This is a genomic window from Terrabacter sp. Soil810, from assembly GCF_001429645.1.
In the GTDB taxonomy this organism is placed as follows: Bacteria; Actinomycetota; Actinomycetes; order Actinomycetales; family Dermatophilaceae; genus Terrabacter.
Genome location: NZ_LMSW01000012.1, coordinates 280,466 through 337,633 on the forward strand (window position 1 = coordinate 280,466; position 57,168 = coordinate 337,633).

At 70.8% G+C, this 57,168-nt stretch carries 47 protein-coding genes and 4 pseudogenes (2 of these 51 only partly in view); 30 read left to right on the forward strand and 21 right to left on the reverse strand.

Features of this window, described 5'->3' with window-relative positions; genetic code table 11:
• Both ASG96_RS16155 and ASG96_RS16160 read right to left on the reverse strand, forming a co-directional pair.
• A protein-coding gene (locus ASG96_RS16155) for a LysR family transcriptional regulator (RefSeq protein ID WP_057588578.1) crosses the window boundary here: on the reverse strand, positions 1-15 show its 5' portion. It extends 933 nt beyond the left edge of the window; only the first 15 of its 948 coding nucleotides appear in the window; the start codon lies at positions 13-15; the stop codon falls past the left edge of the window.
• An 85-nt stretch (positions 16-100) separates the two neighbouring features.
• A complete protein-coding gene (locus tag ASG96_RS16160) occupies positions 101-1,291 on the reverse strand; it encodes an acetyl-CoA acetyltransferase (protein ID WP_057588579.1) in 1,191 nt (396 codons plus the stop codon).
• A 117-nt stretch (positions 1,292-1,408) separates the two neighbouring features.
• On the opposite strand from ASG96_RS16160, the gene ASG96_RS16165 reads away from it, so the two are divergent.
• The 3 genes from ASG96_RS16165 to ASG96_RS16175 are packed head-to-tail and all read left to right on the forward strand — an operon-like array spanning position 1,409 to position 4,962.
• A complete protein-coding gene (locus ASG96_RS16165) occupies positions 1,409-2,962 on the forward strand; it encodes an AMP-binding protein (protein WP_057588580.1) in 1,554 nt (517 codons plus the stop codon).
• 4 nt (positions 2,963-2,966) lie between these two features.
• Positions 2,967-3,935, forward strand: coding sequence for a Sir2 family NAD-dependent protein deacetylase (locus ASG96_RS16170; RefSeq protein ID WP_200962709.1), 969 nt, complete (start codon positions 2,967-2,969; stop codon positions 3,933-3,935).
• Entirely contained in the window at positions 3,919-4,962 is a 1,044-nt protein-coding gene (locus ASG96_RS16175; protein ID WP_057588581.1) for a phosphotransferase, read from the forward strand. The genes ASG96_RS16170 and ASG96_RS16175 overlap by 17 nt, the downstream gene beginning before the upstream one ends.
• 3 nt (positions 4,963-4,965) lie before the next feature.
• Here ASG96_RS16175 and ASG96_RS16180 read toward each other — a convergent pair whose 3' ends face one another.
• Together ASG96_RS16180 and lexA are read right to left on the reverse strand one after the other, a co-directional pair.
• Positions 4,966-5,877, reverse strand: coding sequence for a hypothetical protein (locus ASG96_RS16180; protein WP_057588582.1), 912 nt, complete (start codon positions 5,875-5,877; stop codon positions 4,966-4,968).
• Positions 5,878-6,007: 130 nt separating this feature from the next.
• Positions 6,008-6,733 (reverse strand): transcriptional repressor LexA, encoded by a 726-nt coding sequence (gene lexA / locus ASG96_RS16185; RefSeq protein ID WP_056759249.1) that lies wholly within the window; start codon positions 6,731-6,733, stop codon positions 6,008-6,010.
• A 228-nt stretch (positions 6,734-6,961) separates the two neighbouring features.
• Here lexA and ASG96_RS16190 point away from each other — a divergent pair, with 228 nt between their 5' ends.
• The 3 genes from ASG96_RS16190 (at position 6,962) to ASG96_RS16200 (ending at position 9,776) form a co-directional block, all read left to right on the forward strand.
• Positions 6,962-7,384, forward strand: coding sequence for a LysM peptidoglycan-binding domain-containing protein (locus tag ASG96_RS16190; protein WP_057588583.1), 423 nt, complete (start codon positions 6,962-6,964; stop codon positions 7,382-7,384).
• Positions 7,385-7,686: 302 nt separating this feature from the next.
• Complete coding sequence (locus ASG96_RS16195; protein WP_057588584.1) at positions 7,687-7,989, forward strand: hypothetical protein; 303 nt, start codon at positions 7,687-7,689, stop codon at positions 7,987-7,989.
• Complete coding sequence (locus tag ASG96_RS16200) at positions 7,986-9,776, forward strand: alpha/beta hydrolase (RefSeq protein WP_057588585.1); 1,791 nt, start codon at positions 7,986-7,988, stop codon at positions 9,774-9,776. The genes ASG96_RS16195 and ASG96_RS16200 overlap by 4 nt, the downstream gene beginning before the upstream one ends.
• Positions 9,777-10,474: 698 nt before the next feature.
• Here ASG96_RS16200 and ASG96_RS24690 read toward each other — a convergent pair.
• Positions 10,475-10,597 (reverse strand): annotated as a pseudogene (locus ASG96_RS24690) (histidine kinase); the annotation flags it as partial.
• A gap of 323 nt (positions 10,598-10,920) precedes the next feature.
• A pseudogene (locus tag ASG96_RS24695) lies at positions 10,921-11,637 on the reverse strand (GAF domain-containing protein); the annotation flags it as partial.
• A 130-nt stretch (positions 11,638-11,767) separates the two neighbouring features.
• Here ASG96_RS24695 and ASG96_RS16215 point away from each other — a divergent pair.
• The 6 genes from ASG96_RS16215 (at position 11,768) to ASG96_RS16240 (ending at position 19,733) form a co-directional block, all read left to right on the forward strand.
• The gene (locus ASG96_RS16215; RefSeq protein ID WP_157610925.1) at positions 11,768-12,415 is read left to right on the forward strand and encodes a helix-turn-helix transcriptional regulator; all 648 of its coding nucleotides are present in this window, start codon (positions 11,768-11,770) and stop codon (positions 12,413-12,415) included.
• Positions 12,412-13,692, forward strand: a complete 1,281-nt coding sequence (locus tag ASG96_RS16220; protein ID WP_057588589.1) for an MFS transporter — start codon at positions 12,412-12,414, stop codon at positions 13,690-13,692. The genes ASG96_RS16215 and ASG96_RS16220 overlap by 4 nt, the downstream gene beginning before the upstream one ends.
• A 113-nt stretch (positions 13,693-13,805) precedes the next feature.
• On the forward strand, positions 13,806-14,234 hold the full coding sequence (locus ASG96_RS16225; RefSeq protein ID WP_057588590.1) for a Crp/Fnr family transcriptional regulator: 429 nt from the start codon (positions 13,806-13,808) through the stop codon (positions 14,232-14,234).
• 489 nt (positions 14,235-14,723) lie between these two features.
• Complete coding sequence (gene nrdR, locus ASG96_RS16230; RefSeq protein ID WP_056759230.1) at positions 14,724-15,221, forward strand: transcriptional regulator NrdR; 498 nt, start codon at positions 14,724-14,726, stop codon at positions 15,219-15,221.
• Positions 15,222-15,314: 93 nt separating this feature from the next.
• On the forward strand, positions 15,315-18,242 hold the full coding sequence (locus tag ASG96_RS16235) for a vitamin B12-dependent ribonucleotide reductase (protein WP_056759228.1): 2,928 nt from the start codon (positions 15,315-15,317) through the stop codon (positions 18,240-18,242).
• A 909-nt stretch (positions 18,243-19,151) separates the two neighbouring features.
• Complete coding sequence (locus ASG96_RS16240) at positions 19,152-19,733, forward strand: hypothetical protein (protein WP_057588591.1); 582 nt, start codon at positions 19,152-19,154, stop codon at positions 19,731-19,733.
• A 290-nt stretch (positions 19,734-20,023) separates the two neighbouring features.
• On the opposite strand, the gene ASG96_RS16245 is transcribed toward ASG96_RS16240, so the two are convergent.
• The 3 genes from ASG96_RS16245 to ASG96_RS16255 form a co-directional block, all read right to left on the reverse strand.
• Positions 20,024-20,227, reverse strand: a complete 204-nt coding sequence (locus ASG96_RS16245) for a three-helix bundle dimerization domain-containing protein (protein ID WP_057588592.1) — start codon at positions 20,225-20,227, stop codon at positions 20,024-20,026.
• Positions 20,228-20,348: 121 nt separating this feature from the next.
• A complete protein-coding gene (locus ASG96_RS16250; protein ID WP_235509194.1) occupies positions 20,349-22,331 on the reverse strand; it encodes a potassium transporter Kup in 1,983 nt (660 codons plus the stop codon).
• Positions 22,332-23,102: 771 nt separating this feature from the next.
• Positions 23,103-25,517 (reverse strand): heavy metal translocating P-type ATPase, encoded by a 2,415-nt coding sequence (locus tag ASG96_RS16255; protein ID WP_082591828.1) that lies wholly within the window; start codon positions 25,515-25,517, stop codon positions 23,103-23,105.
• 268 nt (positions 25,518-25,785) lie between these two features.
• On the opposite strand from ASG96_RS16255, the gene ASG96_RS16260 reads away from it, so the two are divergent.
• Entirely contained in the window at positions 25,786-27,213 is a 1,428-nt protein-coding gene (locus tag ASG96_RS16260; protein ID WP_057588595.1) for an NAD-dependent malic enzyme, read from the forward strand.
• Positions 27,214-27,334: 121 nt separating this feature from the next.
• On the opposite strand, the gene ASG96_RS16265 is transcribed toward ASG96_RS16260, so the two are convergent.
• Positions 27,335-27,742: a DapH/DapD/GlmU-related protein gene (locus ASG96_RS16265; RefSeq protein WP_057588596.1), complete on the reverse strand. Its 408-nt coding sequence runs from the start codon at positions 27,740-27,742 to the stop codon at positions 27,335-27,337.
• Positions 27,743-27,967: 225 nt separating this feature from the next.
• On the opposite strand from ASG96_RS16265, the gene ASG96_RS16270 reads away from it, so the two are divergent.
• The 3 genes from ASG96_RS16270 (at position 27,968) to ASG96_RS16280 (ending at position 31,259) form a co-directional block, all read left to right on the forward strand.
• Positions 27,968-28,978 (forward strand): aldo/keto reductase family protein, encoded by a 1,011-nt coding sequence (locus ASG96_RS16270; protein ID WP_057588597.1) that lies wholly within the window; start codon positions 27,968-27,970, stop codon positions 28,976-28,978.
• 115 nt (positions 28,979-29,093) lie between these two features.
• Entirely contained in the window at positions 29,094-30,758 is a 1,665-nt protein-coding gene (locus ASG96_RS16275) for a nuclease-related domain-containing DEAD/DEAH box helicase (protein ID WP_057588598.1), read from the forward strand.
• 72 nt (positions 30,759-30,830) lie between these two features.
• Positions 30,831-31,259, forward strand: a complete 429-nt coding sequence (locus ASG96_RS16280; RefSeq protein ID WP_157610927.1) for a hypothetical protein — start codon at positions 30,831-30,833, stop codon at positions 31,257-31,259.
• 48 nt (positions 31,260-31,307) lie between these two features.
• On the opposite strand, the gene ASG96_RS16285 is transcribed toward ASG96_RS16280, so the two are convergent.
• Positions 31,308-32,828 (reverse strand): HNH endonuclease signature motif containing protein, encoded by a 1,521-nt coding sequence (locus tag ASG96_RS16285; protein ID WP_057588599.1) that lies wholly within the window; start codon positions 32,826-32,828, stop codon positions 31,308-31,310.
• A gap of 303 nt (positions 32,829-33,131) precedes the next feature.
• On the opposite strand from ASG96_RS16285, the gene ASG96_RS16290 reads away from it, so the two are divergent.
• From ASG96_RS16290 to ASG96_RS24700, 3 genes and pseudogenes are all read left to right on the forward strand, one after another.
• Positions 33,132-34,514: an aminotransferase class V-fold PLP-dependent enzyme gene (locus ASG96_RS16290; RefSeq protein ID WP_057588600.1), complete on the forward strand. Its 1,383-nt coding sequence runs from the start codon at positions 33,132-33,134 to the stop codon at positions 34,512-34,514.
• A 144-nt stretch (positions 34,515-34,658) separates the two neighbouring features.
• Entirely contained in the window at positions 34,659-35,600 is a 942-nt protein-coding gene (locus ASG96_RS16295; RefSeq protein WP_057588601.1) for a universal stress protein, read from the forward strand.
• Between the two features lie 118 nt (positions 35,601-35,718).
• Positions 35,719-35,997, forward strand: a pseudogene (locus ASG96_RS24700) (hypothetical protein); the annotation flags it as partial.
• 38 nt (positions 35,998-36,035) lie between these two features.
• Here the strand turns inward: ASG96_RS24700 and ASG96_RS23635 are convergent.
• Positions 36,036-36,185 (reverse strand): hypothetical protein, encoded by a 150-nt coding sequence (locus ASG96_RS23635; RefSeq protein ID WP_162262046.1) that lies wholly within the window; start codon positions 36,183-36,185, stop codon positions 36,036-36,038.
• 21 nt (positions 36,186-36,206) lie between these two features.
• Between ASG96_RS23635 and ASG96_RS16300 the strand changes: the two genes are divergently transcribed.
• Positions 36,207-36,527 carry a universal stress protein gene (locus ASG96_RS16300; protein WP_057588602.1) on the forward strand — a complete coding sequence of 107 codons (321 nt, stop codon included), beginning with the start codon at positions 36,207-36,209 and terminating at the stop codon, positions 36,525-36,527.
• A 26-nt stretch (positions 36,528-36,553) separates the two neighbouring features.
• Here ASG96_RS16300 and ASG96_RS16305 read toward each other — a convergent pair whose 3' ends face one another.
• The 3 genes from ASG96_RS16305 to ASG96_RS16315 form a co-directional block, all read right to left on the reverse strand.
• A complete protein-coding gene (locus ASG96_RS16305) occupies positions 36,554-37,879 on the reverse strand; it encodes a nuclease-related domain-containing protein (protein WP_082591831.1) in 1,326 nt (441 codons plus the stop codon).
• A 152-nt stretch (positions 37,880-38,031) separates the two neighbouring features.
• Complete coding sequence (locus ASG96_RS16310) at positions 38,032-38,586, reverse strand: universal stress protein (protein ID WP_057588604.1); 555 nt, start codon at positions 38,584-38,586, stop codon at positions 38,032-38,034.
• Positions 38,583-40,046: an MFS transporter gene (locus tag ASG96_RS16315; protein ID WP_057588605.1), complete on the reverse strand. Its 1,464-nt coding sequence runs from the start codon at positions 40,044-40,046 to the stop codon at positions 38,583-38,585. Before ASG96_RS16315 ends, ASG96_RS16310 begins: the two co-directional genes overlap by 4 nt.
• A gap of 232 nt (positions 40,047-40,278) precedes the next feature.
• Between ASG96_RS16315 and ASG96_RS16320 the strand changes: the two genes are divergently transcribed.
• The 3 genes from ASG96_RS16320 (at position 40,279) to ASG96_RS16330 (ending at position 43,569) form a co-directional block, all read left to right on the forward strand.
• Positions 40,279-40,716: a ChaB family protein gene (locus ASG96_RS16320; RefSeq protein ID WP_057588606.1), complete on the forward strand. Its 438-nt coding sequence runs from the start codon at positions 40,279-40,281 to the stop codon at positions 40,714-40,716.
• Between the two features lie 207 nt (positions 40,717-40,923).
• Positions 40,924-42,471 carry a S8 family serine peptidase gene (locus ASG96_RS16325; protein WP_157610929.1) on the forward strand — a complete coding sequence of 516 codons (1,548 nt, stop codon included), beginning with the start codon at positions 40,924-40,926 and terminating at the stop codon, positions 42,469-42,471.
• Between the two features lie 174 nt (positions 42,472-42,645).
• Positions 42,646-43,569 (forward strand): universal stress protein, encoded by a 924-nt coding sequence (locus ASG96_RS16330; RefSeq protein WP_056759190.1) that lies wholly within the window; start codon positions 42,646-42,648, stop codon positions 43,567-43,569.
• 42 nt (positions 43,570-43,611) lie between these two features.
• On the opposite strand, the gene ASG96_RS16335 is transcribed toward ASG96_RS16330, so the two are convergent.
• Positions 43,612-44,046 (reverse strand): SRPBCC domain-containing protein, encoded by a 435-nt coding sequence (locus ASG96_RS16335; RefSeq protein WP_235506728.1) that lies wholly within the window; start codon positions 44,044-44,046, stop codon positions 43,612-43,614.
• 131 nt (positions 44,047-44,177) lie between these two features.
• Here ASG96_RS16335 and ASG96_RS16340 point away from each other — a divergent pair, with 131 nt between their 5' ends.
• Positions 44,178-44,558, forward strand: coding sequence for a VOC family protein (locus tag ASG96_RS16340; RefSeq protein WP_056759188.1), 381 nt, complete (start codon positions 44,178-44,180; stop codon positions 44,556-44,558).
• A gap of 49 nt (positions 44,559-44,607) precedes the next feature.
• Here ASG96_RS16340 and ASG96_RS16345 read toward each other — a convergent pair.
• Together ASG96_RS16345 and ASG96_RS16350 are read right to left on the reverse strand one after the other, a co-directional pair.
• A pseudogene (locus ASG96_RS16345) lies at positions 44,608-46,978 on the reverse strand (Tex family protein).
• A 100-nt stretch (positions 46,979-47,078) separates the two neighbouring features.
• Complete coding sequence (locus ASG96_RS16350) at positions 47,079-48,476, reverse strand: amidase (RefSeq protein ID WP_255359596.1); 1,398 nt, start codon at positions 48,474-48,476, stop codon at positions 47,079-47,081.
• Between the two features lie 97 nt (positions 48,477-48,573).
• Between ASG96_RS16350 and ASG96_RS16355 the strand changes: the two genes are divergently transcribed.
• The 3 genes from ASG96_RS16355 to ASG96_RS23330 all read left to right on the forward strand — a co-directional run bounded on the left by ASG96_RS16355 (position 48,574) and on the right by ASG96_RS23330 (position 50,059).
• Positions 48,574-49,008: a hypothetical protein gene (locus tag ASG96_RS16355; RefSeq protein ID WP_057588608.1), complete on the forward strand. Its 435-nt coding sequence runs from the start codon at positions 48,574-48,576 to the stop codon at positions 49,006-49,008.
• Positions 49,009-49,094: 86 nt separating this feature from the next.
• Positions 49,095-49,415: a hypothetical protein gene (locus ASG96_RS16360; RefSeq protein ID WP_157610931.1), complete on the forward strand. Its 321-nt coding sequence runs from the start codon at positions 49,095-49,097 to the stop codon at positions 49,413-49,415.
• Positions 49,412-50,059 (forward strand): hypothetical protein, encoded by a 648-nt coding sequence (locus tag ASG96_RS23330; RefSeq protein ID WP_057588610.1) that lies wholly within the window; start codon positions 49,412-49,414, stop codon positions 50,057-50,059. Before ASG96_RS16360 ends, ASG96_RS23330 begins: the two co-directional genes overlap by 4 nt.
• A gap of 98 nt (positions 50,060-50,157) precedes the next feature.
• Here the strand turns inward: ASG96_RS23330 and ASG96_RS16370 are convergent, their stop codons facing one another.
• Complete coding sequence (locus ASG96_RS16370) at positions 50,158-50,613, reverse strand: hypothetical protein (RefSeq protein WP_235509195.1); 456 nt, start codon at positions 50,611-50,613, stop codon at positions 50,158-50,160.
• Positions 50,614-51,086: 473 nt separating this feature from the next.
• On the reverse strand, positions 51,087-51,719 hold the full coding sequence (locus ASG96_RS23335) for a DUF6318 family protein (protein ID WP_235509196.1): 633 nt from the start codon (positions 51,717-51,719) through the stop codon (positions 51,087-51,089).
• A 347-nt stretch (positions 51,720-52,066) separates the two neighbouring features.
• Here ASG96_RS23335 and ASG96_RS23845 point away from each other — a divergent pair, with 347 nt between their 5' ends.
• The 3 genes from ASG96_RS23845 to ASG96_RS16385 all read left to right on the forward strand — a co-directional run bounded on the left by ASG96_RS23845 (position 52,067) and on the right by ASG96_RS16385 (position 56,874).
• Entirely contained in the window at positions 52,067-54,883 is a 2,817-nt protein-coding gene (locus tag ASG96_RS23845) for an McrB family protein (RefSeq protein ID WP_057588612.1), read from the forward strand.
• A 7-nt stretch (positions 54,884-54,890) separates the two neighbouring features.
• Complete coding sequence (locus ASG96_RS16380; protein ID WP_056759175.1) at positions 54,891-56,123, forward strand: McrC family protein; 1,233 nt, start codon at positions 54,891-54,893, stop codon at positions 56,121-56,123.
• Between the two features lie 163 nt (positions 56,124-56,286).
• Positions 56,287-56,874: a DoxX family protein gene (locus ASG96_RS16385; protein WP_082591832.1), complete on the forward strand. Its 588-nt coding sequence runs from the start codon at positions 56,287-56,289 to the stop codon at positions 56,872-56,874.
• 104 nt (positions 56,875-56,978) lie between these two features.
• On the opposite strand, the gene ASG96_RS16390 is transcribed toward ASG96_RS16385, so the two are convergent.
• Positions 56,979-57,168, reverse strand: partial view of a VOC family protein gene (locus tag ASG96_RS16390; RefSeq protein ID WP_082591844.1) — the 3' portion only. 488 nt of this gene lie beyond the right edge of the window; the window shows 190 of its 678 coding nt (coding positions 489-678); its start codon lies off the right edge, out of view; its stop codon occupies positions 56,979-56,981.

The window sequence follows — 57,168 nt, forward strand, 5'->3', positions numbered from 1 at the left end:
GGCAGCATCGATCATGTCCTGATCATAACCGAAGATTATGGAAGACGTGAGATTCTGTGCGCGCAGGCGCGGCTTCGCCCGCGCGGGGGGCCGTCGGCGCCTAGACCGACTCGAGGACGCTGACGTAGTTGGCCACGGCGAGCCCGCCCATGTTGTGCACGGCAGCCCGCCGCGCCCCCTCGAGCTGCATCGGCCCCGCCGTCCCCGAGAGCTGCATCGCCGCGAGCACGTGCTGGGACACCCCGGTCGCACCGACCGGGTGCCCCTTCGACTTGAGCCCACCCGAGAGGTTGACGGGCAGCCGGCCGTTTCGGGCCACCGTGCCGTCGTCGAGCAGCCGGGCGCCCTGACCGCGTGGCGCGAGGCCGATGGCCTCGTAGAGGACGAGCTCGGCGATGGTGAAGCAGTCGTGGAGCTCGACGAGGTCGAGGTCGAGGTCGTCGAGCGACGTGCCGGACATCTCCATGGCGCGCTGCCAGGCGGCCACGGTCCCGGCGAACGCGAGCGGGTCACGCTTGGACGCGGGCAGGAAGTCGTTGGCGTGGCCGAAGCCGGCGAGGCGCACCGGGTCGACACGCCCGCCGGTCGGGACCGTCGAGAGCACGAGGGCCGCCGCGCCGTCGGAGACGGGCGAGCAGTCGGTGCGGCGCAGCGGCTCGGCCACGACGGGGTTGCGGTCCGAGACGGTCCGGCAGAAGTCCTCGCCGAGGTCCTTGCGCAGCTGGGCGTACGGGTTGAGGACGCCGTTCTGGTGGTTCTTCGCGGCGATGGAGCCGAGCGCGTCGCCGACCGGGCCGTACCGCTTCTCGTAGTGCCGGGCGACGTCGGCGAAGAGCCCCGCGAACCCCGTCGTCGAGGCCCGACCGGCCAGCTCGTAGTCGGCGCCGAGGAGTGCGGCCCCCACGACCTCCGCCGAGGCGTGCGTCATCTTCTCGGCGCCGATGACGAGCACGGTCCGAGCCGTGCCGGCGAGCAGCGACTTCACGCCCTGGTGAACGGCGGCCGAGCCCGACGCGCACGCGTTCTCGACACGGGTCGCGGGGACGTGGGCGAGGTGGTCGCTGACCTGGAGCGCGAGCGACGATGCGAAGGCGAGCGGCCACATGCCGGAGTTGAACGTGCCGAGCACGACCTCGTCGACCTGGCCCGGCTCGATGCCGGCGCACCCCAGGGCCTCGCTGGCGGCGCGGACGACGAGGCTCTCGAGGGACTCGTCGTCGAGACGGCCGAAGCGGGTGTGCCCCCATCCCGTGAGGAGGACGTCGGTGCCGAAGGTGTCTCGCAGGCTCATGCGGCCACGCTAACGACGGCATCCACGCGGGGCGTGGGGTGAGCGGCCACACGAGGACGCTCGTGGTGTCGCCGCGGCACACGTGGTCGCCGGGACGGAAATGGTTGTCTGGCAGGCATGGTCGATGACGACGTGACGCGCTGGGTGCTGCCCCTCGCGCTCGAGGAGAAGGCCGCCGAGGTCGGGGACCGGGAGCTCGTGCGCGTCATCGGCGAGGGCTCGATGACGTATGCCGCCGCGGCCCGCGACGCACGCCGCGTGGCGTCCCGACTCGCGTCCGCCGGGGTGCGTCGCGGAGACGCCGTCGCGGTGCTGCTTCCCAGCGGGCTGGAGTTCCTCCGTGCGTGGCTGGGGCTCGGGCGCCTCGGCGCCGTCATCGTGCCCATCAACACCGCGCTCGAGGGTGCGTTCCTCGCGCACCAGCTGGTCGACTGCGAGGCCCGGTTCGTCGTGGCCGACGACGACGGCGCCCGTTCCGTCCGTGAGGCGCTGGGCCCGGACGCCGGGCTCACGTCCGTCGACCTCTCGGGCTGGCGGTCGGCGCCGGAGTGGGACGGACCGCTGCCCCGCGCCGCTGACACGGCGTGCCTCATGTACACCTCCGGCACCACCGGCCCGTCGAAGGGGGTCGTCATGCCGCACGCGCACTGCGTGCTCTTCGGCGTCGGCAGCATCGAGGGGCTGGGTCTGAGAGACGACGACCGCTACTACGTGACGATGCCGCTCTTCCACGCCAACGGGCTCTTCATGCAGCTCGGGGCCACGATCCTCGCCGGCGCCGGCGCGGTCCTGCGCCCGCGCTTCAGTGCGAGTGCGTGGGCGCGTGACGTCCGCGAGCACCGGTGCACGGTCTCCAACCTGCTCGGCTCGATGTCCGAGTTCGTCATGGCCCAGCCGCGGAGCGACGACGACCACGAGCTGGGTCTGCGCATCGTGTGCCCCGTCCCGAACCCGCCGGCGCACGAGGCGCAGTGGAGAGACCGGTTCGGTGTGCGCGAGGTCGTGTCGGCATACGGCATGACAGAGGTCAACATCCCGCTCTACGGGCGGGTGGGGCGGTCGCGGCCCGGCTCGGCCGGGCTCGTGCTCGACCGGTGGTTCGAGGTCGAGGTGCGCGACCCGGAGACGGACGTGCCCGTGCCGCGCGGGACGGTCGGCGAGATCATGGTCCGCCCACGGGTTCCGTTCGGCTTCATGACCGGCTACCACGGGCTGCCGGAGGCGACGGTCGAGGCCTGGCGCAGCTTCTGGTTCCACACCGGTGACTCAGGCGTCATGGACGGCGACGGGTGGGTGACGTTCGTCGACCGCACCAAGGACTGCATCCGTCGTCGCGGCGAGAACATCTCCTCGTTCGAGGTGGAGGCGGCCGTGGCCGCACTCGAGGGCGTCGCCGAGGTCGCCGCCTACGCGGTGCCGTCCGTGCCTGCCGGCACCGAGGACGAGGTCATGCTCGCGGTCGTCCCCGAGCCGGGAGCCGACCTCGACTGCGCAGAGCTCGTGCACCGCCTCGACGCCGTGCTGCCACGCTTTGCCCGACCCCGCTACATCGAGCTCGTCGAGGGGCTGCCGCGGACGCCCACGGCCAAGGTGCGCAAGGCCGAGCTCCGGCGCCGTGCGGTCACCCCTGCGACGTGGGACCGGGAGGCCCGGTCGACCGACGTAGGCTGACCGGGTGCAGCAGCCGAACGGCATACCCCCGCAGAGCACGCCGACATCCGCGGCCACGGTCACGGCGACGACCCGGCTGTCCACCTCGCGCACCCTGCCGCTGCAGACGCACGACCTCGGCACCTTCGACGACCTCGTCGACCTCGTCAGCGGAGGCGGCGTCGTCGTGCTCTCCGGTGCAGGCCTGTCGACCGAGTCGGGCATCCCCGACTACCGCGGGCCCGACGGGACACGTCGCGTCGAGCCGATGACGTACGGAGAGTTCGCCGGGTCGAGCGAGGCGCGACGGCGCTACTGGGCGCGCAGCTACATCGGCTGGCAGCGGTTCAACGCCGCAGAGCCCAACGACGGCCACCGCGTCGTCACGGACCTGCAGCGGGCGGGATACGTCGGGCCGATCATCACCCAGAACGTCGACGGGCTGCACCAGGCGTCGGGCGCGACGGACGTCGTCGAGCTGCACGGCTCGCTCGAGCGCGCCGTCTGCCTCACCTGTGGTGAGTACGCCACTCGAATCGGCTTGCACGAGAGGATGACCGAGGCCAACCCGGGCTTCCGGGAGCGCTTCGCGGAGGCTGCGAAGGCCGTCGGCTCGCAGTGGGGGGAGCAGGTGCGCCCCGACGGTGACATCGTGCTCGCCGACGCTCTCGTCGCGTCCTTCCACGCCCCGCGCTGCCTCGTCTGCGGCAACGACACGGTCAAGCCCGACGTCGTCTTCTTCGGCGAGTCGGTGCCGAAGTCCGTGGTGGAGCGGTGCTTCTCGCTCGTCGACGGGGCCGGTGCGGTCCTCGTGCTCGGCTCGTCGCTGTCGGTCATGAGCGGCTACCGCTTCGTCCGCCGCGCGCACCAGCGTGACGTGCCCGTCGCGATCGTCACGCGCTCGGCCACCCGCGGCGACGCAGAGGCCACCCTGCGCCTGCACGCGCCCCTCGGCCCGACCCTGACGGAGCTGCGTGATGCGCTCGGGCACTGAGCAGCCTTGGTATGCCACCCTGCCCGGGTCCGGGCCCGGCCCGTCCGTCCGCTGGACGTCCCCGGCGTTCGAGGCCGAGCTGCGCGACTGGGTCGGAGGGGTCCTGGGCGGGCTCGGCGTCGATCTCGTCTCGCTCGAGCCCGTGCACCAGCGCCCGTGGTCGACGGTCTGGCGCGCCGGGACCTCCGACGGTGCCACCTTCTGGGCCAAGCAGAACTGCGACCACCAGTCCTTCGAGGCGACGCTGCTGGTCGTGCTGGACCGCCTGGCACCGCACCGGGTCGTCCCGGTCGTCGCGGGCGACCTCGAGCGCGGACTGCACCTCGTGCCCGACCAGGGGCCGGTGCTGGCCCGGACGGTCGCCGACGACGACGTCGACGCCTGGTGCCGGGTCTCGGCCGAGGCCATGCACCTCCAGCGCGACCTCGTCGGCCACGAGCCCGACCTTGTCGGTGCGGGCCTCACGACGCTGCGCCCGGACGAGTCGGCGGCCTACGTGGAGGCGCGGGTCGAGTCCCTGACGGCCCTGCCCCAGGACGACCCGCGTCGGATGGCCGATGACGTCGCCCAGCGGCTACGCGACCTGCTGCCCGACGTGGCGGTCTGGGGTGAGGAGGTCGCCGCGCTCGGCCTCGCCGACACCCTCGTGCACAACGACCTCCACGCCAACAACGTCTTCGCCACGGTGGGTGGCATGCGCTTCTTCGACTTCGGCGACGCCGTGCTCGCCCACCCCCTGTCCGCGCTCTTCGTCCCGCTCAACGTGCTGCTCCACCGGTTCGAGGCAGCCCCCGACGACCCCCGGCTGAGACGGGTTGCCGACGCGGCGCTCGAGGTCTGGGGCGACGTCGTCCCCGTCACCTCGCTCCGGTCGGCCCTGCCGGCGGCGCTGCGGCTCGGTCGGCTCGGGCGTGCCGAGTCGTGGCTGCGGGTCACCGCGACGCTGACGCCGCCGGAGGCCGCTGAGTACGGCGACTCCGGCACGTGGTGGCTCGGTGCGCTCGGCGACGAACCGCCCCTGTCCTGAGGGCTACTCGGCCACCGAACGGGCCGATCGTGCCTCGGCACCCTCGGCGTCTCGCAGGTCCCACAGCTCCTTGGTCTGCACGCCCCAGTAGGTGGCGAAGAGCACGATGATGATGACCTCGGCGATGAGGATGAGGTGGTCGAAGCCGCTCACCGTGAGGGCCGCCAGCACGGTCACCGCGAGAGCGAGGGCCAACGCGACCGCGATGGCGATGTAGATGCGCTTGTAGGCGATCCCCCGCGCCGCGCCGCCGCCGGTCGCACCCTGGTGACGCTCCTCGGCGCGCAGCGCGCTGAAGACCATGACGGCGATGACCCCGGCCACCATGGTGCCCGCGGCGATGCCGTGGCTCAGCGCGATGAAGCGGTCGCGCAGCGCGAGGAAGAGGGTCAGCTCTGCGAGCAGCACGAGACCGCAGACCACCGAGACGACCACCGAGCGGACCGTGGGCCGCTCGGAGGGGTCGCGGGTCAGCGCGCCCCGCTTGAGCCAGGCGGCCACGACCGCCGCGACGACTGCGACGACGACGAGCGACCAGATGTTGTTGCGCACGGCCGCGGCGATCTCGGCCGGGCTCTGGGTGTACGCGTTCGGACCGCACCGGCCGTCAGGCACCGTCGGGACCATGGCGACGACGAAGGCCATGAAGCCCGAGAAGTTGAGCAGCACGTCCTCCTCGGGTGAGTGGCCCTTGTAGGCGATGAGGCTCGCGCCGAGCGCGCACAGCGAGCCGACGAAGACGGTCCTCGCGGGCGTGTAGTAGTAGGCGCTGATCGAGCCGAGCCAGCACGAGTGGTCGGTCTCCCACCACCACTGGTAGCCGACGGAGAGCAGCAGCATGAGGAGCAGCGCGATCATCGCTCCCCGGAGGTAACGGTAGGTGAAGACGACGTCTCGGGTACGGCCGGGTGCCATGGCGGTCTCCTTCGCAGGACTCACGGGTCAGAGTCTGTCGCCGCCCGGTCCGATACGCCTCCCGGACGACGTATGCCGCCGGCGCACACGGGCGCCGACGGCATACGTCGTCGGTGGCTGCGGGGAGGGGTCAGATGCGGCGCAGGACGGCCGTGACCTTGCCGAGGATCGTCGCGTGGTCGCCGTCGATGGGGGAGAAGTCGGCGTTGTGCGGCATGAGCCACACGTGACCGTCGGTGCGCTTGAACGTCTTGACCGTCGCCTCGTTGTCGAGCATGGCGGCCACCACGTCGCCGTTCTCGGCGTGCTGCTGCTGGCGCACGACGACCCAGTCGCCGTCGCAGATGGCGGCCTCGACCATCGAGTCACCGGTCACCTTGAGCAGGAAGAGGTCGCCTTCGCCGACGAGCTGCTTGGGCAGGGGGAAGACGTCCTCGACGACCTCCTCGGCGGTGATCGGCACACCGGCGGCGATCTGGCCGAGCACCGGGACGTAGGACGCTTCGGGCCGGGCGTCACCCGAGTCGGTCTCGGTGTCGTAGTGGTCGCCGCGCGGACGCGGTGTGGTGGCGTCGCCGCCGCGGTAGCCGAGCTCCTCGGCCTTGGCGTCGGGGGAGACGACCTCGAGGGCCCGCGGCCGGTTGGGGTCGCGGCGCAGGTAGCCCTTGGCGACGAGCGCGTTGAGCTGGTGCGAGACGCTCGACGGGCTGGCGAGCCCGACGGCGTCGCCGATCTCGCGCATGCTCGGCGGGTAGCCGCGACGGTCGACGGAGTTGCGGATGACCTCGAGCACCCGCCGCTGGCGGACGGTCAGACCGTCTCCGGTCTCGCGATCGGGAAGCTCGGTCACGCCCATGGTGTCCCCTTCGTCGGCTCGTCAGGCCGCTTCGTGACGCCGGGTGTGGGGCCAGTGTCAGTGGTGGCTGGTGAGGTCTGTGGTGTGAGGAAAGACTACGCAGTTCGAACACAGTTGCCAAACACCTGTTCGATGCGTGTCTCGACTTCATCGAACATACGTGCTACAACTCGTACAGACGTTCTATCGAACATGTGTTCGCCGGTTCAGGAGCAAGGGGAGGTCACCATGAGCGCCATCGTCCTCGAGGTCGTTCGTCAGCCGCACACCGAGGAGCCCGCGCGGTCGCAGGCGACCGGTCGGCCCCGCCTCGTCCTGGTCCCCACCGGCCCCGACGCAGCACGGGCGGCCCGGACGGCCCGCGCCACCCAACCGCCGATGCGGTTGACGCGGTTCGGTCGCCTCGTCGTGGCCCTCCTCGTCGCAGCGGTCGTGTCCGTCCTCGGCGTCGGCCTGGCCGGCCAGCTCGCGTCGGCCACGGGGGAGCCGCGCACCATCACGGTCCGCTCGGGACAGACGCTCTCGGGCATCGCGGCCCGCGAGCTGCCCGAGCTGACCACGTCCGAGGGCGTCGTCGAGCTGCAGATCGCCAACGGACTCAGCACCACCGCGATCCACTCCGGTCAACAGCTCGTCATCCCGGGTCGCTGACCCGAGCCCTCCCGGGGCCGGCCGATGACGTATGCCGTGTGCTCGGCTGCGCCCGGCCCGACCCCACCCGATCCGCCGCGTTGGCTCCACCTTCAGCGGCTGGCGGTAGCGGCGCTTCGACCCCGCCGTTCCTGCCCCGGACGCCGCACCCCTGAGGAGGGGGTGCGGCGTTCTGCTGTGCCGGTCGTCGTTGTGGGGCAAGGGCGCCCGGGTCGCGCCGCCTGCCCGCACCCCTGTGGATGATGCGCTCGCGGTCCCACGGGCCCGACCTAGCGTGGTGGCCCTCGGGAAGGGAGCACGGGATGCGCTACGACGTCGATACCGCCGCACTGCGCGATGACGCCACCTCGATCGCTGAGGTGTTGGAGCGGGTGCGGCGGCTCGGGATCGCTGAGGAGCTGCGGCCCCTGGGCGGGGCGATTCCCGGCGGCCGCGTCGCCGCGGGGCTGGCGCAGGTGGCAGCCGCCTGGGACGTCCGTCTGGCCGGGTCGCGCTGGGAGCTGCAGGAGCTGGGTCGCTGCCTCACCGCAGCGACCGACACCTACGACGCGGTCGAGCGGGCTGCGCTGCAGGTCGTCCCGTCGCCTACCGGTGGACCCCCATGAGCTCGGCGGGCTCCGGTGCGGGCGCACCCGGCATGTTCACGGTCGCCGACCTCCGGGCGTGCCGGCCGGAGTCGCTGCTCGCGGTGGGTCGCCGGCTCGAGGACCGCCGCCGCCGGGTCCTCGGCCTGGCCGAGCTCGTGCTGTGGCGTCGCTCGGCCGCTCCCCGGTGGTCCGGAGCCGCCTCCTCGGCCGCGGCCGACCGCTACGGGCTCGTCGTCGCCGGGCTCGGGCGGCTCGCGGGCAGTATCGCCGCGACCGCACACGCCGTCGGGCACGCCGCCGCACGTCTGCAGTCGGCGCTCGACCTCCTCGGCCGGGCCGACCGGCGGGCTGCCGACGAGGGGGCGTGGCTCGACGGCGAGGGTCACCTCTTCCTTCCCGTGCGGGCGTCCCTCGGTGACCCGGCTGGGGAGGCCCACCGCGCCCGGCTCGACGAGCTGCTGCGGGCCGAGGTGCACGCCTGCCTCAGACAGGCCCGGTGCGCAGCCTCCGAGACCGACGAGGAGCTGTGGCGGGCCCTGCTGTGTTCCGCCCGTGGCGCGACCGGGTCGATCGGGACCGGGGTGCAGACGCCGTCCCCGTCGGCGCCCCCGCCACCCCCGCCACCTCCGCCCGCGGCGGCCGGCGGTGTCGGTGCGCAGGTCTTCGCCTCGGCCGCCTGGTGGCGATCCCTCACGGACGAGGAGAGGCGTCGGGTCCTCCGCGAGCGTCCCGAGTGGGTGGGACCTCGTGACGGGGTGCCGGCGGCCGCACGCCACGAGGCGAACCTCGCCCTCCTCGCTCGTGCGGAGCGGGTCGCGTCGGCCCGGGCGCGCGAGGCCCAGCGCTCGGCGTCGCCGGGCAACGCCGCCCAGCGGACGCGCGCTGCCGAGCACCTCGCGGCCCTGCAGGCGGTGCGCGACGTCCTCGGGCGGGGCGACGGAGGTCCGCGACGCCTCCTGCTGGTCGACGCGACGGGCCTCGACGTCAAGGCGGTCGTGGCGGTCGGAGACGTCGACCGTGCCGATCACGTCGTGACCTTCGTCGGTGGGCTGTCGACCATGGTGGGCGCAGACCTGCGCCGCTACGACGACACGTTCGTGTGGATGCGGTCCGAGGCGAGGGCCCTCGCGCCCGGTGAGGACGTCGCGGTCGTGACGTGGATGGGCTACGACGCGCCACAGGTCCACGAGATCGTCAGCTCGGTGGACCGGAACGTCCTGAACGCCAAGCTGGCCCGTGACAATGCCGGCGCGCTGGCCGACTTCGTCACCGGCGTGGAGGCGGCGCGCGAGCGGCCCGCCCACCAGACGGTCTGGGCCCACTCCTACGGCGGGACGCTGGCGGGCTTCGCCTCCCTGCGCACGAGCGCCGTCGACGACGTCGCGGTCTTCGGCGCGCCAGGCCTGCCGTTCTCCGACGTGGCCCGCACGACACTCAAGCCCGGGTCCCTCAACGTCCTGGGAGCCGTGGGTGACGACGTCTTCGGCTACGGCTGGATGGTGCACGGCACGTCCCCGGCCGACGTCACCGGGGCGAGCAGGCTGTCGACCTTCGCCCTGAAGCAGTCCGGGACCGGGTGCAACCACTGGCTGCACCCGCGCTCCGACTTCGTCGACCGCGGCCGTACCTCGGCCGGCCACTCCGACTACCTCCGCGCCGGCACCGACAGCGCCCGCAACCTCGTCGCGATCGCGGCGGGGCGTCCTGACCTGCGGGTCTTCCAGGGCGCCGACGAACGCGCGTGCACCACGACCGGGCCGAGCCTGGGGACCGACCCGATGGGCTGGCCGAGGCTCGTCCCGTGAGCGCCGACATCGGCTGGTTCGGCTCCGGCCCGGACCCGCCCGGCCCTGACGTCGGCCGCGGGACGGCCGCCGCCCGGCGCGACCGTCTCGTGGCCTGGGCGTGCGGGTGGCTGACGTTGCTGCAGACGCTGCCCTACCTCGTGGTCGGCTGGATCACCGACGGCGGGAGCGCCGCCGGTGACGGGGCACTGTCCGCCCTGTCGCCCGCGTCGCTGCTCGGGGTCGTGGGGTTCGGGGTCGTGCTCGCGGTGGCGCTGTCCCGACCCGGTCTGCAACCGCCCGTCGAGGAGGGTGTGGCCGTGGGTGTCGCCGACACCGGCCACCTCCTGCCGACCCGCCCGCCGCGTGTCGCGTCGTCGGCTCGGTCGGGCCTGCGGAGGTTGCGCTGGGCGGCTCTCGCGTCGCTGGCGGAGGTCGGGGTCCTCGCGGGAGCGGTCCTGCTCGACAGTGCCGCTCGCTCGGGCGCGGTGGCCGTCGGCGACTCGCTCGACGACGGATCGGCGCTCGGGGCCTACGTCGCCATCGCGCTCCAGGTGCTCGTGACGGACCCGCGGGCGCCCATCGCCGTCGTCGTCGCGCTCGTCGCGCTCACCCTGGCGCGGCGTCCCGTCAGGCAGCGCCGTCGAGCCCGTCAGGGCCGCCGGCAGCTCGAACCACACGTCGGTCCCCGGGCCGTCCGCCGAGCGGATGCCGATCGAGCCGCCGTGGGCCTCGATGATGCGTTTGACGGTGGCCAGGCCGATGCAGCTGCCGTCGACGGACGTCTCGACCCGGTCGAAGAGGCCGAAGACCCGGTCGCGGTCGGCGACGGAGATGCCGATCCCGTGGTCCCGGACCTAGATGTGCCAACGGTCCCGGACAGGCACCGACGTGATCTCGATGCGGGGCGCGACCCCGGGACGGGCGTACTTCGCGGCGTTCGAGACGAGGTTGAGCAGCACCGAGTAGAGCTGCTGACCGTCGGCGGGCAGGGTCGGCAGCGGGCCCGCCGTGACGGTGGCCGGCCGGACGGTGAGCGTCGGTGCGAGGTCCTCGACACCGAGGCGAGGACGGCGCCCAGGTCGGTGTCGGTGCGGTGCAGCTCGGCGCCGACCCGGGCGTGGGCGAGGATCTGCTCGATCATCCCCGCCATCCGCGTCGCCGAGCGGAAGGCCGTGGCGACGAGACGTTCGGACCGCTCGTCGGCAGCGACGGCCGGCTGCTGCCCGAGCATCTCGGTGCTCGCCATGATCGCCGTCAAGGGGGTGCGCAGGTCGACGTTCACCTGGCCGGCGAAGACCGACAGCGCCTCGTTGGAGCGGTGGAGCTCGTCCCTCGTCTCGGTGAGAGCGGCGAGCGAGTCCTCCAGCTCGCGGGTCCGCAGGCGCAGCTCGAGGACGTCGACGACACGCTCGGCGATGGCGACGAGGACCTCCTCCTGTGCCCCGTCGAGCTCGCGCGGCTCAGAGTCGAAGACGCAGAGGCGGCCGATGATGACACCCTCAGGGGTGGTCAGCGGCGCCGACGCGTAGAAGCGGACGGTGCCGAGGATGCCTGTCACGAAGGGGTTCTCGCGGAACCTGGCGTCGAGGCTCGCGTCGGGCACGACGACGCGGTCGGTGTGCTCGAGCACGGCCGCGCACATCGAGTCCTCGCGGGCACAGATCGAGGCGGCGAAGCCGGTGGTGGCGATCTGCTGCTGCTGCGTCGCGGTGATGAGGTTGATCGCCGCTCGGGGGACCGCACAGACCTGGGCGGCGATGTCGACCAGCGCCTGGAGCTCGCGTTCGGGCGCGTTGCCCAGGACGTCGTAGCCGGCCAACGCCTCCTCGCGTCGCTGGGCACGGTCGAGGACGTCTGGGGTTGATGTCCGGTTTGTCACGATAGGAAGACTCTGTCATGGGCCCGCCGAGGGCAAGGACCCGGCCCGAGATGTCACGTTGCGATGGTGGGTCCGCGAGTTATACAAGGGGTCTTGTGGAAGTTCCCGCCGACCCGCGAGGGTGGGCGACATGCCGCGACGCCCCGCCTCCGAACGCCACACCACCACCAGTCCCGCCTCCGACGAGCTCGGCAGCGAGACCGGCAACGCCCTGCTCGACGTCCTCACGGCCTTCCACCACCCGACCCGTCGCTGGCTGTGCGAGCTGCTGGCCGTCGAGGGTCCGGCCCCCGTCGGCCTGCTGGCGCGGCGAACGGGCCTCGCGGTCGGCTCGGTGAGCCACCACCTGGGGACGCTGCACCGCTACGGCTTCGTCGAGCCCGCGCCGGAGCTGGCCAGGGACACCCGCGAGAGCTGGTGGCGCAGCCGTCCCCGTCAGCTCTCGTGGGACGCCACCGACTACGACCAGGGGACCGTGGCGCGGCGGATCGCGTCGACCGCCGAGGCCGAGAACTTCCGCCACCACGTCCGGGCCGTCCAGCGGTGGCTCGCCGAGGGAGAGTCAGCACCCGCAGAGGTGCGCCACGCGTCGGTGGCGACCGACACCCTCGTCGCCGCCACCGTCGACCAGATGGGCGAGCTGAGCCGCAGGCTCACCGAGCTCGTCGTCGAGTGGAGCGAGGAGTGCCGTGCCGACGCCCGGACCCGCCCCGACGCAGCCCGCCTCCCGGTGCGGGTGTCGGCGCGCGTCTTCCCCAGTGGGCCGGTGAAGCCGTGAGCGCCCGCACCCGAGCCGCGACCAGCCTGCAGACGGGCGCGCGCCTTCCCGCGCTCCCGGCCGAGCCGACTCTCATCGGCGCCCCGCCGCCGCCGGTCGCCCGCGACCGGATGGTGCACACCTGGGTGGCCTCGATGGCGCTGTCGTGGTTCGGCGACGCCGTGTGGACGGTGGCGCTGGCCTGGACGGCCGTGCACACCCTGTCGCCCGCGATGGCCGGCGTGGTCCTGGGAGCCGAGACGCTGCCGCAGGCGGTCTTCGTCCTCCTCGGCGGGGTCATCGCCGACCGGTGGGACACGCGTCGCATCCTCGTCACCGGTCGCCTCGCCCAGGGGGCGGTCCTGCTCGCCGGAGCCGCTGCGTGGGCGGCCGGGGTCCGGGGCGCGCCGTTCCTCATCACGATGGGCGTCCTGCTCGGCACTGCCACCGGGCTCACCCTGCCGGCCGGGGCGACCCTGGGCCGCCAGCTGGTGCGACCCGCGGACCTCGCGACCGTGAGCGGCTGGAACCAGATCGGCGCCCGCGTCGCGCGCCTGCTGGGCGCTCCGGCCGGTGGCGTGGCGGTGGCCGTCGTGGGCCCCGCCGGGGCCATGCTCGCGAATGCCGTCACCTTCGTGGCGGTCGCCGCCGTCCTCGCGCTTGTGGTGCGTCCGCGCTACCTGATGCCCAGGATGCCCCACGCGTCCTGGACGGCGAGCCTGAGGGACGGGGCGGCATACCTGCGCGGTGACGAGTCGGCGCGCCTGCTCGTGCTGGGGCTGGCGGCCCTCAACGTCTTCGTCTCCCCGGTCATCGCCCTCGGGATCGCCCTGCGCGTCAGCGGCTCCGGTTGGGGCTCGGCCTGGCTCGGTGCCGCGGAGGCGGCCTTCGCGCTGGGTGCCATCGCCGGCAGCGTCGTGGGCATCCGCTGGAAGGTGGCCCGGCCGGCCCGGGCCGGCTTCGCCGTGCTCGTCGGGCAGGGGGTGTGCATCGTGGGGACCGGGGTCGGTTCGCGCGCCGTCCTGCTGGCGTCGATGCTCCTCATCGGCCTCGCGGCCGGGGCGGCCTCCGTCTGGCTCTCCGGCACCTACCAGCGCACCATCGCGCCGAGCCATCTCGGACGCGTCTCGTCCGTCTCCAGCTTGGGTGACATGGCGCTCGTGCCGCTCGCCATCCCGGCCTTCGGCGCGCTCGCGGCCGTCACGTCCGTGCTGACCGCCGCCGCTGTCTACGGCACGGCGATGTCGCTGCTCTGCCTGTGGTTCGCGACGCGTCCGGGCATCGCGCGACTGCGCTGACCGTCCGGGTCGCGGTGGCCGGCCGGTCTTCACCGAATGGCGCCCGGGCCCGCCCCGGAGGACTACCGTCGAAGGGCTGGCCCCTGTGGAGGGCCCGGGTGTGGGAGGCAAGCATGAGCCTGAAGGACTCTCTGTGCGCGGTCGAGCTCTTCTGTGAGCTGCCCGACGACCTCGTCGAAGAGGTGATCGCGCGCGGCTCCACGGTGGAGGTGGGCCCCGGAGTGCCGGTCGTCAAACAAGGCGACCGCGGCGCCGGCATGGTGATGCTGCTCAAGGGATCGGCCGACGTCGACGTCGACGGCCGCGCCGTGGGTTCGCTGTCGAAGGGCGACTACTTCGGTGAGATGTCGCTGATCGACGGGTCGGGGCGCACGGCCACCGTCACGAGCGGCCCAGACGGCCTCACCGCCTTCCGGCTCTCACCGGCCGCGTTCACCGACCTCATCGACCAGCACCCGCACACCGCCGTGCTGCTCCTCAAGGGGCTCGTCACCCGCGTGCGCCAGCTCGAGGAGCTGGTCAGCGAGGGCGCAGCAAGCTAGTCGGCCCAGACGCGTCACCGCACCGCCCGCGGTGGGGCCGCCGGAGCGCCCCGGAAGGCCCGGTGACCGCGGGCCCGGCCGGACGGCATACGCTCGTGGACCCGCAGATGGGGGAGTGGGCGGCACGGTCCACCCCTAGATGTTGGGATGGGGCTCGCGCGACACGCCGGGACTCCTGGGACTGGAGTGACGTTTGTGCAGGTCAGCGGCGCGACGCGCCGGGCCGGGATCACGTGCTTGCGATCGGGGTCACACCGTGCCTAGAGTTACCCCTACATCTAGTAGTTACACAGATGTAAGACGTCCACATGTAGTCCCCAGGCAAACGGGGGTTACACACAGGTCATCCCCATGTCGTCCCCAGACCCATCCCCAGCCCGACCGGTCCCACGAACACCGGGCGGGTCCCCGGAACGGGTGCGAGACGGCATACGGGATGGCTCGTCAACGTTGAACGACTGGGTCTCGGGGAAGGGAAGGTGACCAGACGTGCACTGTCCGTTCTGTCGCCACACCGACTCGCGGGTCATCGACTCGCGCACCACCGACGACGGCGCCTGCATCAGGCGTCGGCGCCAGTGCCCCGAGTGCAACCGCCGCTTCACGACGCTCGAGACCTCGAGCCTCAACGTCATCAAGCGGTCGGGGGCCTCCGAGCCGTTCAGCCGGGCCAAGGTCCTCTCGGGTGTGCGCAAGGCATGTCAGGGACGGCCCGTCAGCGAGGACGACCTGGCCCTCCTCGCCCAGAAGGTCGAGGAGGCGATCCGGTCGCAGGGAAACGCCGAGATCGAGGCGCACGAGGTCGGCATGGCCGTCCTCGAACCGCTCCGCGAGCTCGACGAGGTCGCGTACCTCAGGTTCGCCAGCGTCTACCAGGCGTGGGAGAGCCTCGAGGACTTCGAGGGAGCCATCGCGCTCCTTCGGGCCGAGCACGACGCGCTGGGGGAGGAGCCCACGGCTCCGTCCCGGCTCGGCGTCCAGCGGTAACCACCCTCCACAGCACGTCCGGAGCACCCGCACTGTCGGTGCCCCACGCAACACTTAAACCAGCAGCAGATTCGGTCAGGGAGGCCGCACGACATGACGGAGATCGGTAACCGCAGCTCACGCTCGAAGGCAGGCGCCAAGGGCGTCAAGATCGAGCGCATCTACACCACGCCCGGCGTGCACCCGTACGACGAGGTCACGTGGGAGAAGCGCGACGTCGTCCAGCAGAACTGGAAGACCGGCGAGACGATCTTCGAGCAGCGCGGGGTCGAGTTCCCCGACTTCTGGTCGGTCAACGCCAGCACCATCGTCACCACCAAGTACTTCCGCGGCGCCGTCGGCACGGCCGCCCGCGAAGTCTCGCTCAAGCAGCTCATCGACCGCGTCGTGCTGACCTACGTCGCCGCCGGCAAGAGCAACGGCTACTTCGCCGCGGCCGACGACGCCGAGATCTTCGAGCACGAGCTGACGCACGCCCTGCTGCACCAGGTCTTCTCGTTCAACTCGCCCGTGTGGTTCAACGTCGGCACCAAGAGCCCGCAGCAGGTGTCCGCCTGCTTCATCCTCGCCGTCGACGACTCGATGGACTCGATCCTCAACTGGTACAAGGAGGAGGGGAAGATCTTCCAGGGCGGCTCCGGCGCCGGCCTCAACCTCTCCCGCATCCGCTCCTCCAAGGAGCTGCTCTCCTCCGGTGGCACGGCCTCCGGCCCCGTCTCCTTCATGCGTGGCGCCGACGCGTCCGCCGGCACCATCAAGTCGGGCGGCGCGACGCGTCGTGCGGCCAAGATGGTCGTGCTCGACGTCGACCACCCCGACATCGAGGAGTTCGTCGAGACGAAGGCGCGCGAGGAGGACAAGATCCGCGCCCTGCGCGACGCCGGCTTCGACATGGACCTCGGCGGCAAGGACATCGTCTCGGTCCAGTACCAGAACGCCAACAACTCGGTCCGCGTCAACGACGAGTTCATGAAGGCCGTCGAGGACGGCACGGAGTTCGGCCTGCGCTCGCGCGGCGACGGCTCCGTCATCGACACCGTCGACGCCCGTGAGCTCTTCGGCAAGATCGCCAAGGCCGCGTGGGAGTGCGCCGACCCGGGCATCCAGTACGACGACACGATCAACGCCTGGCACACCAACCCCGAGACCGGCCGGATCACCGCGTCCAACCCGTGCTCGGAGTACATGTCGCTCGACAACTCATCGTGCAACCTCGCCTCGCTCAACCTGCTGAAGTTCCTGCGCGACGACGACACGTTCGACGCCGTCACCTTCCAGAAGGTCGTCGAGCTCGTCATCACGGCGATGGACATCTCGATCTGCTTCGCGGACTTCCCGACCGAGCCCATCGGCGAGACGACCCGCAACTACCGCCAGCTCGGCATCGGCTACGCCAACCTCGGCGCGCTGCTCATGGCGACCGGCCACGGCTACGACTCCGAGGGTGGCCGCGCGCTCGCCGCCTCGATCACCTCGCTGCTCACCGGCGCCGCCTACAAGCGTTCCGCCGAGATGGCCTCGGTCGTCGGCGCCTACGCCGGCTACGCCCGCAACGCGGACGCCCACAAGCGGGTCATGCGCAAGCACCAGGCCGCCAACGACAACATCAAGACGCTCGACGCGATGGACTCCGACGTCCACAAGCTCGCGACGAAGGCGTGGGACGACGTCGTCAAGCTCGGTGAGAAGCACGGCTACCGCAACGCCCAGGCGTCGGTGCTGGCTCCGACCGGCACGATCGGCTTCATGATGGACTGCGACACGACCGGCATCGAGCCGGACTTCTCGCTCGTGAAGTTCAAGAAGCTCGTCGGTGGCGGCTCGATGCAGATCGTCAACCTGACGATCCCGCGGGCGCTGCGCAAGATGGGCTACACCGGCGAGACCGTCGAGGCGATCGTCGAGTACATCGCCGACAAGGGTCACGTCATCGACGCCCCCGGCCTCAAGCCCGAGCACTACGAGGTCTTCGACACAGCGATGGGTGCGCGCTCGATCTCGGCCATGGGCCACGTGCGCATGATGGCCGCGACGCAGCCGTTCCTCTCCGGTGCCATCTCCAAGACGGTCAACCTGCCCGAGACGGCCACGGTCGAGGAGATCCAGGACGTCTACATGCAGGGCTGGAAGCTCGGCATCAAGGCGCTCGCGATCTACCGCGACAACTGCAAGGTCGGCCAGCCGCTGTCCGACGGTGGCTCGACGGCCAAGGACAACAAGGCTGCTGCCGACGCCGCTGCCGCCGAGGTCAAGGTCGAGAAGGTCATCGAGTACCGCCCGGTCCGTCGCCGCCTGCCCAAGCGCCGCACCTCCCAGACGACGTCGTTCGCCGTCGGTGGCGCCGAGGGCTACCTCACGGCCGGTACCTACGACGACCAGCAGCTCGGCGAGATCTTCCTCAAGTTCGGCAAGCAGGGCTCGACGCTGGCCGGCGTGATGGACGCCTTCTCGATCGCCGTGTCGATCGGTCTGCAGTACGGCGTGCCGCTCGAGACGTTCGTGGAGAAGTTCACGAACCTCCGCTTCGAGCCGGCCGGTCTCACGGACGACCCGGACGTGCGCATGGCGCAGTCGATCATGGACTACGTCTTCCGCCGCCTGGCGCTCGACTACCTCGACTTCGACACCCGCTCCTTCATGGGCATCCACACGGCGTCGGAGCGCGCCCGCCAGGTCGAGACCGGCTCCTACGAGGACATCGAGTCCGACGAGTCCGACGAGGACCTCGAGGACGAGCTCGAGTCGCTCCAGCAGTCGGCTCCGGTCTCGAAGAGGGCCGAGCACAAGGCCGAGGAAGCCCATGCCGAGTCCCCGGCCGCTGCCGCCGAGGTGAAGTCGGGTGCGGGCGCTGCCTCCGCTCGCGAGATCTCCAGCGACGTCCACAGCTCGGCCGAGCTGCTCGAGAAGTTCGGCGGCATCACGGCCGACGCACCGATCTGCATGACCTGCGGCACGAAGATGCGCCCCGCCGGCTCCTGCTACGTCTGCGAGGGCTGCGGAAGCACCAGCGGCTGCAGCTGACCGCCAACGGTCAGGAAATGTCACCAACGGCTTGAGCCGAGTGACATCCAGTTGGTCAGCAGTGTCACTGGTTTCATCACGATGACATTCCGGTAGTCCGAACGGCCCGGCTCCCAAAGGGGAGCCGGGCCGTTGCCGTGCATGCAGTGGTTGGTGGCACCAACCCCTCTGCGGGTGCCCGTCGCAGTCGACGAGATCAAGCAGCGCATCCTGGGACTCCTCGAGTCTCTTGACGTCGAGCCTGTGCGCGTCTGATGACTCCAGGACAGACAGCGAATGAGCAACCAGGTCGAAAACCCGACGTCCGCAACGTCATAGCCATCCGGGAGGCCGCCACCCAGTCCGATGCAGTGCACGCTGCCGGTGGGCTCTCCGCGTCCTACGGCACAGCGAAGCCACGCACCGGACCTGACGGTGCAGACGAACACTGGCGGGTGACGAGGATGGCCGCTGCCGTGGCCGTCACGATCAAGGCCAGCTCCCGCTGACGCGCTGGGCTGAGCAGATCGGCGCAGGCGGGTCGTGCGGCCGCCTCGGATCACGTGCGCGCCAGGCGGCGCTCGAGCTCGAGATGCCGGTTCTGGTGCAGTCCGGTGAGCACCTCGTGGCGGGGATGGTGACTCCGCATGCGGTGCACGTGAACCCGTCGCCGACATGTCCTGAAAGCCAGGAGGGCGGATGCAGTGACGGGCTGGACGAGTCGGGCTCCTCCTCCGGGAACGGGCGGTCCATGGCACCACGACGCCACCTGAGGGTGAATGCGTGCCCCGATGGATCACCTGGCCTGCATGTCCGTCTTGGGCGCTCGCCGGGTTCGCCGACGCGGACTACCGTTGCAGGAGCGAGTTATCCGTCCTTGGGGGTTCCCGCAAGCGCAGGAGTCACTCGCGAAGGGTCGCGGAGGACGCCATGGCGCGCCAAGAGAACTGGGCCACGCTGAGTGCGGGCCAACACCTCTCATCCGAGGACGGCGTGTGCCTCATGGAGCTGGTCTCGATCGCCGCCCACGAGCGATGGAGCGACCATCCGTGCTGCACCCACCCGTTGCTTGCTCACCTCGCCCGCCGCGCCAACGATGCCACGTCGGACCTCAAGCGGGCCGCGTTGGCAGGCCTCGTGCCGACTCTGGTCTGGGCCGATACGGACGACCCTCAGGCGTACGCCCGCATCGCCGCGGAATGCACACGCGTCGCCCTCGCACACAGACCCACCCTCGTGCTGCGCGGACTGCATGACGCCGCTGTTCGACGTAGCCGTCCCGGTGACTCCAGACGACACCTGCTGTACAGGCGGGGCGCGGCCTTCCGCAGTGTCGACCTCGCGGTCCTCGCGGTCCAGCAGTGCCCACAGGACGTCGCCGACGCAGCCCTCCGACGGATGCTGAGCAGCGCCGTGCACTGCCTCGGCGCTGCCGAACCCTCCCCCGTTGTGCAGTCAGGCATGACCTGGGGACGCGGCGCGGTCGTTGGTGATCGAACGCGCGAGAGGTGACGCCCGAGACGGGGGCTGCACACGCCTCTGCAGGCCGGCGCGTCGCGGGTCAGGGCCCGGATCGTCGCCCCCGCTCGAAGAGCGCGGCCCCCGCGCCGAGCGTCGCCGCACTGCCGTCGTCCTGGCTGCTGTTGGCATCGTCGACATGTCGTGCACGGCGAGCACCTCGACGAGCAACTGGCCTCGAGAAGCAGCCTCTCCGAGCTGCCAGGGCGAACACGCGCTAGGACAGTGGGTCCACTGTGGGCCAGCAATGAGGAGCTTCGCCCAGGGCCCCGACGACGCGCGAGTCAGCTGTCCCGGACGGTGAACGCCAGACGTTCACGCGCGGCACGCTCGACCAGGACAGGGACAAAGGCACGGACCGGGCCGTTCAGCTCTGCATGCGCCAATCGCACGGACGCCTCAACGACCCCCGGGTCCAACTCCGGAAAGCGAGCCTGCAGGCGCTCCTGCACTTCCGCGAGCGCCCGCATCTCTGCCGTGCCGTCCATTGGCCAATGATGCCGCAAACTCGCTCGCTGACCATGCACTCTGCTGGTTTGCGGCCGCGCGCGAACGCGGAGTCTCGGTGATTCTCCAGAGAGCACCGCACGGTCCCGGGCCAGTGGCCGGCTAGAGCTCGACGTGGGCGCCCATGACGATGGTGCGCTCGGGTGGCAGGTGGAAGACCTCCGTCCGGTTCGCGGCGTTGTGGTACATCCACGCATAGAGCCGCTTGCGCCACGTGCGCAGCCCACGGTGGCCCGTCGCCTGAACGGTCAGCACCGACAGGAAGTAGTGGGCCTGATCGAGGTCGACGTCGAGCTCAGGCGATGTGCCGACCGCCAGCACCAGTCCCTTGGGGATGTCCTGGCTGTCGGTGAAGCCCACGTGCACCTTGACGTGCACGAACCCGTCGGTGGCGTCGCCCAGGTCGTCGACCTCGACGCGGTCGACATGGCGGATGTGGGGCACGTTCTCGTTGACGATCTGCACGAGGATGACCCGTTCGTGGACCACCCGGTTGAAGTCGGCGTTGGCGCGTAGCGCGAGCGGCGTCGTCGTCGCGTTGGGGTGCGGGAAAACGGCCACCCCGGGAACGCGCCGGACGAGCTCAGGGTGGTCGTGAAGCACCTTGAGGAAGAGCCGGAGCGGGCCCTCCAGGTCTCGTTCCTCGGCATGCAGCGCATCGGCACCGCGCCTGAACGTCGTCATGATCGCGACGACAAGGGCCGCGATGACGAGCGGCAGCCAGCCGCCGTTGACGATCTTCGTGAGGTTGGCGCCGAGGAAGGTCAGCTCGAGGGTGACGACGAGCACGATGTACACGACGAGCTTCCACGTCTGGACCTGCCACACGTACCTCGCGAGCAGCAGGAAGAGCGCGCTCGTCAGCAGCAGGGTGCCCGTGACCGCCAGCCCGTATGCCGCCGCGAGCCGGCTCGAGCTGCGGAACGTCGCGGTCAGCACGAGCACCCCGACGAAGAGGATCCAGTTGATGACGGGCACGTAGATCTGGCCGCCCTCCTCCCGGGACGTGTGCCGCACCGCGAGCCGGGGCAGCATCCCCAGGCGCACGGCCTGGCGCGACACCGAGAAGGCGCCGGAGATGACTGCCTGCGAGGCGATGACGGTGGCCACCGTGGCGAGCAGCACGAGGGGCAGGGTCGCCCACGACGGGGCCAGCAGGAAGAAGGGGTTCGACACGGCGGACGGGTCAGCGAGGATCATCGCACCCTGCCCGAGGTAGTTGACGGCGAGCGCGGGGAAGACGACGAAGTACCAGGAGAGGCGGATCGAGCGGGCGCCGAAGTGACCCATGTCGGCATACAGCGCCTCGGCACCGGTGATGGTCAGCACCACCCCACCCATGGCGACGAACGCGATGAACGGGTGCTGGGCGACGAACATGAACGCGAACGTCGGCGAGATGGCTTGGAGGATCTCGGGGTTCGCGACGATGTGGGGGAGGCCGAGCACGAAGAGCACCGAGAACCAGAGCACCATCACCGGACCGAAGGCCTTGCCCACGACGCCCGTGCCCCAACGCTGGATGACGAACAGCCCGGACAGCACGACGAGGGCCATGGGCAGCACGAGGTCGGCAAGGGTGGGGTTGGCGACCTCGAGTCCCTCGATCGCCGACAGGACCGAGATGGCGGGCGTGATCACCGCGTCCCCGTAGAACAAGGCAGCGCCGAGCACGCCCATCGCCATCACCACTGCGAGCCGACGGGTGCCCTGCAGGTAACGGCGCAAGAGCGCCACGAGAGCGAGGATGCCACCCTCCCCGTCGTTGTCGGCCCGCATGGCGAGCGACACGTACTTCATCGACACGACGAGGGTGATCGACCACAGGACCATCGAGATCACGCCGAGCACATCACCTCGGGTGGCCCGCACCGTGTTGTGCTCGATGCTGAAGACCGTCTGCATCGCATAGAGCGGGCTCGTGCCGATGTCGCCGAAGACGATGCCCAGGGCGCCGAGCGCCAGCGGGAGCGTCCTGCCGCTGCGGTGATGGTGGGCGTGGGTGCCACCCGGGCGCACCGCATCCGGTCCGGCGGTTTCTGGTTGCCGCGCGGCCGGCGGTGTCGCTTCGCCCGCGGAAGTCACAACGTCATCGTGGCACGGGTGCCGGCGTCCGCGCGACGAGCTCATTCACATCCCGACACGGCCGACGGACCGGGCTGCACCTCGTGATGGACAACGAGGCCGCCCACAAAAGGCGAGGTCCGTGACCGGCTCGCGGCGAACCCGCGCATCCACATCCACTCCACCCGCGCCGCAGCGGCACGGCTGAACCTTGTCGAGCCCTGGTTCGGGATCATCGAACGCCAGGCCATCCACTGCGGGTCCTGATGCGAGCATCGTCCAGATCGAGCTCCCGCACACCAGTGACGTCATCGGTCAGCAGTTCCGCGCGTCGCCCAACACCTGGGCCATGCGGGCTGGGTTCGTGACGCCGAAGAGCAGGGGAACGGTGAAGCTCCGCTCTGCCAACCGCGGATCGTCCCGTCATCGGCATGCAGTTCCTCAGCGACGAAGCCCTTCGTCGCCGATCATGCCTCGGATCGTCTCTGTCCCGACCATGCCGGCCTGCGTGCTCATCGGCCTTCGGCTGGCCGAGCTCCTCGCCTCCTAATGTCATCGTGACCATCGATCGGACATCCTCTGACCGATGACAGCTGACCGCCAACGGTCAGGAAATGTCACGAACGGCTTGAGTGCGAGTGACGTCCAGTTGGTCAGCAACGTCACCAGATTCGTCAGGTGACGTTGGCTGAGCGGCAAGAGACGCCGGCCCGGCCCCTCTGCGGAGAGGCCGGGCCGGTGTCGTCGCATCGGAGGAATCGGAAACGGCGATGTCGGCAGTTGACGGGGTCGTCAGAGCCGCTGCTTGCGGAGCCGGAGGGCGTTGCTGATGACGCTGACGGAGGACAGGGCCATGGCGGCTGCCGCGATCATCGGGGAGAGCAGGATCCCGAAGGTCGGGTAGAGCACTCCGGCGGCGAGGGGGATGCCGGCGGCGTTGTAGATGAAGGCGAACACGAGGTTCTGGCGGATGTTCGACATCGTGGCCTTGGACAGCGCCCGGGAGCGGACGATGCCGGTGAGGTCGCCCTTGAGAAGGGTCACGCCTGCGCTCTCGATGGCGACGTCGGTGCCGGTGCTCATGGCGATGCCGACATCGGCGGCGGTCAGGGCAGGTGCGTCATTGACGCCGTCACCGGCCATGGCGACGACGCGCCCTTCGGCGCGCAGGGCCTTGACGACGTCGCTCTTGTGGTCGGGAAGGACCTCCGCCTCGACGCGGTCTATGCCGAGGCTGCGGGCGACGGCGTCCGCGGTGACCTGGTTGTCGCCGGTGAGCATGACGACGTCGATGCCGTCCGCGCGCAGCGCCTGCAGAGCGGCGGCGGTGGTGTCCTTGACCGGGTCGGCGATGGCGAGGACACCGGCGGCGCGACTGTCGAGCGCGACGTAGACGACGCTTGCTCCGTCGGCTCGTAACCGGTCGGCCTCGGCGTCCAGGCCGGCGGTGTCGACGTCGTGCTCGGCCAGGAAGCCCTGGCTGCCCACGAGAACCCGTCGACCGTCGGCCCTACCGGTGACGCCCTTGCCGACGGGCGCGTCGAAGTCTGCGACGTCAGGAACGTTGAGTCCGGCCTCGGTGGCGGCCCGGACGACTGCCAGCCCGAGAGGGTGCTCGCTGGCGCGTTCGACGCCCGCGGCGAACCGCAGGACCTCCTTCTCGTCCACGCCGTCGGCGGCCGTGACGTGGGTGACAGAGGGGCGGCCCTGCGTCAGGGTGCCGGTCTTGTCGACGACGAGGGTGTCGACCTTCTCCATCCGCTCCAGTGCCTCGGCGTTCTTGATGAGGACGCCGAGGGAGGCGCCGCGCCCGACCCCGACCATGATCGAGACCGGCGTGGCGAGCCCCAGAGCGCAGGGGCAGGCGATGATCAGGACGCTGACCGCGACCACGAGGGCGTGTGCCAGTTGCGGGTCGGGTCCGACGGTGGCCCAGACGGTGAACGCCACCAGGGCGGCGACGATCACGACGGGCACGAACACGGCCGAGACCTTGTCGGCGAGCCGCTGGATGGGGGCGCGGGAGCGTTGCGCGTCGGCGACCATCTGCACGATGCGGGCGAGCATCGTGTCCCGGCCGACCTTGTCGGCGCGCATGACGATCGACCCGGTCTGGTTCACGGTGCCGCCGATGACGGAGTCGCCCGCCTGCTTGGTGACGGGCATCGACTCGCCGGTCACCATGGACTCGTCGAGGGTCGAGCGACCGTCCTGGACGGCCCCGTCGACGGGGACGGACTCGCCGGGCCGGACGCGCAGGAAGTCGCCGACCTGGACCTGGTCGAGGGTGACGTCGGCTTCGGTGCCGTCCGGGCTGATGCGGTGTGCGGTCTTGGGGGTGAGGTCGAGGAGGGCGCGGATGGCGCCGGACGTGCTCTCTCGGGCGCGCAGCTCGAGGACCTGCCCGAGCAGGACGAGCGTGGTGATGACGGCGGCGGCCTCGAAGTAGACGTCGACCGTCCCGTCCATCCGGAAGGCCTCCGGGAAGACCTGCGGCACGACGGTGGCGACGACACTGAACAACCAGGCGACCCCGGTGCCCATCGCGATGAGGGTGAACATGTTGAGCTTCATCGTCCGGACGGAGGTCCATCCGCGCTCGAAGAACGGCCACCCGGCCCACAGCACGACCGGGGTCGCCAGGACGAGCTGCCCCCAGGTGGCCACGGAGGCGGGGATGGCGTCGTGCAGGGCGGGGACGAGGTCGCGACCCATGGACAGGACGAGCACGGGGATGGTGAGGGCGACCGCGACCTTGAACCGGCGGGTCATGTCGGCCAGCTCGGGGTTGGGGCCGCTGTCCGCGGTCACGGTGACCGGCTCGAGGGCCATGCCGCAGATGGGGCAGGTGCCGGGACCGGGCCGCCGGATCTCGGGGTGCATCGGGCACGTCCACTCCGCGACGTCCCCTGCGGCCACCGCTGCGCCAGAGGCGTGCTCATGGTGTGGATCGCCAGTGTGCGCGTTCCCTGCGTGGTCGTGACCTGCGTGGTCGTGAACGGTGCCCGCAGGTCCTTCCGGGCTGTTCCGGTACGCGTCCGGCTGCGTCTCGAACGTCGCGCGGCAGCCGGCGGAGCAGAAGTAGTAGTCGTGGCCGTCTCGCTTGAGGTGGTGCTCGCTGGTGGCGGGGTCGACGTCCATGCCACAGACGGGGTCCTGCACCAACGAGCCCGTCGGGGAGATCGAGTGTTCGCTGTGCGTGTCCATGCCTTCAGCATACCCCCATGGGGTATGTGCGCAAGGGGACCGGTGAGCTGCCACGCGCCCGTGGGTCGCGTCCCTGCCTGGACCGCCGGGGTATCGCGGTTGCGACACGAGCCAGACATGGGGAGTCTGCGACGGTCGAGTCTCCTACCGGGCGCGGAGGCCATGACGCCCCTGCCGGGCGTGGCGTCTCCGTAGTGACCTACCCGGGTGGGCTGTGGGTAGAGGATGGGCTCGTCGGGCAAACGATGCTCTGCGCGAGAGGACTGTCATGGCCATCCCGAGTCCTGGGTACTCGATCACCGTCCGGGTCGAGGTGCCGGCCGCCGCCAACGCGACCTCGGCCCTCACCACCGCCGTCTCGTCCACCGGGGGAGCACTCACGGCGCTCGACGTCGCAGAGAGCCGCACCGACCGGCTCGTCGTCGACGTCACGTGCGACACCAAGGACGAGGCCCACGGGCACCTCATCACCGAGGCGATCTCCGCGATCCCGGGCGCGGTCGTGCGCAAGGTCAGCGACCAGACGTTCCTGCTCCACCTCGGCGGCAAGATCGAGGTGAACCCCAAGGTGCCGCTCAAGCACCGCGACGACCTCTCGCGCGCCTACACGCCGGGTGTCGCCCGCATCTGCCAGGCCATCGTCGAGCATCCCGAGGACGCTCGCCGCCTGACGATCAAGCGCAACACCGTCGCTGTCGTGACCGACGGGTCGGCGGTGCTGGGCCTGGGCAACATCGGCCCGCTCGCAGCCCTTCCCGTCATGGAGGGCAAGGCCGCGCTCTTCAAGCAGTTCGGGGGAGTCGACGCCTGGCCGGTCTGCCTCGACACCCAGGACCCCGACGCGATCGTCGAGATCGTGCGCGCCATCGCCCCCGTCTATGGCGGCATCAACCTCGAGGACATCTCTGCTCCAAGGTGTTTCGAGATCGAGGCACGCCTTCGTGGCCTGCTCGACATCCCCGTCTTCCACGACGACCAGCACGGCACGGCGATCGTCGTCCTCGCGGCGCTCAAGAACGCCCTGAGGGTCGTCAACAAGTCCATCGACGACGTGCACATCGTCGTCTCCGGTGTGGGCGCGGCGGGCCACGCGATCATCCGCCTACTGCTCTCCCAGGGCGCCCGTGACATCGTCGCGTGCGGCCGCACGGGTGCAGTCCACAACGGCAACGAGGGCATGGAGCCCTTCCGCCAGTGGATCGCCGACCACACGAACACCGGTCACCAGAGCGGCACCCTCAAGGAGGTCCTCGTCGGTGCGGACGTCTTCATCGGAGTGTCGGCTCCGGACCTGCTGACGGGTGACGACATCGCGACCATGGCTCCCGACGCCATCGTCTTCGCCCTCGCCAACCCCGTGCCCGAGGTCGACCCGATCGCCGCGAGCGAGCACGCCGCCGTCGTCGCCACGGGCCGCTCGGACCACCCGAACCAGATCAACAACGTCCTCGTCTTCCCCGGCTTCTTCCGGGGACTCCTCGATGCGGGCGTCTCCGACATCACCGACGCGATGATGGTCGCCGCTGCCAGCGCCATCGCCGACTCGGTCGAGCCGGGCGAACTCAACGCGAGCTTCATCATCCCCAGCGTCTTCGACGCGAGCGTCGCGCCGGCCGTCGCTGCGGCCGTACGCGCTGCCGCCGGCCCCGCGGCCGAAGCCAGTTCCGCGTCGGGCGAGTCGACGGCGGGGTCCTAGAACGCCTGTGTCCTTGACGGACGCGCCTCCGAAGGGCCCGTCAGGTGAGGACTCGGAGACTTCGGAGAACGCCGTCGCGCCTGGGCTGTCGCACGACGACGAGGTCGGGACTCCGGTGCAGTCAGGCGGCGCGGCGGCGCTGCGAGCCGCTGCGGACGACGGAGCCCTCGGCGATGACGTCGTCGCTGTCGACGCGGACGCCGTCCCAGACGTGGGCGTTCGCGCCGACCTTGGCACGTGCGCCGATGCGCGCGTCGCGTCCGATGACGGCACCTGCCGCGACGTGCGCGGTCGTGCCGATGCTGGCGCCGGCGTGGACGACGGCGCCGCGGTCGATCCAGGCGCCCGTCGCGATGCGGGCTCCAGCGCCGACTGCCGCGCCGCGGTCGACGTAGGCGTTCTCGGCGACGTAGGCCGCCGGGTCGACGTGGGCGTGCGACTCGACGAAACCGCCACCGTTGTCGTGACGGGCGTAGCGCAGCACGGTTCCGTTGTCCTCTTCGAACTCCTCGTACTTCCTTCGCCTCACGGTGCACCCCCTCCGGGTCGGGCGTGGACACTTTGTCCACGCGTTCCTCATGGGCTTCAACGTTCACGTGAACGTGAAGATTCCGCTCCAACCGGCTGACCGGTCGTCGGTGACTGAGCAACGTTCGTACCCGCCGCGACAGTTCCGCGTGCACTCGTCGTGGACCGTCTCACCAGTCGACCGGGCGCCTCTGGCGGAGTCAGCGGGGCGGCATACGGTGGACGGATGAACTTCCGATACCTCGGCAACAGCGGACTCAAGATCTCCGAGATCACCTACGGCAACTGGCTGACCCACGGGTCGCAGGTCGAGAACGACGTCGCCACCCAGTGCGTCCAGGCCGCACTCGACGCCGGCATCAGCACCTTCGACACGGCCGACGTCTACGCCAACACCAAGGCCGAGAGCGTCCTCGGCGACGCCCTCAAGGGAGAGCGGCGCGAGAGCCTCGAGATCTTCACGAAGGTCTACTGGCCCACGGGCCCCGGCGGCAAGAACGACACCGGCCTCTCCCGCAAGCACATCCTGGAGTCGATCAACGGCTCGCTCGAGCGGCTCCAGACCGACTACGTCGACCTCTACCAGGCCCATCGCTACGACACCGAGACGCCGCTCGAGGAGACGATGCAGGCCTTCGCCGACGTCGTCCGTCAGGGCAAGGCGCTCTACATCGGCGTCAGCGAGTGGACCGCCGACCAGATCCGCGAGGGCGTCGCGCTCTCCAAGGAGCTCGGCTTCCAGCTCATCTCGAGCCAGCCGCAGTACTCGATGCTGTGGCGCGTCATCGAGGGCGAGGTCGTCCCGACGTGCGAGGAGCTCGGCGTGAGCCAGATCGTGTGGAGCCCCATCGCGCAGGGCGTGCTCACGGGCAAGTACCAGCCCGGCCAGCAGCCGCCCGAGGGCTCGCGTGCCGCTGACGAGAAGGGCGGCGCCGACATGATCAAGCGCTTCATGAACGACGACGTGCTGACCCGCGTGCAGAACCTCAAGCCGATCGCCGACGAGGCCGGCCTGACGATGGCGCAGCTCGCCGTGGCCTGGGTGCTCCAGAACCCGAACGTTGCCACTGCGCTCGTCGGCGCCTCGCGCCCGGAGCAGGTCGCCGAGAACGTCAAGGCGGCTGGCGTGACGCTCGAGCCCGAGCTCATGACGAAGATCGACGACGTCCTCGGCGACATCGTCGAGAGGGACCCGGGCAAGACCAAGGAGACGGCACCGCAGCAGCGCGTCGCCTGACACACGCGCCCTAAGGGGGCACGACCACCGAGGGCGTATGCCGGCCCGCCGTGTTCCGTGGGACGCGCCGGGCGGCATACGCCCTCGGTGGCACCCGGGCCGTTACCGTCGCGGAATGGTCAGGGTGGTGGGGGAGACGCCGCGCTTCGCGCACGAGTCTGAGCGGTTGGTCTGGGAGAGGCTGTGTCGGACCGCGGGTGACGACACGGTCCTGATCCCGAACGTGCGGCTCACCTCGGCACTGAAGGACCACGAGCTCGACGTCGTGGTCATCATGCCTCGGGTCGGCATCGTCGTCGTCGAGGTCAAGGGTGGCAGCGTCTCGGTCGACGAGCAGGGGCAGTGGTGGTCTGGTGGTGGCACCCGACGCAGCCGAGTACGGCCGGTCGACCAGTGCCGTGACGGCAAGTACGTCCTGCGCACGTTCGTCGAGGACGACCCCCGATGGAAGGGCAGGCACAGCCGGGTGCGCTGGGGGCACGCCATCGTGGTGCCCTTCACGGATGTCGCCGACGACTTCGCAACCCCCGACTGCCCTCGCTGGATGATCAGCGGACGTGGTGACCTCGCCGACCTCGCCGGGCGGCTGCACGACGTCTGCGAGCTGCAGGAGAACTCCCAACGCGTGCCCAACGCGGACGACGTCGAGCTCATCCTCGAGATCCTCACGGGACGCAGCTTCCCGGTTCACGACATCACGGGCGATGCCGACGAGCGCGAGGCTGCCGCTGACCGGCTCACCCAGGAGCAGGCCACCCTGCTGTCGGTGACGAGACTGATCAGGCGCATGGAGATCCGGGGCGGGGCCGGCAGCGGCAAGACGATCCTCGCCCTGACCCAGGCCAAGGACCTGACCCGCGGTCAGGGAGATCGCAAGGCGCAGCGCGTGGCGCTCGTCTGCTACTCGATCGGGCTCTCGCAGTACTTCAAGCGGCAGCTAGCCGGGGTGTCGCGGCACCACCGGCCGGCCTTTGTCGGGTCGTTCGAGGACCTCGCGAACGAGTGGGGCATTGACACGGCCTCGCACGACCGCAACGACGCCGCCTTCTGGGAGCGAGACCTCGCCGCCCGGATGACCGAGATCGCCGCGGCACTACCGGAGGGCAAGAAGTTCGACGCCGTGATCGTCGACGAGGCCCAGGACTTCGCCGACCACTGGTGGTACCCCCTCATGAAGGCGCTGCGCGACGAGGACGAGGGCGGTCTCTACGTCTACTCCGACGAGAACCAGCGGATCTTTGCGCGCTTCGGCCAGCCCCCGGTGCCGCTCGTCCCGCTCGTGCTCGACCACAACCTGCGCAACACCCAGCAGATCGCGCGCGCCTTCGGCCCGCTCGCGCCGATGCGGATGCACCTCCGTGGCGGCGCCGGCGCCGACGTCCGCTTCGTACCCTGCAGCCGGGACGAGGCGATCGGCAGCGCCGACGACCAGGTCGACCTGCTTCTCGAGGAGGGATGGCAGCCGCAGCACGTCGCTCTCCTGACGATGGGGTCGCGGCACCCGGCACAGGTCGAGCGTCAGGAGGCGGACGGTCACGTCGGCTACTGGCGGTCCTTCTGGGACAACGACGACGTCTTCTACGGTCACGTGCTGGGCTGCAAAGGGCTCGAGCGTCGCGCGGTCGTCCTCTGCGTCAACGCGAAGAACACCGACCGCGCCCGCGAGATGCTCTACGTCGGCATGTCGCGCGCCACCGATGAGCTCGTCGTCGTCGGGGACCCCGACTTCATCCGCGAGATCGCCGGCGACCAGGTCGCCCACCGCCTCGGGATCACCTGACCCCTGCGAGGTGGGCAGCGAGCTGGGGACAACTCTGACGCGATGCCGTGCGTCCGGATGACGATGGCGGGCATGACCTTCGAAGACCTGCCCCCTCGGGCCAGTGAGATCCCCCTGACCAACCGCCGCGTCGCGGCGGACGTCATCGACGTGATCATCGGCGACACCGACCGCGTCACCGGATGCGTCGCCCTGGTGATCTGTGACGCCGAGGATCGTGGCATCCAGCCGATCCTGCTTCACGACGTGCCCCCGGATGCCGACGCGAGCGGGTTGGGCCAGCTGCTCAGCATGCTGTTGCCGCTCGTCGCCGACAACGACGGCTCGGTCCTCATCGGTCGCGGCCGACCGCGTGGCACCCTGCCGGACGACGTCGACCGGGCCTGGCACCAGCTGGCGATCGACCGCTGTGCGACCCATGACGTCGATCTCCTCGGCTTCTACCTCGCGACGGGTGACGGAGTCTTCCGGCTTCCGGAGCCGCTCTCGGCCGCGTCCTGATCGGGCCGTCGCGCAATGCCGATCAGCACGGCGCGCTGAGCCGCACGCTCAGAAGGGCGGCGGTTCGGGATCGATCGAGTCCCGCGCGGCGAGCGGCTTCGTGGATGGCCGTGACGGAGGCGCGTTGCGCACGCCATCGAGCCAGTCCTTCGGATGCGTGTCGTAGAGGCGGCCGGCCTTGGTGCGCCAGCGAACCCGATCACCCTCACGGCGCACGGGCCAGTGCCCGTGGGTGTGGAGGTTGTGGTGTGGCCGGTGCTTGCTGGTGAGGTTGGTGACCTCGGTCGGACCGTGCGGCCACGGCGTGTCGTGGTCGAGGTCGCACCGGGCTGCCGGCACGGTGCATCCCGGAGCACGACACGTCCCGTCGACGGCCTCGACGTGGGCTCGCATCGCAGGAGTCGGCTGGTAGGCGCGCGTCTCGAGGTGCAGGGCGGCGCCGGTGTCGGCATCGACAGCCAGGCGTCGCCAGGCGGAGCCGTCGTTGAGCATGATCTGGCGGGCGTGCTCGGCCGTCACCCAGCCGCGGCCCGGGACCTCGCACGGGGCGTCGGTGAGACCGACCGCCGTCGTGAACGGCACCACGATGGTCACAACCGCTGCCGGCCGTCGACCGAGTCGGGTGAACCACTCACTGCCCGAACGGCATACGTCATCAACCGGCGCAGCCACGTCGGACGCCGAGCGCCCGATGTCGGTGCTCTCGGGCCAGCCGAACATCAGGGTGTCGGTGATGACGTCGGCGCGCAGCGAGTCGAGGTCGCGCGGGTCACCCTGCGCCCGGGCGGCGCGGGCCACGGCATCCGCGCGCTCCATGGCAGCGACGATCTTGTCCGCGTCGTTGACGACGGTGAGCACCCCGAGACCGTCGCGGTCGATGCGGGCGTGGGCACCACGCCGCCGCCGGGCCGCGCGCCGGCGCTCAGCGGCCTCGCGGTCGGCGGCCAGGCAGGCGCGCGTGAGTCGCTGGCGGAAGAGCGTGGGGGACGGTGGAGCATCGTCCTTGGACCGGAGCGCCGCCTCGACGATCCCCGGCCCGCACTCGGGCGGCAAGGCGGCGAGCTCGCTCTGGATCGTGCACGCGCGGTAGAGCGTGACCGCGCCCCTCTGCAGGCGACGGCGCAGGTCGGCCGCGCCCGGCGTGCCCGCGGTGGCCAGGTCGAGCCGAGCCCGCACCTCCTGGGTGCCGAGCCCCGTCGCCGTGGAGACCTCCATCGCCGTCAGCTCGTCGGCGTCGACCCAGCCGGGAGGTCGCGGTCGTCCGAGATCGGCGAAGCGCGCCAGCTCACTCGACTCGATGGTCGAGCGCAGCCGAGCCAGCGACTCCAGGCCGATGGCGTCGAGCACTGACTTGCAGCGCTCGACCGACTCGACCACCCTGAGCTCCGCGTCGGCCAGCGCCTCGAGGTCCGACCTCGCCTCGTCGGGCTGCGCCGGTGACAGGTCGTCCCCAACGGCCTCGAGCAGCTCGCTGACGAGCGCCGGCACGACATGGGCCAGCAGCGACTCGGCGACCTGCTTGCGCAGGGTCCTCTCGAGGAGCGACAGGTCTCGCTGCCGGAGCGGCATTCGACTCGATGCTCGCGACCGATAGAGGCCGGCCAGGTGGTCGAGGTCGACGACGGCATCAGCCTCGGGGGCGCGGTCAGGCCACGAGTGTGACCTCACTGCCAGTGCCCCGTCCATACTCCAGTAGAACAGGTGTTCGACTAAGTGTCAAGCCCCGAAACGCGGATTTCCTTTGTGCCACAGTGTAATTGCCTCATGCCGAGACCTGCAGGAGTCGGCTCGAGACGTCCTCACGCCACGGACCCGTCGGTCGGTCCGGGCCGCCCCTTGCGCTTCCGCGTCCCGGCGCAGGAGGGTGCGGGGATGGACGTCGACCTCGACCAGCTCTTCGCGCGCGCAGCCGCCGAGGGCGCCCGTCACCGCTCCTCCGTCGCCGACCGGCCGGTACAGCCCACGGCCGATCGTGCCGCCCTGGCGGCGGCCTTCGGCGGTCCGCTCCCGGTGCACCCCACGGACGCGGATCAGGTCGTCGACGATCTGGTCGCAGCCGCCGGCCCCGGAATCGTCGGCACCGTCGGTCCCCGCTTCTTCGGCTTCGTCATCGGCGGTGCGTCACCAGCGGCGACTGCCGCGGACCTGCTCGCCGCCGGCTGGGACCAGTGCGCCTACAACGAGGTCCTCTCGCCGGCCGCCGCAGCCGCCGAACGATCGGCCGGCGGCTGGGCCAAGCAGCTGTTGGGGCTTCCCGCGACCGCCTCGGTCGGGTTCGTCACCGGCGCGCAGGCGGCGAACACCGTCGGCCTCGCGATCGGGCGGCAGCGCGTGCTGGCTGACGTGGGTTGGGACGTCGCGCGCGACGGTCTCTTCGGGGCGCCGCACGTCGCCATCGTCGCGAGCGAGGAACGCCACGCCACGATCGACCGGGCGGCGCGCCTGCTCGGTTTCGGCACGCGCAGCATCGAGCCCGTCGCGGCGACCACGGAGGGCGCCATCGACGTCGACCGGCTTCACACCACCCTCGACGCGCTCGGGGACCGGCCCGTGATCGTCTGTCTCCAGGCGGGCAACGTCAACACCGGGGCGTGCGACGACCTCAGGACAGCGACGGCCGCCGCGCACGAGCACCGCGCATGGGTCCACGTCGACGGTGCCTTCGGGCTCTGGGCGGCGGCGAGCCCCCGGACCGCCCACCTCGTCGACGGTGTCGAGCTCGCCGACTCGTGGGGGACGGACGCCCACAAGTGGCTCAACGTCCCCTATGACTGCGGCCTCGCGTTCTGCGCCGACGCGACACTGCACGCTGCCACGATGTCGTACTCCGCGGCATACCTCACGGGGTCAGGAGTGGAATCCGACTATGTGCTTGGCGACCTGACTCCCGAATCGTCCCGGCGTGCACGGGGATTCGTGGTGTGGGCAGCGCTCCGCGAACTCGGCAGCCAGGGCGTCGCCGACCTCGTCGACCGCTCGTGCGCCCTGGCCCGGCGCATGGCCGAGCGCCTCGCCTCAGGCGGGGCGACGATCCACAACGACGTCGTCCTCAACCAGGTCCTCGTGAGCATCGGCGACCCGAGCAGCACCGACGCCATCGTCGACACCGTCCAGCGCGAGGGCACGTGCTGGGTCGGGGGCACGACGTGGCACGGACAGCGCCTCCTCCGCATCTCGGTGTCCAACGCGACGACCACCGAGCGCGACATCGACCTCTCCGCCGACGCGATCCTCCGAGCTGCCGCGTCGTCGTGAGCCGGGACTGCTGCGGTGCCCATGCGGTCTGCGCGGTCGGTGGACCTGTCTGCGCTGTCACAACTCGCTGCCGACGCGCCCCCGAAGCGGGACGATGGGAGTGGCCGGAGCATGCGGCCCCGACCGCCGTAGAAGGGGAGAGCGATGAGCGCCGCAGTCAGCTCGACGAACGAGTCGACGCACGAGTCGACCGACGAGACCATGGACCCCGGCATCGTCGTCGGCTACGACGGGTCTCCGGGCTCGCGACTGGCCCTCGACTGGGCCATCGAGACCGCCAAGCGTGACGACCGCCAGCTGACGCTGCTGCACTGCGTCGGCCTGACGATGACGCCGACCTTCCGCGCGTACGACCCCGGGGTCCAGGCCCACGCCTACGAGGAGATGTCCCGGGGTGTCCTCGCGGAGGCCGTCGACATCGCCGCAAAGACCTTGGACCGCAAGGACGTCCACCCCCTGAGCGTCATCGGCGGCGCGGCTGCCGAGCTCGTCGGCATCTCGTCCCAGGCCGATCTCGTCGTCACGGGGTCTCGGGGTCATGGCGCGGTCTCAGGGGGTCTGCTGGGCTCGACGTCGTATGCCGTCACCGCCCACGCGCACTGCCCCGCGGTCGTCGTGCGCGGTACCTCGGTGATCCACGCGGGCCCGTCCCACCCGGTCGTGGTCGCCTTCGACGACTCGAAGAACTCCCAGAAGGCGCTCGAGACCGCCGTCCAGATCGCCACGGCCGCGGAGGCGCCGCTCCACGTCGTGGCGGTCGACAACGTGGGTGGCCTCGAGGCCTGGCCCGAGACCGACACGATCCTCGGGCGCGAGGAGATGATCGACCAGATGCACCTCCACGTCGGCCAGGCGCTGCGTGACGTCGCCGAGGACGCACGGCGCGCCCACCCGGGGCTCGACGTCCAGACGAGCGTCCTCGGCGGCGGTGCCGGTGCGGCGATCGCCGCCTACGCCGTGGACGTCAGGGCCGGGCTCGTCGTCATGGGGTCCCGCGGTCACGGCGGCTTCACCGGGATGCTCCTCGGCTCGGTCAGCCACCGGGTCGTCCACGACTCGCCCTGTCCCGTCATGGTGATCCACTGACGCGACCGTTGACTCGACTCCACTGGTGGTCAAGGGAACTCACCTCTTCGGTCCCGGGTCGACCGGTGGCCAGATCGTGGTGGGCTACAACGGGTCACCCGCTGCCCAGCGGGCGCTCGTGTGGGCTGCGGCCATCTCGTCCGCCCTCGAGGACACCCTGAAGATCGTGCACGCCGTCGAGCTCGACCTCGTGCCGAGCCGACGGGGCTACGCCCTGCGTCCCCTGAGCCCGCCGCTCGAGATGGTGGCGGAGACGCTCGTCGGGGGCCCGTCGACGTGGCCCGGCCGCCCACTCGCCCGGTCCCGAGTGCGTGCCGTGCACGCCTTCGGCGGGCCGGCAGCAGGGCTGGTGGACGCGTCGATGTCAGCCGAGCTGGTGGTCCTCGGCACGCGCGGTCGCGGGCGGGCGCGCAGCGCGCTCATCGGCTCCGTCTCCTACGCCGTCGTCGCGCGCACGCGTACTGCCCCGTGGTCGTCCTGCACGACGTCGGCCGTCCGGCGCGCGGCGCGCATGACGACCTGCGCATTCCCGGGACGGATCGAGAGGTCGTCTGCGCGCTGCGCCATGGCGATGGCGAGGCGCATGCCGCTCGTGCAGGACGGATCGTGTCGGCCGCAGCGCGGATCGCGGACGCCTGCGCGGCCCCGCTGCGCCTCGTCACCGTCGGGGGTGGCGGCGTCAGCGACGTCGCTGCGCAGAGGCTTCCGTATGCCGTCGCGTCCCTCGCGTCCCGTCACCCCGGGCTCGTGGTCACTGTCGACAGGCTCGACGGCGATCCGGTTTCGACCCTCGCGGAGACCTCCAGCCGCTCGGGCCTGCTCGTCGTCGGCGCCCCACACAGAAGCGGCGTCACGGCCGTGCTGGCCGGAGACCCGTCGTACCGGCTCATCCACGACGCGACCTGCCCCGTCATGCTCGTGCCCTGACGTTCGGCAGTGCTCTGCTGGTCAGGTCAGGTGCTCCGCCGAGCGGCAAGGGCCTTGGCGAGCTCCTCGGCCAAGCGCGTCACCCTCTTCTCGGCCTCAGCCTCGACCGACCGGGCCTTGTCGTCGCTCGCCCCGTCGGGATAGCTGAACCGAAGCCAGATGATGAACGGCTGCGGCGCCCGGGCGCCGGTCTTCCAGCCGGGCAGTGTGGTGTTCTGGGGCAGCCATGCGGAGACCTCACCGGGCTGCTGGTCCGTTCGGGGCCCCGCCGTGCCGGATGCAGCGAAGCGCACCTCGACCATCCGGCCCATCTCAACCGTGATGTCCGCACTGTCCGACGAAGAACGAGGTTTGGACAACCACCACGTGCAGACGTCGTCACTGGCTGTGGGCTTCTCGATGGCGGCCTTGGCGCCGGTCAGCTTTCGGATGGTGGGGCCGGCCAGCGACAGGCAGGGCTTGGAAGGTCCTGGTGGCGGTGCAGTCCCGACCGACGCCGAGGGCGAGGCCCCTTTCCGAGCGTCAAGCAGAGCGGGTATGACGTGTGGACCGATCTGGCTGAAGGCCCACAGGGCCGCCACGGCGATGAGACCGGAGACCACCGAGCCCCGACGGCGTCCAGTGCGGCGGCGCGCGGGTCGGCGCGGCGGTCCAGAGCTCGAGGACGTCGCGACTGGCGACGCGGTGCGGGCAGGCGGCGTCCGTTCGGCGCCGAGGACGTCGACGACCGTGAGCACGTCACGATCCGCGCCGGGAGACGTGTCGGCCGACGCCGGCGGATAGGTGTGAGCGACCCGTCGGGACAGGAGCTCCACGCCCTGACCGTCGGGCGCCGGGGGTTGATCCAGCAGCCAGCTGACGAGGTCGTCGGCGGGGATGATCTCGACCCCACGCACGCGCTGTCGCGGGAAGGATGCGGAGCGTCCACCCGCCAGGGCGATGACCGGGACGACAGGCAGACCGAGCGTCTTCTCCATCTCACCGGCGAAGCGCGCCACGTTGTCGAGCTCTCGTCCCTTGGGCGAGCTGCTGCTGGTGTGTTGCCAGAGGTTCCCGTCGTGGACGCTGGTGCCACCGGCCCAGTTCTTCGTGTCGACGAGGTAGACGCCCGATGGACCGATGACGACGTGGTCGAGGTTCGTGAGCGTGCGCCCTGGGCGCAGGAGTCTGTCGTGGTGGACGTGCCACCCGACCGGGAGGAGTCCCAGCACGCCGGCCACGCGCCTCTCGCCATCGGCGCCGGCAGCCCAGGCGCCGGCCTCGGCCTCCAGTGCGTCCGCCCGGGCACGCGCCTGCGCGGCCTCTGCCCTGAGTTTCTCGGCTCGTGACTGCGCCGACCCGCCTGCTGCCATACCGAGCCCCCTGTGCCCCTGTCGCCGGAGACTCTAGGCACGGGTCGGCCCGTCCCGGGTCCGAATCGGTGCAACTCGCAGAGGATTCGGGTCCCCGGGACCGGGCCACGCGGCATACGACCGCGTGAGGGCGAGCGCGAGAGGCGGCGTGTTCAGCCCGAGGGCGGGCGCTGAAAGCCGGGCCGGCCGGCAGTCCCGGCGGCGCGTTCGACCGAGCGACCCAACCGGCCGGCGGTCACGCCGAGGGCACTGGGGCCGCGGCCGCCGAGCGCCGGTGGCACGACGACGACGGGGCACCTCGAGGCGCGCACCAGCCGACTTCCGAGCCAGCGGGCGCCGACCTCGGTGGAGTGGCCGGCGTCGATGACGACGAGGTCGGCGTGGCGGCCCTCCTCCGCGAGCACGGCCCGCCGCTTGCCCGCGACGACCCGCGTCTCGACAAGGTGGTCGCGGCCGAGGACGTGGGCGACGTCCCCGGCCAGGCGCGACTGCTCCGCAGCCAGGGCGCTGTCGTCCGAGACGACCGACGGCACCCGGCCGCCGGTCGCCGTCTCGGGTGCGTGCGGGCGCCAGGCCCGCACCGCCACGACGCGGCCACCGCGCACCGCGGCCTGCTCGACCGCCCACCGAAGGGCCCCGGGGGAGCCGCTCGTCGGGCTCACCCCGACGACGATGGTGTGCTCGCGCCCAAGATCAGCGAGGTTCATGCCCTCGCCCCTGACTCCTCGGAGACCTTGCTCAGCGGGTCGGCGACGTCCTCGAGCGACTTCTGCTCCGCGTCGATCCCGATCGCGAGGGCCACGGCTCCGCCGATGATCATGATCACCCCGCCGGCGACGTAGCCCCAGGTGAGCGGGCCGCGGTCCGTGCCTTCGCCGATGAGCGCGCCGTAGAGCACGGGTGCGACGGCGCCGGCGCACTGGGCGACGACGAAGAAGTAGCTGATCGCCTGGCCGCGCACCTCGAGCGGGAAGATCTCGCTCACGGTGAGGTAGGCCGCCGACGCCCCGGCCGACGCGAAGAAGAACGAGACGCACCAGAAGATCGTGTGCGTCGTCGCCGTGAGGATCTCGGCGTGGAAGGCCCAGGCCGACACGAGCAGGACGAGACCAGCGATCGTGTAGGTGCTGAAGATCATCTTGCGACGCCCGATGGTGTCGAAGAGGTGACCCAGCAGCAGCGGGCCGAGCAGGTTGCCCGCCGCGAAGGGCAGGAAGAAGAGCGAGGTGTCGGCCTTGCTGATGCCGTAGAAGTTCGTCAGGACCAACGCATACGTGAAGAAGATCGCGTTGTAGAGGAAGGACTGCGTCACCATCATGGTCAGGCCGAGCACCGTGCGGCGACCGTAGCGCCGGACGAACACGTCCCACAGCACCTTGGGGCCCATGGACTCCTCGGGCTTGACGAGGATCGCCTTGCTGTCGTCGACCTCGGGGATCTCGCCGCCCTCACGGCGCACCCGCTCCTCGATCTCGTCGACCGTGCGATCGGCCTCGTCGGCACGACCGTGCGTCAGCAGCCAGCGCGGGCTCTCCGGGATGTGTCGGCGCAGCCAGATGATCGACAGGCCGAGGATCGGACCGATGAAGAACGCGAGCCGCCAGCCGACGTTCTCGGCGACGTTGTCGGGGTTGAGCAGGTAGAGGTTCGCGAGCGCCCCGAAGAACGCGCCGAACCAGTACGTCCCGTTGATCGCGATGTCGACGCGACCACGGAACCGGGACGGGATCAGCTCGTCGATGGCCGAGTTGATCGCGGTGTACTCACCACCGATGCCCATGCCGGCGATGAACCGGCAGACCCACAGGAACCACATGTTCGGCGAGAGGCCGGCGAGGCCCGACCCGATCAGGTAGATGACCAGGGTCATGATGAACAGCCTGCGGCGCCCGAGCCGGTCGGTCAGACGACCGAACGTCAGCGCCCCGACGACCTGGCCGACGAGGTAGACGGTGCCCGTCAGGCCCACCTGTGCGGCCGACATGCCGAGCGTCTTCTGGAAGCCCGACTCGGACACGATCTGGATCTCGAGCCCGTCGAGGATCCACGAGACCCCGAGTCCGAGAACGACCGACCAGTGGAACTTCGTCCACGGAAGCCGGTCCATGCGGGCGGGCACCAGACTCCTGACGGCACCGTCCGTGCGTTGTGCGACAGCCTCGCTCATCCCATCTCCTTCGATCCGAATCGCTGTGAACCGTCGGGTCAGGGCGCGCGGCGCCGCGTCCTGACCGCCGGAGTCCGTACCCCCTGTGCGTGCCCGACGAACGTGCTTCGTGACGGTTTGCCCCCTGCCGCAGCCGCGTGCGTATGCCGTCGGGTGGTCGCGGGCGGTCCGGCTGGGTACGTGGCCGGTGCGGGGCACGGCGAGCCCTGCCTCGACAGCGCAGGAGGACGACATGCCGGCCAGGAAGCGAACGAGTGGCGCCACGGACCTGCCCTCGACCCTCGAGCGGTCGCCCCGGAAGGCGCAGGAGACGTGGCTCGCCACGCACGCTGCCGCGGTCGAGCAGTACGGCGAGGGAGAGCGCGCGCACCGCACCGCGTTCGCGTCGCTCAAGCACTCCTTCGAGAAGGTGGGCGACCACTGGGAGGAGAAGGCCGAGAAGGGGCCGAGCGACCGCCAGGCCGAACGCCGGGGCGCCGACGCCAGAGCCCACCTGGATGACGGGGACTCGGCGGGAGGCGTCGACGCCAACGCCTCGAAGCAGCACCTCTACGACATCGCCCGGCGGCTCCGGGTGCCGGGCCGGTCCCGCATGAGCAAGGCCGAGCTCGTCGAGGCGATCCAGCGTGCCAACGACCGCGCCACGGCTGCTGCCCGGGGGCGGGACTGACGGACGAGTCCTCCACCCGCAAGGCAGAATTCGCTCGCCGGCGCCCGTAAGGCCCGAATCGGTCCCAGCATCCTCCGAGCGGACTGTCAGGATGCGGCGAAGGCCGTTGCCGAGGACTCGGCGGGCCCTAGCGTGGACAACTGGGCCGCCACAGGAGTCGGTCCGGAGCGGCGGGACGCACACGCCGCCGCCGCGGAGGAGAGAGCCATGTCCGTTTCACGAAGGGGTGGATCTCGGGGGACTGCAGTACTCGGGGCGGTCGCGGTCGTCGCGGCCGCAGCACTCGCAACCGGGGTGGCGTCGGCCGACGCCTCCACGACGGGCGCCAGCTCGACCTATCTGGTCGTGTACAAGGAGAAGACCTCCACGAGCGGCGCCGGGAGCGCCGTCGCCGCAGCGGGCGGTCAGGTCGTCGCGACCTACGCCCCCATCAGCGTCGTCGTCGCGCGGTCGGCCAGTCCCGACTTCGCCGCGAAGATGCGCAAGGTCAAGGGCGTCGAGGGCGCCGTGGCCACGACGAGGTTTGCCAGCGCGATCGACGGCGGAGCGGTCTCGGCCGACACCGCGGACACGTCGACGACGACGCAGACCGGGACGAACGGCAATGGTGTCGCCGGCCTGAACGATTCTCTGTCGGGCCTCCAGTGGGACATGACCCAGATCAAGGTCGGCGAGGCCCACGCGATCAGCACCGGTGACCCCTCGGTCCTCGTGGGGGACATCGACACCGGCCTCGACTACACGCACCCCGACCTCGCGCCGAACGTCGACTCGGGGGCCAGCGCGAACTGTGTCAGCGGACTGGCGGTCCCGGGCGCGGCAGCCGCGGCCGACGACAACGGCCACGGCACCCACACCGCCGGCACCATCGCGGCGGCCGCCAACGGCCTCGGCATCGTTGGCGTGGCGCCGAGCGTCAAGATCGCGGGTATCAAGGCCGGAAACGCCGACGGGTACTTCTTCCCCGAGGCCGTCGTCTGCGCCTTCATGTGGGCCGGGTCCCACGGTGTGGACGTCACGAACAACAGTTACTTCGCCGACCCGTGGCTCTTCAACTGCCGCAACGATGCAGATCAGCGCGCCATCTGGACCGCCGAACGTCGCGCGATCAAGTACGCCCAGAACAACGGCGTGCTCGTCGTCGCGGCCGAGGGCAACCAGGCCGACGACCTGTCGCACCCGACCCAGGATGCGACGAGCCCCGACGACACGACCCCGGTGCTCCGGGACATCAGCAATGCGTGTGCCGTCGTCCCGACCGAGGTGCCGGGCGTCGTCGGCGTCAGCGCCACGGGCAACAAGCAGATGAAGTCGTTCTACTCGTCCTACGGCATCTCGGCGGTCGACGTCGCGGCACCGGGCGGCGACTCCATCCTGCAGACGACGGCGGCCGCCCCCAACGGGCGCGTCCTGTCGACGTGGCCGGCGTCGCTCCTCACCACGACGTGCCTAGCGGCACGCCGCGTCGTCGACGCGAGCGGGGCGACCTACTGCTACCAGCAGGGCACGTCGATGGCGTCGCCGCACGCAGCAGGCGTGGCAGCGCTCATCGCCAGCGTCACCGGCAAGTCCGGCGGCGCCCTGTCTGCCGCGCTCCAGAATGCCGTCAACCCGATGCCGTGCCCGACGGACGTCTCGATGTACGCCTTCTTCCCGGCGCTCGACAACGGTGCGCCGCAGACCTGCGAGGGCACGCTGGCGCAGAACAGCTGGTTCGGGGCAGGTGAGATCGACGCGCTGAAGGCCGTCGGCTGACCCGCCACGTATGCCGTTCGGCCGGGTCGCGCGACCCGGCCGAACGGCATACGCCCTCCCTGGGCTGGTGCCTGTCTGTGTGGTCACAAAGCCCTCCACGGCCACACGCCGGGCGGGACGATGGAGGTGGCCGGAGCAGTGGCCCGGCCACGCGAACCGACAGAAGGGGTCACCATGAACGGCCAGGTGCGGACCACGTACGGGATCGTCGTCGCCTACGACGGTTCGGCATCATCACAGCTCGCGCTCGAGTGGGCCGCGGAGACGGCTCGCCAGCAGGGGAAGCACCTGACCCTGGTGCACAGCGTCAACCTCGCCTCGACGCCCGCGTTCCCCGCGATGGACCTGTCCGAGATCGAGCCATCGCTCGAGCACGCCGCCAAGGCGCTCGTCGACGAGGGCGCGACGCGGGCCGGTGCCACGCTCGACGCATCACAGATCACGACGCAGTACTGGCTCGGCAGCCCTGCCGCCCAGCTCGTCGAGATGTCCAGTGACGCGGATCTCGTCGTCGTCGGAAGCCGCGGCCGCGGGCGTCTGCTCGCCGGCCTGCTCGGCTCGACGTCGTATGCCGTCGCGGCCCACGCACACTGCCCCGTCGTCGTCTTCCGCGGCCCCGAGGGCAAGACCCCCGACGACGTCCCGTCACCGCCGAGGCCCGGCCGCGGCCATGACGTCGTCGTGGGCATCGACGACTCGGACGCCGCGATGCGCGCCGTCGACGCGGCGGTCGAGGTCGCCGCGCGGGAGAACGCCGTGCTCCACATCGTCCGCGTCGCCCACTCGCGCTCCATGGAGGCGTGGACGTATGCCGAGACCGCCAAGGGCGGCACGGAGGAGACCCACGCGATCCGCGACAACGCCGAGCAGTCGGTCCTGCGCGCGGCCGATCGCGTGCGGGCGCTGCACCCGAAGGTCATCGTGACGACCGAGGTGCTCTACGGCGACCCTGGTCAGTCGCTCGCCGACCTCGGTGCGACGGCTGGGATGATCGTCGTCGGCTCACGCGGGCACGGCGGCTTCGCGGGCATGCTGCTCGGGTCGGTCAGCCACCGCGCCATCCACGACGCGGCCTGCCCCGTCATGGTCGTGCGCTGAGGGTCAGCGCGCTGAGGTCAGGCGCCCGGGCCAGCGTCCGGGTCAGGCGTCCAGGGCCTGGGCGAACCGGCCCAGGGCGTCGTCCCAGCGCGACTTGTCGCCGGCGCCGTCCTCGGCGATACCCTGGCCCTCGTGGTAGAGGTCGACCCGCGTGCCGTCTCCGTCCGGCTTGAGCTGGAGGTCGACGATGCTGAGGGGGCCGTCCTCGTGCGGGTGCCACGACACGCGGACCTGCTCCATCGGGTGGTAGCTGCGCACGACGCCGTGGGGGCCGTCGGTGCTGTGCCACGACTCGCCCTTGTTGCCGAGCGTGACTCCCGGGCCGAGCAGGGCCTCGGTGCCGCGGGCGCTGATGAGGTGCTGCCACACCCGGTCTACGGGCGCCCCGACGGTCAGCGTCGAGTGCACGCCCGCGGGAGATCCCTCGAGCTCGGCATCCTCTGCGTTCTCGGGGATCGACTGCGTTGAACTGCTCATGGGCACCTCCGGGTCGTTCGGACCGGCCCCTGATGGGCCGGACCCACCACAGACAGTCGACCAAAGACTGGCCCGGATGACAATGGGTCTTGGGCACCTCTTCGGACCCTGTTGGGGCCTAGCCTCGGGACATGATCGACCACTACGGCATCAACTGCTCGGACCTCGACGCCAGCGCCCGCTTCTACGACGAGGTCCTCGGCGTCCTCGGCTACGGCCGGCAGATGGACGTCGGGGTGGCCATCGGCTACGGCACCGAGGGCCACCCCGACTTCTGGATCACTCGCTGGCAGGGCACCGAGCCCAACCGCGAGATGCACTGTGCGTTTCAGGCCGACAGCGTGGACGCCGTGCGGGCCTTCCACGCGAAGGCACTCGAGCTCGGCGCCGAGTCGCTCCACGAGCCGCGCCTGTGGCCGGAGTACCACCCTGGCTACTTCGGCGCCTTCGTGCGCGACCCCGACGGCAACAACGTCGAGGCGGTCTTCCACCGCGCCGCCCCCGACGCCTGACGGCTGACGGCTGGCGGTTGACGCCGACGCCTGGCGCTGGCGCCGCAGCTCAGCCGGTGAAGCCGGCCCGGCGCAGGGCGTCGGCCATGGCACTGTCGGCAGGTGCCTCGTCCCGGCGGGGGCGGTTGCCCTGGCCCGCGGGTCCTTGCCCACCGCGGCCCTGCCCACCGCGACCCTGGTTGCCACGCGGACCGCCGCGCTCCTTGGGGGCGCCGGGCGTCACCTCGTCGTCGAGGCGCAGCGTGAGCGCGATCCGCTTGCGGGGGCACGTCGACGTCGAGCACCTTGACCATGACGACGTCGCCCGACTTCACGACGTCGTGCGGGTCGCGGACGAAGCCCTTCGACAGCGCCGACACGTGGGCGAGGCCGTCCTGGTGGACGCCGATGTCGATGAAGGCGCCGAAGGCGGCGACGTTGGTCACGACACCCTCGAGCGTCATCCCCGGCTTGAGGTGCTTGATCTCCTCGACACCCTCCTTGAAGGTGGCCGTCTTGAAGGTCGGCCTCGGGTCGCGCCCGGGCTTGTCGAGCTCGCTCAGGATGTCGGTGACCGTCGGCAGGCCGAACGTGTCGTCCACGTAGTCGGCGGGCCGGATCGCCTGCAGCGCAGCGGTGTTGCCGATGAGTGACGTGAGCTGCTGCCCGGTCGACTCGAGCATCCGCCGCACGACGGGGTAGGCCTCGGGGTGCACGGCAGACGCGTCGAGCGGGTCGTCCCCGCCCGGGATCCGGAGGAAGCCGGCCGCCTGCTCGAACGCCTTGGGGCCGAGGCGCGGCACGTCCTTGAGCGCCGTCCGCGTACGGAACGGGCCCGTCGCGTCGCGGTGGGCGACGATGCTCTCGGCCAGGCCGGGCGTGATGCCCGAGACGCGCGTCAGGAGGGGAGCGGACGCCGTGTTGACGTCGACCCCGACGGCGTTGACGCAGTCCTCGACGACGGCACCGAGTGAGCGCGACAGCGCGGTCTGGCTGATGTCGTGCTGGTACTGCCCGACGCCGATCGACTTCGGGTCGATCTTGACGAGCTCCGCCAGCGGGTCCTGGAGGCGCCGGGCGATGGAGACGGCGCCGCGCAGCGACACGTCCATGCCGGGCAGCTCCTGCGACGCGAAGGCCGAGGCGGAGTAGACCGAGGCGCCCGCCTCCGAGACGACGGCCGATGTCAGCTTCAGCTCCGGGTGGGCCTTGATGAGGTCGGCGGCCAGACGGTCGGTCTCGCGCGAGGCGGTGCCGTTGCCGATGGCGATCAGGTCGACCGCGTGCTCCTTGGCGAGCCGCGCCAGCGTGGCGAGCGAGCGGTCCCACTGGTGCTGGGGGACGTGGGGGTAGATGACGTCGGTCGCGACGACGCGGCCCGTCCCGTCGACCACGGCGACCTTGACGCCCGTCCTGAAGCCCGGGTCGAGGCCCATCGTGGCGCGCGCGCCCGCAGGGGCCGCGAGCAGCAGGTCGCGCAGGTTGGCGGCGAACACGCGTACGGCCTCCTCCTCGGCGGCGCGACGCAGCTGCATCCGCGCGTCGATGCCGAGGTGGACGAGGATCTTCGTGCGCCAGGCCCACCGCACGGTGTCGGCGAGCCACTGGTCGGCCGGGCGCCCGTTGTTCTCGATGCCGAAGCGGTGCGCGATGGCGCGCTCGTATGCCGTCGGGCCGGGTTGCGCCTCGACGGTGGGGTCGTCGGGGCTGATCTCCAGGGAGAGCACGTCCTCCTTCTCGCCGCGGAAGAGCGCGAGGATGCGGTGGGACGGGAGCTTCGAGAGCGGCTCGGAGAAGTCGAAGTAGTCCGAGAACTTGGCGCCCTCCTCCTCCTCCTTGCCGGAACGGACGCGCGAGCCGAGCCGGCCCTGCCTCCAGATCCTCTCGCGGAGGTCGCCGATGAGGTCGGCGTCCTCGGCGAAGCGCTCGACGAGGATGGCGCGCGCGCCGTCGAGAGCGGCGGCGGCGTCGGCGACCTCGCGGTCGGCGTCGACGAACGCTGCCGCGGCAGCGGTCGGGTCGGTGTCGGGGGAGCCGAAGAGGAGGTCGGCGAGCGGTTCGAGGCCGGCCTCGCGGGCGATCTGCGCCTTGGTGCGGCGCTTCGGCTTGAACGGCAGGTAGATGTCCTCGAGCCGCGCCTTCGTCTCGGCGGCGAGGATCTGGGCGCGGAGCGCGTCGTCGAGCTTGCCCTGCTCCTCGACGGAGGCGAGCACCGCAGCGCGCCGCTCCTCGAGCTCGCGGAGGTAGCCGAGCCGCTCCTCGAGCGTGCGCAGCTGGGTGTCGTCGAGGCCGCCTGTGACCTCCTTGCGGTAGCGCGCCACGAAGGGGACGGTCGAGCCGCCGTCGAGCAGGCCGACGGCAGCAGTCACCTGTCCGTCGCGGACGCCGAGCTCCTCTGCGATGCGACGTTCGATGGACGGCACCTTCACCTGCACGTTCACGGGGGCTGTTCTCCTAGAGGTCGTCGACACACCGGGCCCCGCATTCTGCCGTGCTGGGTCCGGGCGTCGTCGGGCAGGGCCTGACGGCAGACGTCCGTCGTCAGGAGTGGATGGGCCACAGGGGGCGCATACGGTCAGGGCAGTGGTCCTCGAACCAGGCGAGGGCGGCCAGGACCGTCGAGTCGTCGAACCTCCGGCCCGAGACCTGGACGCCGATCCAGCGCCCGTCTGGCATGTGGCCGCAGTTTGTCGTGCCCGCTGGCTGGCCGGACATGTTGTAGGGCACCGTGAAGGCGATGTGCGGCATCGCCTCGTCGCCGTCACCCCACGGCATCGGCCACTCGGCCGGGAAGGCCGGCATCGGCGCGACGGGCGAGAGCACGAGGTCGACCGCACTCGTCGCGGCGACGGTGGCCTGCTGCATCGCCATGATGCTCGCGTAGTCGCGCAGCACGGCCATCCCGTCGACACCGCGAGCCCCCTCGGCCCAGCGTCGGACGAACGGCAGCACGCGGTCCCGTCCCGCCGGATCGAGGGACTCGAGCTCGGTGAGGGAGCGCATGCGCCAGAACTGGTCGAGGTCGGCGAGCCATGCGGGGCGCAGGAACGGCTCGAGGGTGACGATGGTCGCGCCGGCGCTCGCGAAGACGCTCGCGGCCTCTTCGACGGCACCGCGCACGGCAGGGTCGACGGCGAGGCCACAGCCGGCGTCGAGGTGCAGGCCGATGCGTCGGCCCGCCGGGTCGAAGGGCCGGGCACGCGGTTCGAGGAGCTCGGGCGGCAGGCTGGTCCAGTCGCGTGGGTCCGGGCGACTGATGACCGAGAGGAGCAGGGCCGCGTCAGCTGCAGTTCGGGTGATCGGGCCTGCGACCCTCCCGAGGTAGGGCGCGTCCAGCGGCACCCGTCCCGCGCTCGGCTTGAGCGTCGTCAGCCCGAGCCACGTCCCCGGCAACCGGATCGAGCCACCGATGTCGGTGCCGACGTGCAGCGGCCCGTAGCCCGCGGCCGCAGCGGCTCCGGCCCCAGAGCTCGAACCGCCTGTCGTCAGGGACTCGTCCCATGGCGAACGGGTGATGCCGTGGAGGCTGGACACCCCCGAGCTCAGCATGCCCCAGTCGGGCATCACGCTCGACCCGATCACGATCGCCCCGGCCTCCTCGAGGCGCTCGACCACGGGACTGCTCCGTTGCGGCACGATCGGGGTGACGCCTGCGCTTCCGGACGGTAAGGGTATGCCTGCACGCCCGAGGTTCTCCTTGACCGTCACAGGGACGCCGTCCACAGCACCCTGCGGTAGGCCGTGTCGGTGGCGACGCTCGCTGGCCGCCGCCTGCTCGAGGGCAACGGGGATGTCGTGGACGAACAGCGCGTTGAGGATGGGTTCTCGGGCCGCCACGACCTCGGCCACGTCGCGGACCACCTCGACGGGCGAGAGGGTGCCGGCGGCATACGCCGACATGAGCTCGACGGCGGTCAGGGAGGCGGGCCTGCGTTCCACGTGCTGCGCCTCTCTCTCCGTGCCCCGAGCGTGCACCCACGCTAACCATTGTGGACAACCTTCACCCACTGTCACCGGTCAACGGCACCCTCGTCCCATGCGCTTCGACGAGCTCCCGCGGGACTGGGCCCAACGACCGATCACCGACCCCGACGTCTTCGAGGGGGTGGTCGACCTCATCGTCTCCGAGCAGACACGGTCCGACGGGGCGACCTACCTGTTGCTCTGCCACCCCAACGGGCGACTGCTCCAGCCGATCTGCCTGCCGGACGAGCCGAGCCGGGTGGACGTCGGCCAGGTGCTCGAGGGGGTGCGCCTGCTGCTGACCGAGGTGGCGCGACACGACGTGCACGACGTCGTCATGGTGATCGCGCGGCCGGGTCGGGCCACGCCCACCCCGCGGGACCGCGACCTGCGGGCGGCCTTCGAGGGTGCTTGCCGCACCACAGGATTCACGCTCCACGCGGTCGCCATCGCGGCACCGGACGCCGTGGCCGTGCTGCCCGCGGAGGGCGACTGCGCCGCAGCCTGAGCCGGGCAGGGGAGCAGGACACGGCATGGGGAAGATGCCGTGGCGTTCCCTGTCTCTCCGGGGACCGGCGGGGTAGCGTCCAAGCCGTGGTCGCGACCACGCGACGCCTGACCCGTGGAGGACCGATGGCCCAGCAGGCCCACACCAGTGGGAAGACCGTGACGCGCTCGTACCGGACCGGCATCGGTGGTGCCTGGTGGGCGGCCCTGGTCGTCGTGACCGTGCTGCTCGGCTTCCTCGGTCGTAGCGACAGCGGCTTCTGGAGCGGCTTCCTGTGGAGCATCGTCGGCTTCGTCGTGGGGTCGCTCGTCGCCATCGCGGTGACCGGACGGCTCGTGCCGGCGCGCTCCGAGGACGAGGCGTTCGCCGACCTCGGCGGACCGGCCGGTTCGGGGGTCACGCGATGAAGTGGCTGCTGCTGGTGCTCGCATTCGTCCTCGGCGCGGTGGTCACGTGGTTCCTCACCGTCAGGCGGGCGAGCCGGACCCCCCCGGTGGAGGGACCGGTGGGCACGGACGCCGACGGAGGCGCCGCCGCGGACGTCGCTCCCGTGGTCGCACCCGGCGCGCCCGTGGTCGGAGCCGTCGGCGTCGTCGGGGCCGCCGATCTGGCCGCCGTGGTCGGCGATGGGCTGCTCCCCGCCGAGGCCGATGCCCCCTCCGAGGAGGTTCCGGGCGACGCAGGTCCGGAGGAGGAGGCGACCCGCTTCGGTGGGGCCCACACGGCCGTGTCCGAGGAACCGGGAGCCGCCGAGGCCTGGGATCGGGACGCGCAGGACGAGGACGCGCTCATGCCACGGACCTCGCCCGACGTGGTGCCCGTCGTGGACGCCACGCCGAACGGTGACCTGGCAGGAGTGGGCGAGCCGGACGCGGTGGCGGCCGTCGATGCCGTCCTGCCTCTGGACGGCGACGGTGGCGGCGACGACGAGGTCGACGCATCCCAGTCTCAGGGGGCCGAGATCACCGCGGCGCCTGCAGCTGGTCCCACGCAGGGCGAGCTCGCGTTCGACCAGCCGGGGGAGTCCGTCCCACCGGAGGACAAGCTCTGACCGGACTCGGATGGCTCCCGCCTGCCGCTGCGTGCACCCTCCGGGGCTCGGGCACCCAAACCTGCACACGCCCTTGAGCCGTCGCGTCGCCGACAGGGTCAGTGGTTGACGAGGACGCCCTTCGCCTCACGCACCGTCACCGTGGTCGACGGTTGTCTGACGGTCACCTTGTCGGGGATGTCAACCCACGCACCGCCGTTGATGCGGAACTGGGCACCGAATGTGACGTCGACGTAGGTGTCGTACCGCCCCGGCCTGGCATAGGCGTGGACGACGTCACCGTCCGGGTACACCCCACCCGTCGAGGTCCTCGGGCCGAAGGAACTGCCGTCGCCGAACCTGTAGATGAAGGACTCGAGGCGCGGGCGGATCTCCACGTTGAAGCCGAACATCGTGGCGGGGTCGATGGAGTCGATCTCCCCGGGTTCGAATCCTTTGCCCGCCCATTGCGCCGCGTAGAAAGTCTTGAGGCCGACGAGAGTCGTGTTGCCCTTGGGCTGCGTAGAAATCGACGCCTTGGCCCATGCTGTCCGGTGGAACGCCTCGACGATCATCTCGACAGTAGGCATCGGCGCTGCCCCGGGCACCATCTGGGGCAGGCAGGTCGAGCCGACGTTCACCCATCCATCAGGGTCGGGTGATCCGGACGGCGGGGGGAGAGGCGTTCCATCGGCCTCAACCCACATACGGAAGACGTCACTCAGCGGCCCCCTGCCTTCAGCAGGGGTGTTCGCGGCGCAGGCCGCTACGGCTGCTTGAAAGCAGAGGTCGGATGCACCGCTACCGCCTACCTCGCAACTGGCGACGGCCACACGGTACTTCCAGCGAGGCTCATCCGACGTCGACGCTTTCAAGAGTTCGGCCCGGAAATGCTTCAGGTCGGAGACAGAAAGTGTGGCGGAGGCGCCGCCGCTATTCACGGCTCCTCCGATGCCTCCTCCGGCCCAACCTGTGTGTGCCGTCAGGAGGGAGACAGCAAGCACTGCACTGCTCGTGAGCACGACTCTACGAGCGCTAGGACTGCGCCTCACGAGACCGGTCGCAAATCCGTCAGCTCCCACCCGGTCCTGGACCACGTCAGGTAGAAGACAAGGGGAATGATCTTCTCTGGATACGATTCTTTGACGCTTCCGGCCGAATCGATCACATGGCGCTTGTGTTGCTGGATCTGCGCCAAAACTCTCTGGGTGGCGGCGGTCAGGGAGAGTGCCTTGACATTGGAGATTGATCCGGGAACGCCGTCGTACTTCCACCCTTTCGCCTCGTACTCCCTCGCGTCCTTGATGACTGAGGCACAAGCTGCTGCCGCTGCTTCATCGCATAGAGGTGGAAGCAGCCTGGCGTCAGGTGTGGTCCAGGACAGGTTCCATTGCGCCATGTAGTGCCTTACAAAGGCTTCGGCTCCCTTGGCGGTGTGGGCCTTGGCGGCCTCCGGCAGACCTACGGGAAAGTCGGGGCCGGAGGTGGTGGGGCTGGGGGCGCTCGACGTCGTGGTCGTCGCGGGAGCTACCGAGCTCGTGGACGAGGAGCCGGACGCGGGAGTCGTCACTGCAGGACCGGGGTCGCTGCCCGTGCACGCACCCAGCGTCGCGAGCGCGACGGAGGTGGCGGCAAACGCAAGGAGCGTGCGGTGTCGGTGCGAGCGTGCGGCGGCGGTCATCGGCGTCCCCTGTCGATCGTCGATCATCGTGCGGTTGCGTCGGGTGAGGTGCGTTTCGCACCCTTCGTCCTCGACGGCAACCTACGACGATCGTGCCTCACCCGCACCCTGAGCCCCGTCCGTCATCCACAGGCACCCCGGCTGCACCGGGCCGCGGTGCTCGGGTGACAATGGTGGCGATTCGCTGCCGTCAGGGGCCGTTCGACGCTGCGATTTCGGGTCTCACTGGCGACACACCCACGAGTTCGGAGCATGGGCGACCGGCAGGTAACCTTTTCGCGGTCCTGTGCGCACCTCCACGCGTGCAGTAGCTATGCGCCCTAGAAGTGGGCGTGCAAGGGAGCCCCATGTCTCGCACTGACACCGTCGACGTCAAGCGTTGGCGCGCCAAGTACGCCCTCATCGAGCGCGCCGCCGAGGCGGACAAGGACGCCCAGGCCCTCTTCGCCGAGCTCGACTCCGAGCGTTCCGCCCGCAACGGCGAGCTGCGCGAGATCCTCGCCGACCTCGTGGCCTCGAGCGACCTCGTCGCCTTCAAGGAGGCGATGAACCAGTGGACCCGCAAGGACGGCCCCTACGTCGGCTTCGGGCCCATCGGGGGCCCGTGGCTCGCCTCGCTCGTGCGCCGGGCCGAGGAGGAGTACGCCGAGGTCGTCGGTCTGCTCAAGCTGACCCTGCAGACCCCGGCGTCCCCGCAGGACGCCGGCGACAAGCTCCAGGCCATGGAGGCCTTCCTCGCCCGCGGCGGCTCGCGCGGCCAGCGCGCCCCGGGACCGGGCCACACGGCATACGTCCTCTCGCTCTTCTGGTCCACGGACGACGGCGGCGAGTGGCCGCTCATGTGGGAGAACGCCCCGCACATGCTCCAGCGGCTCGGCTGGCTCGAGCGCGGCCTGAGCCACGCGGAGCGCTACGTCGCCTTCGCCGCCCTCTGCGCGGCCCTGCGCCCCGAGGACCCGAAGTACGCCGCCCGCATCCTCTGGTACCTCAAGGAGACCGAGGCGTTCGTCGGGATCGCCCCCAAGGTGCTCGACGTGTGCGTCGAGGCGGCCGAGATCGCGGCGGACTTCCGCCCGTCGACCGGCTACGCCAACGCGAAGCGCGAGGACCGCGCCGCCGACCTCGCCCGCCAGCTGCGCGGCGAGGCCGACCACATCAGCGACAGCCTCATCGAGCGGCTCTCCACCGAGACGGGCCTCTACCTCGAGGCCCCGACCCTCGCGCTGCAGCAGCACGCGGGGGAGGACGCCGCCTACCGCTCCGACCTGTATGCCGCGTGGATCCTCGTCGGTGGTGCCGGCGCGCCCGGCTTCCGCCTCTGGGTCACCCCGTCAGGCGTCGCGTTCGGCCTGCACGGCGGCTGGGAGGGCGAGAGCGACCAGCAGCACCGCGAGGTCGGCACCATCGTCCAGGAGCACCTGCCGCGCGGCCTGACCTTCCTGCGCGTCCACGAGGACGGCCGCACCGACCGGCTCGAGGCCGTCGGGCGCGAGTACCCCGGCGGCGAGGCCTTCGTCGGCCGCTGGTGGAAGGGCGACGAGGCTGTCGGACGGGCCGACTTCGCCGACGACATCATCTCGACGGCCCGCGCCCTGACGCCGCTGCTGCGCTTCATGACCTCGAGCCAGCGCGGCCCCCTCGACGACCCCAGCCTCGAGCTCGCCTCCATGGTCGACCTCGACAGCGAGGTCGAGATCTTCAAGAGCGAACGGCCCTACCCGAGCGAGCGCGACGCCTGGCACCAGGAGCAGCGGCGCGTCTTCGCCGCCTGCCTGTCGCGCGAGGGGCTCGAGGCCTTCGACCTGCCGACGTTCAAGCGCATCGTGTCGACGCGCGGCTACGGCGACATCGGCGCGCAGTCCGTCCTCATCAGCAGCATCAACGCGCTCGACGCGGCCGGCATCGACGAGCTGCGCGTCATGGTGCGCGACCTGCTCTGGGGTGACGGCCGTGACGAGGAGCGGATCAACCGGGTGCTCGGCTCCGACGACGTGCCGGTCCAGGGCTTCGGCGAGAGCGTCGTGCTCAAGCTCTTCGCCATCGCGCACCCCGAGCACTGGCTGCCCCTCTTCGCCCTGAGCGGGGACTCCGGCAAGATCGCGATGCTCGGGCGCCTCGGGGGCCCGGCGCGGTGGACCGAGGGCAAGTCCCGCGGTCGCACGCACGTCGAGACCAACGCCCTGCTCAAGCAGACGCTGGACCCGCTGCTGCCGGACGACCCGTGGGGGCAGGCGCAGCTCGCGTACTGGCTCATGCGCCGCTCCGACAAGGCGCTCATGCCCGACCACGACGCGCTCGGCGAGGCCGCGCAGGAGCTGCTCATCGAGGAGGACTTCCTCCGCGAGATCCAGGGGCTGCTCGAGGAGAAGAAGCAGGTCATCTTCTACGGGCCCCCCGGCACCGGCAAGACCTACCTCGCGCAGCGGTTCGCCCTGGCGCTGCAGCCCGACCCGGCCAAGCGCGACATCGTCCAGTTCCACCCGAGCAGCAGCTACGAGGACTTCTTCGAGGGCTTCCGGCCGCAGATCGACCACCAGGGCCAGATGGTCTACGAGCTGCGCAAGGGGCCACTGGCCCTTCTGGCCGAGGCGGCCGAGGCCGACCCGCTGACGCCGCACATCATGATCATCGACGAGATCAACCGGGCGAACCTGCCGCGCGTCTTCGGTGAGCTGCTCTTCCTGCTCGAGTACCGCTCGCACTCGGTCAAGACGAGCTACCGCCCCGACGAGGGCTTCGAGCTGCCGCCCAACCTCTACTTCATCGGCACGATGAACACCGCTGACCGCTCCATCGCGCTCGTCGACGCGGCCCTGCGCCGGCGCTTCGACTTCGTGCCGTTCATGCCGCACGACGGGCCGATGGAGGGCTTGCTACGCCGCTGGCTCGAGGCCCATGACGGCCCCGTGTGGGTGGCCGAGCTCGTCGACCGCGTCAACGAGGACCTGCGCCGGGCCCTGCGCGGCCCGCACCTGCAGATCGGCCACAGCTACTTCATGCGTCCCGGCCTCGACGGCGACGAGGCGACGCTGCGCCGCATCTGGGACTACAACGTCTACCCGTTCATCGAGGACCAGCTCTACGGGCGCGAGCACGAGCTGGCCCAGTTCCGCTGGGAGAACGTCCGAGCCCGCTACGGCCAGTTCGACCTGACCAGGCCGTGACACGACGATGACCATCGAGCTGGCCCCGATCCCCGAGCACGGACGCTCGGGGCCGGTCCGGCTGTCCCGAGAGACCCGGGCGGCTCTCGTCGCGGCGGCGGGGGAGCGTCTCGTCATCCACGCGACCGCCGACCCCGACGTCGTCACCATCGGCGCGACGAGCTGGGTCGGGGCGCTCGCCGTGCCGGGCCTCGTCGTGCGCGTCATGCCGAAGGTCTCGGTCACCAACTTCTTCGCGATGCTCGGGGCGGGCGTCTCGCCCGACGCGTTCGACCACGAGCACGTGACGTGGAGCGACACCGACGAGCTCATCGACGGCGTCGCCTACTTCGCCATCCGGCTCATCGACTCGGCGACGATGCGCGGCCTCGTGCACGGCTACGTCCCGCGCGAGGAGCGGATGCGGACGATCCGCGGCCGGCTGCTCGTCGAGGAGTTCGCGCGGCGGCCGTGGAGCGCGGCCGAGCCGCAGTGTCGGTTCGACGACTTCACCGCCGACATCGTCGAGAACCAGCTCTTCCGCTGCACGCTGCAGGCGATGCTCTCGTGGCCGCAGCTCGCGCCGCACATCCGCCGCGAGGCCCTGCGCGTCCTCGGCCGGTTCGACGGCGTCGCCGACACGACGGCGACGAAGCACGCCGCACCGCTGCCGATCACGCGCCTCAACGAGCACTACGAGGACGCGATGAGGCTGAGTCGCCTTGTCCTGCAAGCGATGTCGCTGAGTCACGAGGCCGGCGACCAGCAGGCCAACAGCCTCATGGTCGACATGGACGACCTCTTCCAGCGCTGGATCGCGCAGGAGCTGGACCTCCGCCTCGCCCCAGAGATGCGCATCGAGCGCGACGAGGACGTCTGGCTCGACGAGGGCCGCGCGGTCACGATGGCACCCGACCTCGTCGTGCGCCGCGGCAGCGAGGTGGTCCTCGTCGGCGACGCGAAGTACTCCATGGGCGCCGACGGCTACATGGCGTCGCGCGACTACCTCGAGCTGATCGCGTACACCACAGCCATGGGCCTGCCGACGGGTCTGCTCATCCACTGCAACAGCGACCGCGCGCCGGAGTCGGAGATCGTCATCCGCAACGCCGGCACGCGGATCCTCTGCCGTCCGATCCGTCTCGACGGGTCGTATGCCGCCGTGTGCCGTTCGCTCGACTCGCTGGCCGACCTGGTGCGCGAGCTCGCCGAGGCACCAGCGGAGTTCGAGGTCCCGACCCTCATCCGCTCACGCCGCTGACGCGTCGGACCCTGCCGCCTCTGGACGCGGAAACCGACGGCCCACAACGGTGTCCGCCAGATCACACCCGGATGAGGGATCCCTGTGACCCAACTACTACTACGCTGTGTAGTACCGACAGAGAAGCTGCCGGAACACACACCGAGTTCTGGAGTTGAGTTCCATGGGCACGATCCCACGCGACACGCACACCGAAGGTAGTGCGACGGTCACCGCGCACGACCCCACCAAGGGCGTCGTCACCTTCCAAGAGGAGGTGGTCCGCTCGGCCGTTGCCCGCAAGTTCCTCGCTGGTCTGCGCATCGTGCTCGGCTTCACCTTCCTCTGGCCCTTCATCGACAAGATGTTCGGCCTCGGCTACATGACCCCCACGGCCAGGGCGTGGATCCACGGCGGCACTCCCGCCCAAGGCTTCATGAAGAACGCCGAAGGCCCGTTCGCCGACTTCTTCAAGAACATCGCCGGCCCGTGGGCCGACTGGCTGTTCATGGGCGGCCTCCTCGGCATCGGTGTCGCCCTCCTCGCCGGCGCGGGCCTCAAGCTCGCCGCCTGGACCGGCGCTCTCCTCCTCGCGCTGATGTACCTCGCCGAGTTCCCCCTCGGCACCACCGGCGCCTACACGAACCCGATCATCGACAGTCACTGGATCGAGGCACTGGGCATCGCGGTTCTCGCCACGACGCTCGCCGGGGACACCTGGGGCCTTGGCAAGTGGTGGGGCCGCCACGTCGGTAACGGTCTCCTGCGGTGAGCCGGGTCGGTGGCCGCGTTCCCTGACACGGCCACCAGCACGGGCCCTCGGGCCCGGGCAGCAAGGCGGTCCTCCTCGGAGGGCCGCCTTCCTGCTGCGTGTCGTCAGTCGGGCGTGAAGGCGCAGAACTCGTTGCCGGCCGGGTCGACCATGACGGTCCACCCGAGGCCCTCGTCACCCTTCTCGCGCACCGACGTCGCCCCCGCCGCCACGAGGGCCGCGATGTCCTCGGTCGTGACGTCGAGGTGGATGCGGTTCTTCGCCGTCTTGTCCTCGGGCACGGGCTGGAAGACG

Coding starts and splice junctions, on each gene's coding strand:
- ASG96_RS16180 (WP_057588582.1), bottom strand. CDS start 5,877: ATGGCACCCGGCCGTACCCGAGACGTCGTCTTCACCTACCGTTACCTC.
- ASG96_RS16330 (WP_056759190.1), top strand. CDS start 42,646: ATGAACGGCCAGGTGCGGACCACGTACGGGATCGTCGTCGCCTACGAC.
- ASG96_RS16255 (WP_082591828.1), bottom strand. CDS start 25,517: ATGGACACGCACAGCGAACACTCGATCTCCCCGACGGGCTCGTTGGTG.
- ASG96_RS16325 (WP_157610929.1), top strand. CDS start 40,924: ATGTCCGTTTCACGAAGGGGTGGATCTCGGGGGACTGCAGTACTCGGG.
- ASG96_RS16315 (WP_057588605.1), bottom strand. CDS start 40,046: ATGAGCGAGGCTGTCGCACAACGCACGGACGGTGCCGTCAGGAGTCTG.
- ASG96_RS16280 (WP_157610927.1), top strand. CDS start 30,831: ATGACCTTCGAAGACCTGCCCCCTCGGGCCAGTGAGATCCCCCTGACC.
- ASG96_RS16175 (WP_057588581.1), top strand. CDS start 3,919: ATGCGCTCGGGCACTGAGCAGCCTTGGTATGCCACCCTGCCCGGGTCC.
- ASG96_RS16215 (WP_157610925.1), top strand. CDS start 11,768: ATGCCGCGACGCCCCGCCTCCGAACGCCACACCACCACCAGTCCCGCC.
- ASG96_RS16275 (WP_057588598.1), top strand. CDS start 29,094: ATGGTCAGGGTGGTGGGGGAGACGCCGCGCTTCGCGCACGAGTCTGAG.
- ASG96_RS16335 (WP_235506728.1), bottom strand. CDS start 44,046: ATGAGCAGTTCAACGCAGTCGATCCCCGAGAACGCAGAGGATGCCGAG.
- ASG96_RS16285 (WP_057588599.1), bottom strand. CDS start 32,828: ATGCCGCTCCGGCAGCGAGACCTGTCGCTCCTCGAGAGGACCCTGCGC.
- ASG96_RS16200 (WP_057588585.1), top strand. CDS start 7,986: ATGAGCTCGGCGGGCTCCGGTGCGGGCGCACCCGGCATGTTCACGGTC.
- ASG96_RS16190 (WP_057588583.1), top strand. CDS start 6,962: ATGAGCGCCATCGTCCTCGAGGTCGTTCGTCAGCCGCACACCGAGGAG.
- ASG96_RS23335 (WP_235509196.1), bottom strand. CDS start 51,719: ATGACCGCCGCCGCACGCTCGCACCGACACCGCACGCTCCTTGCGTTT.
- ASG96_RS16240 (WP_057588591.1), top strand. CDS start 19,152: ATGGCGCGCCAAGAGAACTGGGCCACGCTGAGTGCGGGCCAACACCTC.
- ASG96_RS16355 (WP_057588608.1), top strand. CDS start 48,574: ATGCGCTTCGACGAGCTCCCGCGGGACTGGGCCCAACGACCGATCACC.
- ASG96_RS23845 (WP_057588612.1), top strand. CDS start 52,067: ATGTCTCGCACTGACACCGTCGACGTCAAGCGTTGGCGCGCCAAGTAC.
- ASG96_RS16245 (WP_057588592.1), bottom strand. CDS start 20,227: ATGGACGGCACGGCAGAGATGCGGGCGCTCGCGGAAGTGCAGGAGCGC.
- ASG96_RS16195 (WP_057588584.1), top strand. CDS start 7,687: ATGCGCTACGACGTCGATACCGCCGCACTGCGCGATGACGCCACCTCG.
- ASG96_RS16165 (WP_057588580.1), top strand. CDS start 1,409: ATGGTCGATGACGACGTGACGCGCTGGGTGCTGCCCCTCGCGCTCGAG.
- ASG96_RS16290 (WP_057588600.1), top strand. CDS start 33,132: ATGGACGTCGACCTCGACCAGCTCTTCGCGCGCGCAGCCGCCGAGGGC.
- ASG96_RS16320 (WP_057588606.1), top strand. CDS start 40,279: ATGCCGGCCAGGAAGCGAACGAGTGGCGCCACGGACCTGCCCTCGACC.
- ASG96_RS16260 (WP_057588595.1), top strand. CDS start 25,786: ATGGCCATCCCGAGTCCTGGGTACTCGATCACCGTCCGGGTCGAGGTG.
- ASG96_RS16295 (WP_057588601.1), top strand. CDS start 34,659: ATGAGCGCCGCAGTCAGCTCGACGAACGAGTCGACGCACGAGTCGACC.
- ASG96_RS23635 (WP_162262046.1), bottom strand. CDS start 36,185: ATGCGCCTCGCCATCGCCATGGCGCAGCGCGCAGACGACCTCTCGATC.
- ASG96_RS23330 (WP_057588610.1), top strand. CDS start 49,412: ATGAAGTGGCTGCTGCTGGTGCTCGCATTCGTCCTCGGCGCGGTGGTC.
- ASG96_RS16380 (WP_056759175.1), top strand. CDS start 54,891: ATGACCATCGAGCTGGCCCCGATCCCCGAGCACGGACGCTCGGGGCCG.
- ASG96_RS16385 (WP_082591832.1), top strand. CDS start 56,287: ATGGGCACGATCCCACGCGACACGCACACCGAAGGTAGTGCGACGGTC.
- ASG96_RS16370 (WP_235509195.1), bottom strand. CDS start 50,613: ATGATCGTCGAGGCGTTCCACCGGACAGCATGGGCCAAGGCGTCGATT.
- ASG96_RS16310 (WP_057588604.1), bottom strand. CDS start 38,586: ATGAACCTCGCTGATCTTGGGCGCGAGCACACCATCGTCGTCGGGGTG.
- ASG96_RS16340 (WP_056759188.1), top strand. CDS start 44,178: ATGATCGACCACTACGGCATCAACTGCTCGGACCTCGACGCCAGCGCC.
- lexA (WP_056759249.1), bottom strand. CDS start 6,733: ATGGGCGTGACCGAGCTTCCCGATCGCGAGACCGGAGACGGTCTGACC.
- ASG96_RS16270 (WP_057588597.1), top strand. CDS start 27,968: ATGAACTTCCGATACCTCGGCAACAGCGGACTCAAGATCTCCGAGATC.
- ASG96_RS16160 (WP_057588579.1), bottom strand. CDS start 1,291: ATGAGCCTGCGAGACACCTTCGGCACCGACGTCCTCCTCACGGGATGG.
- ASG96_RS16305 (WP_082591831.1), bottom strand. CDS start 37,879: ATGGCAGCAGGCGGGTCGGCGCAGTCACGAGCCGAGAAACTCAGGGCA.
- ASG96_RS16225 (WP_057588590.1), top strand. CDS start 13,806: ATGAGCCTGAAGGACTCTCTGTGCGCGGTCGAGCTCTTCTGTGAGCTG.
- ASG96_RS16235 (WP_056759228.1), top strand. CDS start 15,315: ATGACGGAGATCGGTAACCGCAGCTCACGCTCGAAGGCAGGCGCCAAG.